Origin of the sequence: Streptomyces sp. A0592 (genome assembly GCF_004795115.1) — a bacterium.
GTDB classification, from domain to species: Bacteria; Actinomycetota; Actinomycetes; order Streptomycetales; family Streptomycetaceae; genus Streptomyces; species Streptomyces erythrochromogenes.
Window position 1 is genome coordinate 336,742 of record NZ_SSBM01000002.1, and the last position, 56,166, is coordinate 392,907.

The 56,166-nt window shown below is 72.5% G+C and carries 51 protein-coding genes and 1 pseudogene (2 of these 52 cut by a window edge); 31 read left to right on the forward strand and 21 right to left on the reverse strand.

What is annotated here, in order from left to right; translation table 11 throughout:
• On the forward strand, positions 1-2,491 hold the 3' portion of the coding sequence (locus E6U81_RS04705; RefSeq protein ID WP_136228781.1) for a condensation domain-containing protein. It extends 512 nt beyond the left edge of the window; only the last 2,491 of its 3,003 coding nucleotides appear in the window; its start codon lies beyond the left edge, outside the window; it ends in the stop codon at positions 2,489-2,491.
• Between the two features lie 87 nt (positions 2,492-2,578).
• On the opposite strand, the gene rph is transcribed toward E6U81_RS04705, so the two are convergent.
• Positions 2,579-5,206, reverse strand: coding sequence for a rifamycin-inactivating phosphotransferase (gene rph, locus E6U81_RS04710; RefSeq protein ID WP_136228782.1), 2,628 nt, complete (start codon positions 5,204-5,206; stop codon positions 2,579-2,581).
• Positions 5,207-5,537: 331 nt separating this feature from the next.
• Here rph and E6U81_RS04715 point away from each other — a divergent pair.
• Positions 5,538-5,771 (forward strand): annotated as a pseudogene (locus E6U81_RS04715) (TetR-like C-terminal domain-containing protein); the annotation flags it as partial.
• Between the two features lie 436 nt (positions 5,772-6,207).
• Complete coding sequence (locus E6U81_RS04720) at positions 6,208-6,489, forward strand: hypothetical protein (protein ID WP_031157631.1); 282 nt, start codon at positions 6,208-6,210, stop codon at positions 6,487-6,489.
• Between the two features lie 139 nt (positions 6,490-6,628).
• On the opposite strand, the gene E6U81_RS04725 is transcribed toward E6U81_RS04720, so the two are convergent.
• Entirely contained in the window at positions 6,629-6,874 is a 246-nt protein-coding gene (locus tag E6U81_RS04725) for a DUF6332 family protein (protein ID WP_136228783.1), read from the reverse strand.
• Positions 6,875-7,009: 135 nt separating this feature from the next.
• On the opposite strand from E6U81_RS04725, the gene E6U81_RS04730 reads away from it, so the two are divergent.
• Positions 7,010-8,251, forward strand: coding sequence for an NAD(P)/FAD-dependent oxidoreductase (locus E6U81_RS04730; protein ID WP_136228784.1), 1,242 nt, complete (start codon positions 7,010-7,012; stop codon positions 8,249-8,251).
• Positions 8,252-8,271: 20 nt separating this feature from the next.
• Here the strand turns inward: E6U81_RS04730 and E6U81_RS04735 are convergent, their stop codons facing one another.
• A complete protein-coding gene (locus tag E6U81_RS04735) occupies positions 8,272-9,900 on the reverse strand; it encodes a serine/threonine-protein kinase (protein WP_136228785.1) in 1,629 nt (542 codons plus the stop codon).
• Between the two features lie 169 nt (positions 9,901-10,069).
• Here E6U81_RS04735 and E6U81_RS04740 point away from each other — a divergent pair, with 169 nt between their 5' ends.
• From E6U81_RS04740 to E6U81_RS04755, 4 genes are all read left to right on the forward strand, one after another.
• Positions 10,070-12,007, forward strand: coding sequence for an FHA domain-containing protein (locus tag E6U81_RS04740; protein WP_136228786.1), 1,938 nt, complete (start codon positions 10,070-10,072; stop codon positions 12,005-12,007).
• Between the two features lie 239 nt (positions 12,008-12,246).
• The gene (locus E6U81_RS04745; RefSeq protein ID WP_206309836.1) at positions 12,247-13,470 is read left to right on the forward strand and encodes a 4-hydroxybenzoate 3-monooxygenase; all 1,224 of its coding nucleotides are present in this window, start codon (positions 12,247-12,249) and stop codon (positions 13,468-13,470) included.
• Positions 13,471-13,597: 127 nt separating this feature from the next.
• Positions 13,598-15,370 carry a methyltransferase gene (locus tag E6U81_RS04750; protein WP_136228787.1) on the forward strand — a complete coding sequence of 591 codons (1,773 nt, stop codon included), beginning with the start codon at positions 13,598-13,600 and terminating at the stop codon, positions 15,368-15,370.
• A gap of 79 nt (positions 15,371-15,449) precedes the next feature.
• On the forward strand, positions 15,450-15,851 hold the full coding sequence (locus E6U81_RS04755) for a MarR family transcriptional regulator (RefSeq protein WP_136228936.1): 402 nt from the start codon (positions 15,450-15,452) through the stop codon (positions 15,849-15,851).
• Between the two features lie 54 nt (positions 15,852-15,905).
• On the opposite strand, the gene E6U81_RS04760 is transcribed toward E6U81_RS04755, so the two are convergent.
• Complete coding sequence (locus tag E6U81_RS04760; protein WP_136228788.1) at positions 15,906-16,313, reverse strand: RidA family protein; 408 nt, start codon at positions 16,311-16,313, stop codon at positions 15,906-15,908.
• Between the two features lie 101 nt (positions 16,314-16,414).
• Here E6U81_RS04760 and E6U81_RS04765 point away from each other — a divergent pair, with 101 nt between their 5' ends.
• The 3 genes from E6U81_RS04765 to E6U81_RS04775 all read left to right on the forward strand — a co-directional run bounded on the left by E6U81_RS04765 (position 16,415) and on the right by E6U81_RS04775 (position 17,555).
• Positions 16,415-16,807 carry a helix-turn-helix domain-containing protein gene (locus tag E6U81_RS04765; protein ID WP_136228789.1) on the forward strand — a complete coding sequence of 131 codons (393 nt, stop codon included), beginning with the start codon at positions 16,415-16,417 and terminating at the stop codon, positions 16,805-16,807.
• A 122-nt stretch (positions 16,808-16,929) separates the two neighbouring features.
• The gene (locus tag E6U81_RS04770; protein ID WP_136228790.1) at positions 16,930-17,127 is read left to right on the forward strand and encodes a hypothetical protein; all 198 of its coding nucleotides are present in this window, start codon (positions 16,930-16,932) and stop codon (positions 17,125-17,127) included.
• Positions 17,128-17,165: 38 nt separating this feature from the next.
• Positions 17,166-17,555: a hypothetical protein gene (locus E6U81_RS04775; protein ID WP_136228791.1), complete on the forward strand. Its 390-nt coding sequence runs from the start codon at positions 17,166-17,168 to the stop codon at positions 17,553-17,555.
• Positions 17,556-17,651: 96 nt separating this feature from the next.
• Here E6U81_RS04775 and E6U81_RS04780 read toward each other — a convergent pair whose 3' ends face one another.
• Positions 17,652-17,939, reverse strand: a complete 288-nt coding sequence (locus E6U81_RS04780; RefSeq protein WP_136228792.1) for a hypothetical protein — start codon at positions 17,937-17,939, stop codon at positions 17,652-17,654.
• A gap of 140 nt (positions 17,940-18,079) precedes the next feature.
• On the opposite strand from E6U81_RS04780, the gene E6U81_RS04785 reads away from it, so the two are divergent.
• The gene (locus E6U81_RS04785) at positions 18,080-18,349 is read left to right on the forward strand and encodes a sigma factor-like helix-turn-helix DNA-binding protein (RefSeq protein ID WP_136228793.1); all 270 of its coding nucleotides are present in this window, start codon (positions 18,080-18,082) and stop codon (positions 18,347-18,349) included.
• 214 nt (positions 18,350-18,563) lie between these two features.
• Here the strand turns inward: E6U81_RS04785 and E6U81_RS04790 are convergent, their stop codons facing one another.
• The 8 genes from E6U81_RS04790 to E6U81_RS04830 form a co-directional block, all read right to left on the reverse strand.
• On the reverse strand, positions 18,564-19,553 hold the full coding sequence (locus tag E6U81_RS04790) for a phospholipase (protein ID WP_240803630.1): 990 nt from the start codon (positions 19,551-19,553) through the stop codon (positions 18,564-18,566).
• Positions 19,554-19,815: 262 nt separating this feature from the next.
• On the reverse strand, positions 19,816-21,066 hold the full coding sequence (locus tag E6U81_RS04800) for a cytochrome P450 (protein WP_136228794.1): 1,251 nt from the start codon (positions 21,064-21,066) through the stop codon (positions 19,816-19,818).
• A gap of 152 nt (positions 21,067-21,218) precedes the next feature.
• Positions 21,219-21,797: a TetR/AcrR family transcriptional regulator gene (locus E6U81_RS04805; RefSeq protein ID WP_136228795.1), complete on the reverse strand. Its 579-nt coding sequence runs from the start codon at positions 21,795-21,797 to the stop codon at positions 21,219-21,221.
• A 44-nt stretch (positions 21,798-21,841) separates the two neighbouring features.
• Positions 21,842-22,729 (reverse strand): SDR family NAD(P)-dependent oxidoreductase, encoded by an 888-nt coding sequence (locus E6U81_RS04810; RefSeq protein WP_136228796.1) that lies wholly within the window; start codon positions 22,727-22,729, stop codon positions 21,842-21,844.
• Between the two features lie 87 nt (positions 22,730-22,816).
• Positions 22,817-23,878 (reverse strand): iron-containing redox enzyme family protein, encoded by a 1,062-nt coding sequence (locus tag E6U81_RS04815; RefSeq protein ID WP_136228797.1) that lies wholly within the window; start codon positions 23,876-23,878, stop codon positions 22,817-22,819.
• Positions 23,875-24,126, reverse strand: coding sequence for a CDGSH iron-sulfur domain-containing protein (locus E6U81_RS04820; RefSeq protein ID WP_136228798.1), 252 nt, complete (start codon positions 24,124-24,126; stop codon positions 23,875-23,877). Before E6U81_RS04820 ends, E6U81_RS04815 begins: the two co-directional genes overlap by 4 nt.
• Positions 24,095-24,799, reverse strand: a complete 705-nt coding sequence (locus E6U81_RS04825; protein WP_240803631.1) for a HemK2/MTQ2 family protein methyltransferase — start codon at positions 24,797-24,799, stop codon at positions 24,095-24,097. The genes E6U81_RS04820 and E6U81_RS04825 overlap by 32 nt, the downstream gene beginning before the upstream one ends.
• A 177-nt stretch (positions 24,800-24,976) precedes the next feature.
• Positions 24,977-25,273, reverse strand: coding sequence for a WhiB family transcriptional regulator (locus E6U81_RS04830; RefSeq protein WP_136228799.1), 297 nt, complete (start codon positions 25,271-25,273; stop codon positions 24,977-24,979).
• A gap of 160 nt (positions 25,274-25,433) precedes the next feature.
• On the opposite strand from E6U81_RS04830, the gene E6U81_RS04835 reads away from it, so the two are divergent.
• The 6 genes from E6U81_RS04835 (at position 25,434) to E6U81_RS04860 (ending at position 31,974) form a co-directional block, all read left to right on the forward strand.
• Entirely contained in the window at positions 25,434-27,017 is a 1,584-nt protein-coding gene (locus tag E6U81_RS04835; RefSeq protein WP_136228939.1) for an FMN-binding glutamate synthase family protein, read from the forward strand.
• A 20-nt stretch (positions 27,018-27,037) separates the two neighbouring features.
• Positions 27,038-28,759 carry a thiamine pyrophosphate-dependent enzyme gene (locus E6U81_RS04840; RefSeq protein ID WP_136228800.1) on the forward strand — a complete coding sequence of 574 codons (1,722 nt, stop codon included), beginning with the start codon at positions 27,038-27,040 and terminating at the stop codon, positions 28,757-28,759.
• A 158-nt stretch (positions 28,760-28,917) separates the two neighbouring features.
• Positions 28,918-29,244 (forward strand): DUF6479 family protein, encoded by a 327-nt coding sequence (locus tag E6U81_RS04845; protein ID WP_136228801.1) that lies wholly within the window; start codon positions 28,918-28,920, stop codon positions 29,242-29,244.
• Positions 29,241-29,555, forward strand: a complete 315-nt coding sequence (locus E6U81_RS04850) for a DUF3253 domain-containing protein (RefSeq protein WP_136228802.1) — start codon at positions 29,241-29,243, stop codon at positions 29,553-29,555. Before E6U81_RS04845 ends, E6U81_RS04850 begins: the two co-directional genes overlap by 4 nt.
• Positions 29,556-29,568: 13 nt before the next feature.
• A complete protein-coding gene (locus tag E6U81_RS04855) occupies positions 29,569-30,972 on the forward strand; it encodes a mycothione reductase (protein WP_136228803.1) in 1,404 nt (467 codons plus the stop codon).
• A gap of 36 nt (positions 30,973-31,008) precedes the next feature.
• Complete coding sequence (locus E6U81_RS04860; protein WP_136228804.1) at positions 31,009-31,974, forward strand: LLM class F420-dependent oxidoreductase; 966 nt, start codon at positions 31,009-31,011, stop codon at positions 31,972-31,974.
• Positions 31,975-31,999: 25 nt separating this feature from the next.
• On the opposite strand, the gene E6U81_RS04865 is transcribed toward E6U81_RS04860, so the two are convergent.
• Both E6U81_RS04865 and E6U81_RS40430 read right to left on the reverse strand, forming a co-directional pair.
• Positions 32,000-32,326, reverse strand: a complete 327-nt coding sequence (locus tag E6U81_RS04865) for an SSI family serine proteinase inhibitor (RefSeq protein WP_136228805.1) — start codon at positions 32,324-32,326, stop codon at positions 32,000-32,002.
• 476 nt (positions 32,327-32,802) lie between these two features.
• Positions 32,803-35,487: a DUF4157 domain-containing protein gene (locus tag E6U81_RS40430; RefSeq protein WP_346766123.1), complete on the reverse strand. Its 2,685-nt coding sequence runs from the start codon at positions 35,485-35,487 to the stop codon at positions 32,803-32,805.
• Between the two features lie 379 nt (positions 35,488-35,866).
• Here E6U81_RS40430 and E6U81_RS04875 point away from each other — a divergent pair, with 379 nt between their 5' ends.
• From E6U81_RS04875 to E6U81_RS04885, 3 genes are read left to right on the forward strand one after another with little or no spacing between them, the layout of a single operon-like run.
• The gene (locus E6U81_RS04875) at positions 35,867-36,727 is read left to right on the forward strand and encodes an ABC transporter ATP-binding protein (RefSeq protein ID WP_136228806.1); all 861 of its coding nucleotides are present in this window, start codon (positions 35,867-35,869) and stop codon (positions 36,725-36,727) included.
• The gene (locus E6U81_RS04880; protein WP_136228807.1) at positions 36,724-37,704 is read left to right on the forward strand and encodes an iron-siderophore ABC transporter substrate-binding protein; all 981 of its coding nucleotides are present in this window, start codon (positions 36,724-36,726) and stop codon (positions 37,702-37,704) included. Before E6U81_RS04875 ends, E6U81_RS04880 begins: the two co-directional genes overlap by 4 nt.
• A 4-nt stretch (positions 37,705-37,708) precedes the next feature.
• The gene (locus E6U81_RS04885) at positions 37,709-39,778 is read left to right on the forward strand and encodes an iron ABC transporter permease (RefSeq protein WP_136228808.1); all 2,070 of its coding nucleotides are present in this window, start codon (positions 37,709-37,711) and stop codon (positions 39,776-39,778) included.
• Between the two features lie 36 nt (positions 39,779-39,814).
• On the opposite strand, the gene E6U81_RS04890 is transcribed toward E6U81_RS04885, so the two are convergent.
• Positions 39,815-41,350 carry a fused MFS/spermidine synthase gene (locus E6U81_RS04890; protein ID WP_240803632.1) on the reverse strand — a complete coding sequence of 512 codons (1,536 nt, stop codon included), beginning with the start codon at positions 41,348-41,350 and terminating at the stop codon, positions 39,815-39,817.
• 103 nt (positions 41,351-41,453) lie between these two features.
• Complete coding sequence (locus E6U81_RS04895; RefSeq protein ID WP_136228810.1) at positions 41,454-42,365, reverse strand: hypothetical protein; 912 nt, start codon at positions 42,363-42,365, stop codon at positions 41,454-41,456.
• A 324-nt stretch (positions 42,366-42,689) separates the two neighbouring features.
• On the opposite strand from E6U81_RS04895, the gene E6U81_RS04900 reads away from it, so the two are divergent.
• From E6U81_RS04900 to E6U81_RS04910, 3 genes are all read left to right on the forward strand, one after another.
• The gene (locus E6U81_RS04900) at positions 42,690-44,297 is read left to right on the forward strand and encodes a von Willebrand factor type A domain-containing protein (RefSeq protein WP_136228811.1); all 1,608 of its coding nucleotides are present in this window, start codon (positions 42,690-42,692) and stop codon (positions 44,295-44,297) included.
• A gap of 164 nt (positions 44,298-44,461) precedes the next feature.
• On the forward strand, positions 44,462-45,283 hold the full coding sequence (locus E6U81_RS04905; protein ID WP_136228812.1) for a class I SAM-dependent methyltransferase: 822 nt from the start codon (positions 44,462-44,464) through the stop codon (positions 45,281-45,283).
• A gap of 21 nt (positions 45,284-45,304) precedes the next feature.
• Complete coding sequence (locus tag E6U81_RS04910; protein WP_136228813.1) at positions 45,305-45,823, forward strand: hypothetical protein; 519 nt, start codon at positions 45,305-45,307, stop codon at positions 45,821-45,823.
• Positions 45,824-45,885: 62 nt separating this feature from the next.
• Here E6U81_RS04910 and pip read toward each other — a convergent pair whose 3' ends face one another.
• On the reverse strand, positions 45,886-46,848 hold the full coding sequence (gene pip / locus E6U81_RS04915) for a prolyl aminopeptidase (RefSeq protein ID WP_136228814.1): 963 nt from the start codon (positions 46,846-46,848) through the stop codon (positions 45,886-45,888).
• Positions 46,849-47,024: 176 nt separating this feature from the next.
• Here pip and E6U81_RS04920 point away from each other — a divergent pair, with 176 nt between their 5' ends.
• Entirely contained in the window at positions 47,025-47,363 is a 339-nt protein-coding gene (locus tag E6U81_RS04920; protein WP_136228815.1) for a hypothetical protein, read from the forward strand.
• 139 nt (positions 47,364-47,502) lie between these two features.
• Here E6U81_RS04920 and E6U81_RS04925 read toward each other — a convergent pair whose 3' ends face one another.
• Positions 47,503-48,030, reverse strand: coding sequence for a 2'-5' RNA ligase family protein (locus tag E6U81_RS04925; RefSeq protein WP_136228816.1), 528 nt, complete (start codon positions 48,028-48,030; stop codon positions 47,503-47,505).
• A gap of 143 nt (positions 48,031-48,173) precedes the next feature.
• Between E6U81_RS04925 and E6U81_RS04930 the strand changes: the two genes are divergently transcribed.
• From E6U81_RS04930 to E6U81_RS04950, 5 genes are all read left to right on the forward strand, one after another.
• Positions 48,174-48,797 (forward strand): DUF4241 domain-containing protein, encoded by a 624-nt coding sequence (locus tag E6U81_RS04930; RefSeq protein WP_136228817.1) that lies wholly within the window; start codon positions 48,174-48,176, stop codon positions 48,795-48,797.
• Positions 48,798-48,879: 82 nt separating this feature from the next.
• On the forward strand, positions 48,880-49,209 hold the full coding sequence (locus tag E6U81_RS04935) for a hypothetical protein (RefSeq protein ID WP_136228818.1): 330 nt from the start codon (positions 48,880-48,882) through the stop codon (positions 49,207-49,209).
• A 112-nt stretch (positions 49,210-49,321) separates the two neighbouring features.
• Entirely contained in the window at positions 49,322-50,134 is an 813-nt protein-coding gene (locus tag E6U81_RS04940; RefSeq protein WP_240803633.1) for a DUF4328 domain-containing protein, read from the forward strand.
• Between the two features lie 158 nt (positions 50,135-50,292).
• Positions 50,293-51,306: an SPFH domain-containing protein gene (locus E6U81_RS04945; RefSeq protein ID WP_136228819.1), complete on the forward strand. Its 1,014-nt coding sequence runs from the start codon at positions 50,293-50,295 to the stop codon at positions 51,304-51,306.
• Entirely contained in the window at positions 51,303-52,214 is a 912-nt protein-coding gene (locus tag E6U81_RS04950; RefSeq protein WP_136228820.1) for a hypothetical protein, read from the forward strand. The genes E6U81_RS04945 and E6U81_RS04950 overlap by 4 nt, the downstream gene beginning before the upstream one ends.
• Positions 52,215-52,274: 60 nt before the next feature.
• On the opposite strand, the gene E6U81_RS04955 is transcribed toward E6U81_RS04950, so the two are convergent.
• Both E6U81_RS04955 and E6U81_RS04960 read right to left on the reverse strand, forming a co-directional pair.
• A complete protein-coding gene (locus E6U81_RS04955) occupies positions 52,275-53,564 on the reverse strand; it encodes a cyclopropane-fatty-acyl-phospholipid synthase family protein (RefSeq protein ID WP_136228821.1) in 1,290 nt (429 codons plus the stop codon).
• Between the two features lie 194 nt (positions 53,565-53,758).
• Positions 53,759-54,241, reverse strand: coding sequence for a peroxiredoxin (locus tag E6U81_RS04960; RefSeq protein WP_136228822.1), 483 nt, complete (start codon positions 54,239-54,241; stop codon positions 53,759-53,761).
• A 405-nt stretch (positions 54,242-54,646) separates the two neighbouring features.
• Here E6U81_RS04960 and E6U81_RS04965 point away from each other — a divergent pair, with 405 nt between their 5' ends.
• Positions 54,647-56,166, forward strand: the 5' portion of a protein-coding gene (locus E6U81_RS04965) for a molybdopterin-dependent oxidoreductase (protein ID WP_136228823.1). Its footprint extends 67 nt past the window's final position; 1,520 of the gene's 1,587 nt are visible here — the first part of the coding sequence; its start codon is at positions 54,647-54,649; the stop codon falls past the right edge of the window.

Below are 56,166 nucleotides of genomic sequence, written 5' to 3' on the forward strand. Positions count from 1 at the left end.
GGCGCTCGTCCTGCGCCACGGCCCGCAGGACCACACCCTGCTGCTGACGTTCCACCACATCGCCATGGACGGCGCATCGCTGGAGACCGTGGCCGCCGAACTCGCGTCCCTCTACACGGCGGCCGCCGACGGAACGAGCCCGCAGCCGCTCGCGGCAGCCCCGCAGTACGCCGACCACGCCCGCCGCGAACACGAAGACCTGCCCGGCTTCGAGACGGAACTCAAGCACTGGGCAGACCTGCTGGCCGATGCCGAACCACCGCGCCTCCCCCGGCCGGCGCCGGCGGAGCCGCACGCTGCCGCGCGCCCCGCGGCCGCGCGCAGCGTGCCCCTCGCGCCCACCGTGCCCGAGGCCCTGCGGGCGCTGGGCGCACAGCGGCAGGCCACGCTCTTCGCGGTGTCCCTCACCGCGGCCTTCGCCGCACTGCACCGCCTCACCGGCGACGACGACCTCGTCATCGGCGTGGCCGGCACCCACCGCACCGGAACCGCCATGCGCGGCCTCGTCGGCCTGTGCGTCAACACCCTGCCCGTACGGGTGGACGTCTCCGGCGCCCCGTCCTTCGCCCAACTGCTGCGCCGCGTGAACGACGCGCTCCTCGAGGCCCAGCGCCACCGGCACATCCCCTTCGACCTGGTCCTCGAACGCCTCGGCGCCGGGGCACGCGGCGCCGACGGCACCGCGCTGGTCCGCGTCACCTCGGACGTCCTCGGCGAGCCGACGGTCCTGAGGCTGCCGGGCACGTCGGCCGAGTACGTCGACGTACCCTCCGACGGCGCGAAGTTCACCCTGTCGTACGGCCTGGGGCTGGGCGACGCCGATCGGCCCGAAGCCCTCGTCCAGTACGACGCGAACACCCTGGACGACACCGTGGCGGAGGCGGCCGTACGGGACTTCGCGGCCCTCCTCCACGCGGTGGCGGCGGACCCGGAACTCGCCCTGGGCGAGCTGCCCGTCCCCGACGCGGAACACTTCACCGCCACCCCGGACGGCGATCCGGACCCCGGAGCCCGGGCCGACTCCGCCCCGGAAGGCGACCGGCACCCGGCCGCGCAGGCCCTGCGCGCCCACCCGAAGGTCGCCGACGCCGTGGTGGTCCGGCCCGCGCAGGGGCCGCCCGTGGCCTACGCCGTCCTCCACGACAGCACCGGCCCGTCCGGTCACGAACTGCTGGGCCTGCTGCGCCGGTCGCTGGCCCCCGAGGCCGTTCCCGCGGCGGTCACGATGCTCGACGCGCTGCCGCGCACGGCCGCCGGGCCGCTCGACCCCGCACGGCTGCCCGCGCCGTCCGTGCCGAGCGCCCCGGCCGGCCCCCGGGCCGAGGCGGTCACGGAGACCTTCACCGCCGTACTCGGTGTCCGGCCGTCGCCGGACGACGACTTCTTCGCCCTCGGCGGGCACTCCCTCAAGGCCGTCCAGCTCGCCGAACGGCTGCGTACGGACCTCGGGCTGCCGCTCACGGGCCTCGACGTCCTCCAGGCCCGCACCCCCCGGGCGCTGACCGCCCTCCTCGACGAACGGGCGGCACGGCAGAGCGCGGCGAAGACCGCGAGCAGGCCGGCCCCCCGCTCCCGGGACCTCCGACCGGGCACGGTGCTGGTCACCGGTGCCACGGGCGGCGTGGGCGCGTACGTGGTACGGGAACTCGCCGCCCGGGGGCGCCCCGTGCTGGCGCTGGCCCGGCCCGAGTCCGCCCATCTGATCGCCACCGAGGGCGTCGACGTCTTCGAGGGCGACCTCTGCGACCTCGCCGGACTGCGGGACGCCGTCGCACAGGCGGACGCGGTCGTCCACGCCGCCTGCACTTTCACCCGCCACGACGTGGACCTGGCGGCGATGGAGGCGATGGTCGACGCCTGGCGGCGCGGACCGTTCGTCTTCGTCAGCAGCGTCGACGCCTACGGGCACCCCGGCACGGACCGGGTCGCCGAGGAGGCGCCGCCCCTGGAGCCGGTCAGCCCGTACGGGCAGGCCAAGCTGGACTGCGAGGCCCTGGTGCTGCGCGCCGCGGGGACGGAGGGACGCGGGGGCGCGAGCGCCGTGCGGTCACCGATCGTCTGGGGCGCGCACGACCGGCTGCGCGAGCAGCTGCGCTGGGGAGCCATCGGCACCCTGTACCAGTCCGCCCGCCAGGGCCTGCCGATCGAACTGCCGCGTCCCGGCACCGGCGGACACGACTGGTACGGAGCCGCCTGGGTGCACGCGGCAGCCCTGGCACGGGCGGTGACCGAGTGCCTGGACCGGCCCGTGCACGGAGTCGCCAACGCGTGCAGCGGCCACGTCTCGTGGCGTGATCTCGCCCAGGACCTCACGGAACTGCTCGGCACCCGACCGGCCTTCCACGAGAGCGCAACCGTCCCCCGCGACCTGGACCACCGCTGGCACTACGACAGCGCCCGCCTGGCCCGCGCTCTGCGCCCCCGCCAGGGCGAGGACCGCCGGACGGTACTGGCGGAGATGATCGCCCCCATGGCCGCGGACAAGGCCTGACACGCCGCCGCGCCCGGAGCCCCGTACGAGGCTCCGGGCGCGGCAGGGCCGCCCCTCCGTCCCCGGCGCGGTCGCCGGGTGCTGCGGTCAGGACAGGATCTCGACGTACCCGTCGGTGCCGTGCACACGGATCCGCTGCCCGTCCCGGATCGTCCGGGTCGCCCGCTCCACGCCCACGACGGCCGGCAGACCGTATTCACGGGCGATCACCGCACCGTGGGTCATCAGGCCGCCCACCTCCGTCACCAGACCCGCGACCCCGACGAACAGCGGCGACCAGCTGGGGTCCGTGAAGGCCGTCACCAGGATGTCGCCCGCTTCGAGGTCGGCCTCCGACAGGTCCAGGATGACGCGCGCCCTCCCCTCGACGGTCCCGGCGGAGACCGGTACGCCGACCAGGGCGCCGTCCGGCACGTCGTCGCGCCGGTACGCCCCCGTGAGGGCCTCGCCGTCCGAGGTGAGCACGCGGGGCGGTGTGAGCGCGTGGTACGCCGTGAACTCCTCCTTGCGCCGCCGGATCAGCTCCGGGTCCGCCGCCCGCCCGGCGCGCACCACGTCGTGGAGTTCCTGGAAGGTGAGGTGGAAGACGTCCTCGGCCTCGGCGACCGCACCCGCGCGCACGAGGCGTTCCGCCTCCTCCAGCAGGGCCCGCTTGTAGACGAAGTAGCGGCTGATGATGTCGTACTTGGGATACTCCCGGTACCCGATGAAGGTCCGGACCCGGTCGATCATCCGCTGGGTCTCGTCGGCCTTGAGGTCCCCCTCCGGCAGGTCCCGCAAGCGGGACAGCACGTCCTGTTCCTTCTGCCGCGCCTTCTGCCGGCCCTGCTCGAACCGCCGCCGGGCGGCACCCGGTTCGAAGTTCCGCACGTTGTCGAGGAGCACGGGCACCAGCGTGGCGGGGCGCTCGCGCCAGCGCGGCCTGGTGATGTCGATCTCGCCGACGCAGCGCATGCCGTAGCGGTCGAGGTAGGCCTCGATGGCGTCGCGCGCCTCGATCCCGCCCGCAAGCTTCGCCAGCTCGTCCAGGAAGCCGTCGTCCTCGACGCCCTGCAGGAACGCCACCACCTCCGGGTGGGGGCGGATCACGTCCGCGACGTCGAGCAGCGCCAGGCCCATCTCCGAGGTGATGTTGTCGGGTGCGGACAGCGTGAGCGTGTCGGCGGCGTTCTTCTCACCCAGCCACTCCTGCAGCTTGTCGTTCAGCCACCACGTGGCGTCCATCCCCGCCATGACCGCCTGCATGCTCAGCCGATCACCGAGGACCCGCTTGTGCTCCTCGAAGGCCTCCAGCAGGTGGTCGAAGAGAGCCGGTCCGGACTTCGTCCCGATGCCGCGCTCCAGTGCGGCGATCGACTCCCGGCTGCGCTCGATCAGACCGGTGACGATGCCCGGGTCGGTCTCGATCGGGTCGGGCAGCGGCGCAGCGCCGGCCGGCGGCACGACGGGACCGGGGTCCGGGAGCGACGGGACGAAGCCGTCGCGGCCGAGGACCGTCTCCAGGGCATCCCTCACCAGCGGATCGCCCTTCCCGAGGGCCTCCAGGAGGCCGTCGCGGGTCGCGGGCGAGGCCAAGCGCCCGGTGACGTCGACGAACAGCCTTCCGCCGGCCTCGTGCATCGGCACCATGGCGGTCAGCTGCCACATCGAGAAGCCCAGCGCCCTCATGGGGTCGGTCATCATCTGCCCGTGACCGACGGAGACGTAGACGTGGTTGTCCCGGTCGCCGGTCTCGGGAACGGGGAACAGCGTCGTGATCGGCCTGCTCTGAACGATCCGGAAGCCGTCGTCGACCAGGCACCACTCGATGTCCTGCGGACGGCCGAAGTGCGCTTCGATGCGCCGCCCGAGCTGCACGAGCCGTACGGCCTGCGCATCCGTCAGCGCAGGCTGCTCCTGCCGGCCCGCCTCGACCGGCACCTCCTGCGTACCACCGTCCGGCAGGGCCTGCACGGCGAGCCTCTTGGCGGAGATCGCCCTGGCCACGACCTCCCCGTCCCGCACCGTGAACACGTCCGGGTTCACCAGCCCGGAGACCAGGGCCTCACCGAGGCCGAAGCCGGCATCCACGGTGGCGGTCCTGCGGTCGCCCGTGACCGGGTGGGCCGTGAACAGGATGCCGGACGCGTGCGAGAAGGCCATCTGCTGCACGACCACGGCCATGTCGACCGCGTGGTGGCCGATCCCGTTCCGGCTGCGGTACGTCACGGCCCGCTCCGTGAACAGAGAGGCCCAGCACCGGCTGACGTGCCGCAGGACCGCCTCAGGACCCACGACATTGAGGTACGTGTCCTGCTGGCCGGCGAACGAGGCCGTCGGCAGGTCCTCGGCCGTCGCGCTGGACCGGACGGCGTAGGCCGCCTGCTCGCCGTGCCGGGCGAGCGCGCCGGTGATCGCCGCCGCGAGAGCGTCCGGCACGGGGATCGCCTCGATGGTCCGGCGGATCCGGGCGCTGAGGGCGCGGACCGCCTCCCGGTCCTCCGGGTCCACCTGTGACAACCGGTCGAGCAGAGCGTCGAGCTCCGGAGCCCCCGCCATGACCCGACGGAAGGCTTCAGTGGTCACGCAGAAGCCGGGCGGCACCCGGACGCCCTCGATCCGTGACAGCCCGCCCAGGTGCGCCCCCTTGCCGCCGACGACCGAGACCTGTGTCTCGTCGACCTCCTGGAGGTCCAGCACGTACGGCCCGTGCTCCGCGGCCCCTTCGACGCGCATGTACTCATCCCGCTCGTCCCGCACTGAGAGTCCCCGTTTCCGCAGGTTGTGGGTTTCGATCGGTGATTCTGCGTCATGCCGGGGGCCTTGCGGCAAGCCCCCCGGCGCGCTATAAGTTGAGAGTGGCAAGGAGAGCCTTCTCCTTGCCTTCGTCGTTTCCGGCGACGGCTCGTGCGTTCGTGCGCCGGGGCCGTACCCCGTCACAGGGCGAAGGTCCGCCGCCGCAGACCGTCCGCCGCCAGCCCCGCCGCTGCCCGGCGCGCGGCCGCGGCATGGTGGGGGGCGTTCCTCCGCCGAGATCATGACCACCCTGCTCGACGCCCGCGCGACGCCGGCCCCCAGCGGCCCCGCGGCGGCGGCCGCCCATCTGGCGGGGCATCGCGACTGGGCCGGCGGCCATCCTGCCCAGCCCCCGGCCCTCCACCGCTTCCTGGTCTTCTGGACCCGGCTGCACGGCGTTCTGTCCCTGGAACTCGCCGGCCACTTCGCTGCCATGGGCTTCGACCCGGCGCTGCTCTTCGCCGCCGAACTCGACGAGCTCTGTGACGGGCAATCACTTCGCTGACCTGGGGCGGCCGGTGGGGCGGCGTGCGGCGCCGTGGCCGCGCTCCCTCGTTCGCGCCGGGAAGAGACCCCCGTACCATCGCCCTCCCGGGCGAACCCGGCGGACTATTCGCGCGGCATAGGTGGAGGGGCGTGTTTCAGTCGAGTTCAACCGGATCGAATCTGCACCGAATGAACGGGAATGCAAGATTCCTGCTATTGAATGATCGTATCTCGGCCGCGTTCAGCATCATGCGTCCCACGGGTTCGCCGGTCCTTCCCGCGTTGCACGGCCGAAGAGGGTCCACCCGGAACAAAAGTAGGCGGCATTGTTTCCTTACGCCTGCCTGCCGGATATTTCCATCCTCTTTTCTGCCATTTCTGCAAGATCTCTCTCTAGCTTTGTGATTGCGCCGGAGTAGTCGCTTCCGGCGAAACCTATCTCCTCGGAGGAAAAGATGAAGGGATCCCTGCGCGCCCGCATCGCGAGCGTGGCCGTCGGTGCTCTGGCCCTCGGTGGCTTCGCCGTCGTCTCGGCCCCGGCCGCCCAGGCCGCGCCGAGCGACTGCACCACCTACCTCGCCGCTTTCGGCTTCTCCAGCACCGACATCAACCTCGCCTGCACGATCGGTGGTTCCGGCCTGCCGGCGGACTCGGCGCTGTGTCGGCTGCTCCTCACGAGCGTCTCGGCGGTCCCGCCGGCGCTGGCACAGACGGCGTGCTCGCTCGCCAAGGTGTGACCCGCGACTGACCTGAGCTGAACAGTCGCAATCCCGGCGCTCCGGGAAGACGCCCGAAACGTCTTCCCGGAGCGTCTTTTGATGCTCCCCCTCGGGGGGTCCTCTGTGCAACCTTCCTGCGGCCGCGTCTCACGCTGCATTACGGTTGTCTGTTGCCGTGGTGCCAGAGGACGTGGACGACGCGGATCACCGCGAGAACTCCGGCCGTCACGACCCCGGCGACCACGAGGAACTTCTCGACCGCCCGGGGCAGGTGCCAGACCGCAGCCGGTCCGGCGATCGTCGCGAAGATGACGGCGCCGAGGAAGAACGCGCTCAGCAGCGCGTATCCGATCTCCACCGTCATGTCGTCCCGGTCGGCCTGGCTCCGTCGTCTCCTCGTCATGGCCCAAGGATCGCACCTGGGTCCGGATGGGCGGCGGTCGGTCCGGCGGGCGGTGTCGCATCCGTGTCCGGCTGATACGCGGAACACAGTGAAGGAGCGGCACGCGCCGCACCGACATGTGAGAGAGGTGGTCGAATGTCCTCAGCCCTGGACGCGACGGACGTGCTGGTCGTCGGGGCCGGAGCCGCCGGGCTGGCGTGCGCCCGGGATCTGCAGGCGGCCGGCGTGAGCGTACGGGTGGTGGAGGCGGGCGACGCGGTCGGCGGCCGCATGCGTTCGGACCGGATCGGGGGCTACGTCGTGGACCGGGGGTTCCAGGTGTTCAACACCGCCTACCCCCAGGTCCGGCGCAGGTTCGACCTGAAGGGCCTCCGACTGCGGCCCTTCACGCCGGGCTTCCTCGTCCACACCCCGACCGGCAGGCTCACCTTCAGCGATCCCACCCGCCGGCCGCGCACGCTTCCCGAACTGCTGTCGGGCCGCCTCGCCGGCCCGCGCGACCTGGCCGCCCTCGGCCTGCTGTCAGCCCGGGACATGCTGCTGCCCCCAGGCCTGCTCAAACGACGACCGGACACCACCGCCCGCACCGCGTTCGCCGACGCGGGGATCTCCGAGGAGTTCGTCGAGACGTTCTTCCGCCCCTTCGTGTCGGGGGTCTTCCTGGAGGACGAACTGGAGACTTCCGCCCGGGTGTTCCACCTGGTGTGGCGGAGCATGCTGCGCGGAACCATCTGCCTGCCGACCGAGGGCATCGGGGCGGTCCCGCGGGCCCTCGCGGCCGGCCTCCCCGAGGGCGCCGTACGGCTGGAGACCCCGGCGGCAGGGCTCACGGACGACGGCGTGCTCACCGCCGGGGGACAGGAGATCCCGGCGCGCGCCGTCGTGGTCGCCACCGGTCCCGGGGCGGTGCCGGCACTCCTGCCCGGGGTGGACCTGCCCGACTACCGGATCGTGACGACGTACTACCACGTCGCTCCACGCTCCCCCCTCCGGGAGCCCACGCTGCTCGTGGACAGCCGCCGCCGCTTCCTCAACACCTGTGTCCTCAGCGAGGTCGTGCCCTCCTACGCCCCGCCCGGCCGCACCCTCGTCGCCACCTCGGTCCTCGGCCGCGACGGGCAGGGCCGTGAAGGCGAGCTCCGGGCCGCGCTCGACGAGGCGTACGGAACCGGCACGGACGACTGGGACCTCCTCACCGTCCGCACCATCGAGGACGCACTGCCCGCCATGCCCCCGCCGCAGCCGCTGACCCGCACGACACGGGTGGCCCCGGGCCGGTACGTGTGCGGCGACCACCGCGCCACCGCCTCCGTCCAGGGCGCGCTGGCCTCCGGCGCGCGGGCCGCCCGCGAAGTACTGCGCGACCTGCACGGCTGAGTGGCGTGGCGGGGCCGGGGTCAGCCGGTGCAGGTGATGGAGAAGGGGACCGGGTTGGAGAGGGTACGGGTGGGGCTCTGGAGTTCCACGGCCATCCCCGTGGTCAGGGTCCCCGTCTTCGCGTAGGTCGCCAGGCGTATGGTGTCGCGTCCGGTGGGGTCGGCCTTGTCCCCGATCGACAGGGTGCGCCACTGGGGATCCACCACCGAGCCGTCGCCGGACACCCAGCGGTAGGAGATCAGCGTCGGCTCGGGCGCGGTGAACGTCGCGGTGAACGCCGGGGCCCGGCCCTCGGGGGTCGGGCAGCTGCCGCTGTAGGTCGTGTTCGTGCCCGTCACCGACACCCGTACGCCCGAACCGGCCGCGGAGTCCCCGTCGCCGGTGAGTGCGTAGGCGAGTCCGCCGGCGGCCACCAGGCAGGCGGCGGCGCCGGCGGCGACGAGCGCCGCCGTCCGGCGCCTGCGCGGCGGGCCTGAGGCCACCGGGGACTCGACCGGAGGCGCGGGCGAGGGCTTCGTCGGGGCGTCGGCGGCCTTCTCGGGCACATGGGTCGCGGCGGTGGCCGTCCCCGTCGGTGTCCCCGCGGTCGTCCCCTTCGTCGCCGTGGTCGTCTCCGCGGTCGTATCGGTCGTCGTCTCCACGGTCGTCGCCGTCGCCGTCGCCGTCGCCGTCGCCGTCCGCGCTCGCGTCGGGAGGACACGGGAGGCGGCCGTGGTGGCATCCGGCTCGTGCGCGATGTCCCGCAGCGCTTCGGCGACTTCGGCGGCGGGAGTCCGCTCCGCCGGCTCCTTGCGCAGCAGCCCCGCGATGACCGGGGCGAGCGGGCCGGCCCGGGTCGGCGCCGGCGGCTCATCGTCCACCACGGCCCGCAGGGTGCTCAGCGCGGTGTCCATCCGGAACGGCGAGACCCCCTCCACGGCCGCGTACAGCATCACGCCGAGGGACCACAGGTCGGACTCGGGGCCCGACGGGCGGCCCAGCGCCCGCTCCGGCGGCAGGTACTCGGGGGAGCCGACCACCTCGCCGGTCATGGTCAGGGCGGTGCTGCCCTCGACCGTCGCGATGCCGAAGTCGCTGAGCACCACCCGTCCGTCCTCGGCGAGCAGCACGTTCGCGGGCTTCACGTCCCGGTGCTCCACCCCGACGGCGTGCGCGGCGCGCAGTGCGCTGAGCACCTCCGCACCGATGCGGGCGGCGTGCCGCGGGGTGAGCGGTCCCTCGGACCGCAGCAGATCGGCCAGCGACTGACCGCGGATCAGCTCCATCACGATCCAGGGCCGCTCGTCCTCCATGACCACGTCGTGAACCGTGACCACGTTGCGGTCGGGTATGCGGGCTGCCGCCCACGCCTCCCGCTCCAGCCGGCTGTACATCCGCGCGATGTCACCGGCCCGCAGACCGGCCGGGGCCCGTACCTCCTTGACGGCGACCTCCCGGTGCAGGGTCTCGTCGCGGGCCCGCCACACGGTGCCCATGCCGCCTTCGCCGAGCCGGGACAGCAGCCGGTAGCGGTTGGCGATCAGCACGTCCCCGCCCGCCGCCGTACCGGCTGTCGTCACCGCGGTGGCGGCGGCGGTACCCGTGCTGGTCACCGCCGTGGTGGCCGCGAGTGCGGTCTCCGTCAGGGTCTCGGACTCTTCGTTGTGCATGGGGGCGGTTCTCCCTCGTATCGCCGGCCGACGCGAACATCACGTACGGCCACGGCTCCCGGTTCAGCGGTACTCAAAAGATTCTCGAAATTGGTTGAACCGAACACGTTCTCGGGGGCGTGTTGACGGCGTACGAGGAATCAGCGGCATCGTTTTCAAGGGGTGTGGAGTGGCATCGGTCATCGTTGGGCGCACGGGTCCGTTCACCGGGCAGAGCGTGGTCCTGGGCGGCGAGCCCCTCAGCTTCGGGCGCAAGAGCGACAACGGCGTGGTGATCGTCAGCCCCAGTGCCTCCCGGCTGCACGCCGAGATCCTCGACGAGGACGCCGGGTTCGTGCTCTACGACCGGGACAGCCGGAACGGCACCTTCGTCAACGACCAGCGCGTCACCCGGCACGTGCTGCGCCCGAACGACTGCATACGGATCGGTGACGAAACGTTCCTCTATGAGGGGCAGGACTCCATGGAGACGGTCATGGACCTCTCCCTCATGGACGTCCCGCGGACGGGCTCCGCCGACCCCGGCACCCTGCGGGTCACCATCACCGGCGGCGGCCCGGTCGGCCTCGCCTTCGCCCTGGCGCTCGACGAGATGCTGCCCGGCCGGACCGCCATCACGCTCTACGACGGGCGTTGGACCAGGAAGGGCTCCACGGTCGTCTGGAAGGACGAGACCCAGGGCAACTTCCGCCGCCAGCAGGTCGTCACCGTCCAGAGTCGGCAGTACCTCGCCCTCTCGGAGGAGGTCCGCGGCGCGCTGTTCGACGACGCGGGCGCCTACAGCGAGATGTGGCCCGTCGGTCCGGACTCGGTCGACGGCCATCCGCCCCGCAACATCAGGATCGCCCACATCGAGGACCGGCTCCTGGAGCTGGCGAACCGCAGGCCGGCGATCCGGCTCGTCGCCAAGCGCTTCGACGTGGCGGAGCAGCAGAACAGGATCACCCAGGAACACGTCCTGGTCGTCGCCGAAGGCGGCCGATCCCGCACCCGCGAGCACTACGCCGACCGCTTCGGCGCGGCCGACGCCTCGATCTACTCCCTCGACGGCGAGCACCTTCAGGACATCGTGCTGGGACTGCGGGTCAAGTCGAAACTGCCCGACCCGATGAGCGTGCTGCTCACGGTGTCGCAGAACCGCTTCCTGCTCAACTCGCTGCGCGGCGAGGGCTTCCTGAACATGCGGCTCACCCGGGAGGAGGCCAAGAACGTCATCGGCATCGACCCGGTCCGCCACGTCTTCGAGGAATGCATCGCCTCACGACCCTGCCTGATGAGCCGACAGGAGGAGGACAACGAGTTCCGCTGCCCCACCCACGGCACGCTCTTCCTCCCCGCCCTGCTGCGCAGCTCCCCGCTCTGGAAGGAGATCCGACAGGGCCTCAGCCTGTTCGGCGTGGCCGAGGAGGACCTGTCGGCGATCACCTCGTTCCGGCTCGACATGGTGCAGCGCCCGCGGTTCACCGCGCAGCTGCACCGGCCCACCGCGACCACCCCCGGCACGTACGGCTTCCTACTGGGCGACGCGGCCAACGCCATCCACTTCTGGCCGGGCCGCGGCCTCAACAGCGGCCTCGCCTCGGCCACTTCGCTGGCGCGCTCGCTCAGCCGGTCCTGGCAGGGCAGACCACTGCGGGACGCCGACTTCATCCGGCACGAGGCCGCCATGTCCATGCTCCAGTACCGGCACAAGAGCCGGGCCTGGAACGCCATGGTCACCACCGACGAACAGGGCATCACCCGCGCCATCAGGGACATCATCGCGCGCAGCGCGGAGCCCGGCGGGGGCGCCGGCGCCGGTGCAGGCGCCGGTGCCGGTAACGATGCCGCGGGCGGGAGCGACCTGGACGTGCTGCTGGACCGGATGGCCGAGATCCGCGACCGGCTGGCATCCCGGCTCCCCGGCCTGCCCACCGACGGGGAACTCCGCGCCCACCTCGCCCCGATCGCCCCGGTCACCCTCCGCACCCTGCGGGAGAGCGGCGCCTGGGACACCCTGATCGTCGGGGGAGAGGAGGCCGACATCGACCTCTTCTACCAGTCGGACTCCCCGGTCTACGTACCCCGCCCCGCCGACCCCCGCAGCCTTCTGCAGCCGCAGGCCTAGGCCGTCTCGCCGATCACCGCCGGGCCGGGCCGTACGCCGAACGGCCGGGCCCGCGCCGGGGCGTGCGGGAGAGTGCGCGTGCTCCCGTACGCCCGGCGCACACCACCGGAGGGCTGTGGGACCGGCCGCGGGTCCTGGTGTCACCGGGCAGGCACACTCATGCCTATTGTCACTCTATTCCCGCCTTCGGATGGCTTGGGTAGGTCCGGCGATCTTCACGTGCTTATGCTTCACCCGCTATGACGGAAAGTCACAACTCTCACACGTTATGTGAATCGGCCGACGTGGTCGTCCTCGGCGCAGGTCCCGCCGGGCTGGTCCTCGGAGTCCTGTTGCAGGCCGCCGGTATCGACTGCGTCATCCTGGAACGCGCCTCCCGCACCCATGTGCAGACCCGGGCCCGCGCCGGGTTCCTCGCACCGAACACCGTGCGGATCCTGGACCGCCACGGCCTCGCCGACGGTCTGCACCTGGGCGGCCACCGCCACGGCACGTGCGAGTTCCGCACGGAGGACGGCCGGTTCCGCCTCGACTACGGGGCCCTCGGCCAGGGCGGGCAGCACCACGTCTACCCGCAGCAGAACCTGGTCACGGACCTCCTGACCCACTACCTCGCCATCGGCGGACGCATCCGCTTCCACACCGAGGCGCTCGCCGTAGGCGACGCCGACAGCGCCCGCCCGTCCGTCGCGACCCGCGAACCCGACGGCCGTACCACCCGGTGGACCGCCCGGTACGTCGCCGGCTGTGACGGCCGGCACGGAGCGGCCCGCCGCTCACTGCCGCCGGGTGCCGTCCGCCACCACCATCACGACCACGGCGTGACCTGGCTCGGCCTGATCGCCGAGACCCCGCCGAGCCTCGACGCCGTCGGATACGCCGTCCACGGCCGCGGCTTCGCCGGACACATGGCCCGCACCGCGGACGTCACCCGCTACTACCTCCAGTGGCAGCGCGGCACGCCCGCCGACGCCTGGTCCGAGCAGAGCATCTGGGACGAGCTCGACGTCCGCATGCGCGCAGCGGACCACGGCCCGCTGCAACGGGGCAGACTTCTGGAACGCGGGGTCTTCGACCTGACCTGCGACGTCGTCGAACCGCTGCGCCACGGCTCGCTCTTCCTGGCGGGCGACGCGGCGAGTCTGCTCGCGCCGGCCGCCGCGAAGGGCGCGAACCTCGCCGTCCTGGAGGCCGAGATCCTGGCGGAAGCCCTGTCCGATGCCCTCACCCGCGGGGACACCGCAGGGCTCGACGGGTACTCGGACCGCTGCCTGGCACACATCTGGCGGGCCCAGGAGTTCACCGGGTGGATGACCCGCCTCCTGCACGAAGCACCCGAACAGGATCGGGGTTCCCGTGCCGGATCGTTCTTCCACGCCGCCCTGCAGCGTTCCCGGCTCAACTCGCTCCGCACCTCACGCATCCACCAGGAGTGGTTCGCCGAGAACTACGTCGGCGTGTAGAACACCGCGGCGCACCGGCCCCCCCGGACCACGGCTCCTCCGTACCGCTCGCTGCCCCCCTCCACCGGCTCCACCCTGCCCAGCCCTGCCCAGCCCAGCTCCGCACCGGCCCGAGGACACCCCCACGATGACGACGACCCTCCCCGACAAAACGTTGCTCCTGGACGACATCGCCGGCCTGCGCGCGGCGGCCCAGTTCGTCCGCGAGCACGACAGCGTCGCCCTGCTCCCCCTCCTCCTGCCGGGCCTCGACGGGCCGGACCTGCAGGCGCTGGCCGGGCATTGCCGTTTCGCCCATGCGGGGTTGCTGCTCTTTCCGCCGGACGCGGACAGCCTCCGGGCCCAACTCGACGCCTGCGGACTGGATGTCGACACTCCCTCGCACCCCAGCGTGGTGGTCCGGGACCGGCTCGCCCGGCGCCACGGGCGTGACCCGGCAGAGCTCGATGTCCGGATCCTGCGCCCCCAGGTGTACGGCTCTGCCGGGCAGCGGCGCGCGGTCGAGGTGTTCGCCCTGACCGTGCCACCGCATTCGGGTCTGGAACCGATCGCCGCGTACGAACGCACGCGCCGGCACGAGGCCCACCTCGCTTTCGAGATCGAGCACCCGGAGCCACTGGCGCTGCGCGGCCTGTGCGCGATCCTCGCCCGCCACGGCGCGCGGCCGGACGGCGGCGGCTACAACCCGCACGAGGACGGCACGGTCCTCTACTTCACCCTTCCCGCCGACGCCGCCTGCGACTACGGGCGGCTGGAACTCTACGCACGCGGCGACCACCGCGACACCCTCGCCGCCCATCTGGACCACCGCGACCCGCTCGACCGCCCCCGCCCCGAAGCGGGTTCCGGCACGCGGCGAAGCGCCGAAACGCTCCTCCACCTCCTCACCGGCGCGTGGACGACGCAGGCACTCGCCGCCTTCGCCCGGCTGGGCCTGCCCGACGCCATGGACACCCGTACCGCGCAGCGCAGCGAGGACCTCGCCCGACCGACCGGCACCCACCCCCGAAGCCTCGCCACGCTCCTGCGCTACCTGGCCATGCTCGGAGCCGTTGCCGAGGAGCAGGAAGGATTCCGCCTGACGGAGGTCGGCGCCCTGCTGCGCGCGGACGCGCCCGGGTCGATGCGGCCGCTGGCCCTGATGTACGGCGGCCCGTTCTACCGCTCCTTCGGCGGCCTCGACCACGCCGTGCGGACCGGCCAGCCGGCCTTCGACCAGATCTTCGGCGAGAACCACTTCGACCACTTCGCCCGCGACCCCCGACTCGCCGAGCTCTTCGACCAGTCCATGGCCGCGAGCTCGCGCATGTTCCAGCCCCTCCCCACCCACCCGGTCATCACCGCCGCCGCCCAGGCGCCCGCGACCGCGCCGGCGACCGTCGTCGACGTCGCGGGCGGCAACGGAGAGCTCCTCGGCCTGATCCTCACCGCACACCCGCACCTGCGCGGCGTCCTGCTCGAACGTCCGCACGCCGTCGAAGCCGCCCGGCTCCGGCTCGACGCCGCGGGCTGCGGGACGCGCTGCGCGTACCACCCGGGGGACTTCGCCGACGTGCCGTCCGGCGGCGACGTCTACGTCCTCTCGCGCGTCCTGCACGACTGGGACGACGACCGCTGCCGGGAGATCCTGCGTCACTGCGCCCGTGCGATGCCCGCCCACGCGGACCTGCTCGTCGTGGAACGCCTCCTGCCCGTAGACGGTTCCCCCTCGCTGGCCACCGCGTGGGACCTGCACATGCTGTGCAACGTAGGAGGCCGCGAACGCAGCGCCGACCACTACGCAGGCCTGCTTGCCGACGCGGGCCTCGAACTCGTCGGCCAGAGCCCCCTGCCGCTGGACGCGCACGTGCTGCACGCACGCAGGGCGGCCGTACCGGGGCCCGTCACCCGACGGAGCTGAGGCGGCGGCGCCGTCCGCACGACCGCTACGAGGACCGGCCCGGCCCCGGACCGCCGCGCGGCCCGGGGCGAGGGGCCGGCTGCACCGGCTCGTCGACCGGCTCGGCGCGGAACTCCGCCTCGTTCACGAGCGCTACGGACTCGGCGAAGGGGAGTTCGACGTCCAGTGCGCGCTGCGCCGCGCGGGCGAGCCGTTCGAACGCGCGCCGGGCGAGCTCGCCGCGCACACCATGGTCACCACCGGTGCGATGACGAAGCGGATCGACCGCCTGGAACGCTCCGGGCTCGTCACCCGCCGCCGCTCCGGGGACGATCAGCGCGGCCGGATCGTCGCCCTCACCACGGCCGGCCGCGACCTCGTCGACCGCGCCTTCGCCGACCACATGAGCAACGAACGCCGGCTGCTCGACCTCGTTACCCCCGAGGAGGCGGCGGCGCGCGAAGCCCTGCTCGCCACGTGGCTCCACCGGCTGGAGGACTGAGCCGGGGGGCGAGGGTCGGGCCGCGCTCCGGCGATCGGGCGGATCGGCGCCGGGTCAGTCGAGGACGGCCGTGGCTTCGACCTCGACCAGGTGCTCGGGCACGTCCAGGGTCGCCACGCCCAGGAGGGTGGCCGGCGCGACCGGAGTGACCCCCAGCTTCTCGGCCGCGCGGGTGATTCCCTCCATCAGCAGCGGCATCTTGTCGGGGGTCCAGCCGACGACGTGGACGTTCAGTTTCGCCACGTCGTCGAAGGAAGCGCCGGCCTCGGCCAGGGCGATGCCGACGTTGAGGTAGCACTGCTCGACCTGCGCGGCGAGGTCGCCCTCGCCGACCACGACGCCATCGGCGTCCCAGGACACCTGCCCGGCGACGAAGACGAGCTTCGACCCGGTCGCCACCGACACCTGCCGGTAGGCATCGATCCTGGGCAGTCCGCTGGGGTTCATCAGGGTGATGGCCATGCTGTCCGTCTCCTCTGGCTCTCTTGTGGTTACTCAGGAACCGTAGGAGAGTGAACGCTGACGTGGAAGAACGCACTTATTAGTGACTGAGGAACCTCAAGGTGACCAAGCAGTTCACCGGCTCGCCGGACGACGCGGATCTGCGCCGCGCGGACTCTCTCGCACGCGAGATCTTTTCGGACGTCGCCAACAAATGGGCGCTCCTGATCATCGAGGCCCTGGGGGAGCGGACCCTCCGCTTCAGCGAGCTGCGCGACGAGGTCGAGGGCATCAGCCACAAGATGCTCACCCAGAACCTGCGCATGCTGGAGCGCAACGGGCTGATCGAGCGGACGGTGTACCCCGTGGTGCCGCCACGGGTGGAGTACGCACTCACCGAACCGGGGCAGGCCCTGCGGGTGACGATCGACGGCCTGTGCGACTGGACCCACCGCTACCTCGGCCACATCGAGGCCGCCCGCCACCGCACGGATACCGCAGAAGCCGGTCCGTGAGCACGGCGGGCAGCGGCCCGGGACGGCCCGGACGGCCCGGGACGGTCAAAGATCGACTTCCCGACCGACGGCCGCGCCGCGAAAATGGGGAGGGGTGAGCCACCAGGAGGCTGAGGCGTGTGATGGCGGATTCCGAGGACGCACTGACCATCCGCGCCGTCGCCGAGCGGCTGATGAAGGCACACCCGCAGGTCGACGCCCGCCTGGTGCACAGCTCGGTGCAGACCGCGTACGAGGAGCTCAGGTACGCGCGAGTACGCACCTACCTGCCGGTCCTGATGGAACGCAGGGCGCAGGACCTGTTGCCTTCCGACGAGTAGCAGCCGCGGAAGACCGCCCGCCTGAAAGAAGGAATCCCGTGACCAAACCGCACGCGTCGGCCACGCCGTGGTGGTCCCACGACAGGTCCTGCCTCTCCCTCTGGTCCAAGGATTCGATCCTGTCGATCGGGTCCGCCGACTCGGTCCTGTCGATCGGATCGGTCGGCTCGGTGCTGTCCGTCGGGTCCGTGGGCTCCGCCCTCTCCGCCGCGTCCATCGGCTCCTCCCTCTCGCTGCTCTCCGCCGGGTCCTGGCTCAGCCTGGGTTCGGTGCTGTCCGCGCAGTCCCGCTGGTCGGTGCTCTCCTGGCGCTCACGCGACGGCCTCATGGCCGCAGGAATCGTCGCCGCGGCCACCGCCGCCGTCGCCCTGCACACCACGTACCGCAGCGGCCGCGGGGGCGGCGGCGCCGGACGCGCGGCCGGCTGAGGTCCGGCGGGCGAGAGGGGTCCCGGGGCCGCGTCCAAGACCCGTCGGCCTGTGCGGCGGTGTCCCGGCAGGCCTCGCCGTCCCGGCTCCCCCCGATCACTTCGCCTTGAGCAGTTGGTCGACCCGCGGCACGGAGAGCCCGGTCAGTTCCGCGACCTGCTTGAGGGTGCGGCCCTCCTTCAACTCGCCCATGGCGGCGCTGCGTATGAGCTTGGCCTGTTTGGCGCCGGTGAGCATGTCGTCGGTGACCAGCCGGGCGCCGCGCTCACGCGTGAGCGGGGACTCGATCTCGGCGAGGCGTGCACGGACGGCCCGCATGTACTGGTCCGTCAGGGCGCGCAGGTCGGCGTACACCTGCTCGTCGTGTGTGCTGGTATCGGTCATGCGGGTCAGCGTACTTCGCGGACGAGCCGCTTCCGGCCCCACTTCCGGCCCCGCCGTGACGTGGCCCGCTGCGCGGCCGATTCCCCACGGTGCGCGGCCGATTGGGGTGCGCCGGTCCGTGCGCAGGTAGCCTTGTGATCATGACCGAGACATCCCCCGCCGTCGATGCGATCCGCTCCGTGATCGCCGATCTCGCGGCCGTACCGGACCCGGCGGACCGCGCCCGCGCAGTGGGGATCGTCCTCGATGCCGTCCCCGATCTGCAGGCCGAACTCCGCGCTGCGCGGCAGGCCGCCGTCATCGAGCTGAGGGAGACTCGGACCCTGGCCGAGGTGGCCGACATCCTCGGCGTCTCCGTGCCGCGCGTGTCCCAGATCGCGTCGGGCATCAGCCGCAACACGAAGAAGTGACACGGGCGCGAACGGCTCACCCGTCAGTAATGGTCCACCGGTAACGGCCCGCCAGGCGAGCGGAGTCGAGCCCCGGCGGCCGCCGACGGTCGCCGGGGCGGGTACAGGACGTCACATGGAGGCGGTGGGCCTCGTCAGCCGATCCTCCGGCCGGTTCCGTCGGGCAGGATGCAGGTGTCACCGCCGTAGCCCGCGCCCTGTGTGTCCGTGGTGCCTACCCGAAGAGGCGGTCACCCGGAGCGGCCATGCGATGGGTGCCGCTGTGCCGGCTGACCCAGTCGCGGATCAGGCCGATGGAGTTGGCGCACTGCCAGCTGTCGTCGTACTCGCGCACCCCGGTGAAGGCGCCGTAGCCCGCGATGATGCCGTCAACGCGGCCTTCGCCCAGCAACTTGTCGACGTACCAGGGGTCGTTGTACGTGGTCGTCCAGGACAGGGTGGCCGCGAGTCGCCCGGCGTCACGGTCGGCGGCGCCCTTCTTCAGCTCGGCGCACGTGTAGTAGGTGGCTTCCGTGCAGTTGCCGAAGCCCTTGGTGATGTCGCTGTCGCCGTAGTCCATCACGCGGCGACCCGCCGGGAATCCGGAACCGGACCGGTTGAAGGCCGCCAGGGCCCGGTCGCGGGTTCCGGTCGTCGTGATCCCCTCCAGGCTCCCGAGCCTGCCTTCCAGGCTCTTCCAGCCCCTGCCGCCGACGTCCGGGTTGCTGCCGCCGTGGTACTCGTAGAACCCGTAGAGCACCGGGACGCCGGCCGCCGTCAGCCGCTGGGCCTTGTCGCGCAGTCCGGCGACGCTGCAGCCGCGGTTCTCCTTCTCCCCGCAGTAGTTGGGGTCCTTGATGTCCAGCCAGACGAGCGCCAGCCGGCGTCCCGCCTCGGCGTGGGAGACGATGCGGTCGATCATGCTGTCGAAGCTGGGGCCGAGCCGGTTGTCACCGGCCGAGGAACAGTCGTGATAGGCGCGCCATTCGTTCGGGTTCCACCAGGCGCAGACGTCTATCTCGATGCTGTTGGCACCGTGCTTGAGGGCGTCGTCCACGCCGCTTAAGGTGTTGACGCGGTGCGCGATGGCGTAGATGGCGTGACGCTGGTCGGCTGCTGCGGCCGAGGCCGTACCGGCCGCCGTGGTACTGAAGATCGCACACAGAGCCGCGACCAGCGCCAGGAGCATCCGCGGGCGGGCGCCATGCTTGAGGTGAGTCGTCAAGAACCTACTCCGTCATGTCGGTTCGGAAGCGGGCGATCGATCTCGCCCGCCACATGCTGACATGCGGTGAATGCGTCATGAATGAAATCGTCTGGGAGCGCTCTCATCAGTGGCGGGAAACCACCGCTGCCCCCGCCCGCCTTGATCGCGGGCACGACGAAGGCGGCGCTGTCCCCGAGGAACTCGGCGCGGGCGGACGATCATTGACCCTCGTCGTGTGCCGTCTGGTGGTGCCGGTGCCGGTGCCGGTGCCGGTGCGGGTTCAGGGCGTCCGGATGCCGTCGCAGCCGATCGGCAGGTGCCGGGGGCCGCGGAGCACGGCGTTCTGGCGGTACGGGGGCGGGTCCTCCAACAGGCGGGGGTTCTCCAGCCGGCGGGCCAGTTCGCTCAGCGCCAGCGCAGCCTCCAGGCGGGCCAGGGGGGCGCCGAAGCAGCTGTGGATGCCGCTGCCGAGACCGAGGTGCTGGATGTCCTTGCGGTCCGGGTCGAAGCGGTCGGGGTCCTCGAACCGCTTGGGGTCGCGGTTGCCGGAGGCCAGGATCAGCGAAACCGTGGCGCCCTTGGGGATGTGCACCCCGCCCACCTCGATGTCGGCGAGCGTACTGCGCCGGGGCAGCATCTGTACCGGGGGCTCGTACCGCAGCAGCTCCTCCACGATCGGGACGGACAGCCCGGGGTCCTCGCGCAGCCGCTGGAGGACGTCCGGATGGCGCAGCAGCGTCAGCATCCCGTTGGTGATCAGGTTGACCGTGGTCTCGTGGCCGGCGATCAGCAGCAGCGCCGCGGTGCTGACGATCTCCAGCGTGCTCAGGGCGCCGTCCGGTTCCTCGTCGACTGCTGCCAGATGGGACAGCATGTCCTCGCCCGGGTTGCTGCGGCGGTCCTCGATCAGCCCGCCCAGGTACATGCCGAGTTCCATCTGCGCGGCGGACGCGTCCTTCTGCCGTTCGGCGGGGTCGGCGTCCGGGGCGGGGTCGAGGCTGGCGGCGATCGTGTCGGCCCAGCCGTGGAAGCGCGACTCGTCCTCGTGCGGTATGCCGAGCAGTCGGCAGATCACCGTCACGGGGAAGGGGTAGGAGAACTGCTCGACCAGGTCGACCCGGTCCAGGTTCCCCGCATGGGCGATGCCGTCGATGAGGCCGGCGACGATGCCGTCGAGCTCGCCGCGCATGTCGTGGACCCTGTGCGGGGAGTGCGGGGGCCCGAAGGGGCGGTTCGTGATGCGGCGCAGCCGGTCGTGGTCCGGCGGATCGAGCTTGAGGAAGACCGGCGGCAGGGCCGAATCGTCTGCTTCGTCCTGCGCCAGCGGATCGCTCGACGACAAGGTCAGGTTGCGGGGGTCGGAGCTGATGCGCGGGTCGTGCAACAGGCCGTGTATCTCGTGGTAGGTGCTCACGAGGTACGGCCCGTCCTCGTCGTGGAACACCGGCGTCCTGCGCAGCTCCTCGTACAGCGGGTACGGGTCGGCGCGGGTGGAGTAGTCGACGATCTGCCGGAGCATGGCTTTGCCCATGGCGTGTCCTCGTACGGCTCGCGGAGGTGGGGCGGGGAGAGGGGGCGCGGGCCGGTGCCGCACTGCCTGCTCGGGGTCCGGCCTTACCCAGCATGCACGGAGGTGTCCGGTAGCGCCTGCCGGACGGTGGAGCCGCAGGTCACGCCCCTTGTTCAGGCGGATCGCGGCGCGGTCCGGAGGCCGCCCAGGAGCGTGGCGAGGTAGCGGCGTGCGGTGTCGACGCGGCCGGCGGGGGCGGGCCCGCGGACATCGACGGCGTGGGCGATGCCGCACATGAGGGGGGCGAGGTCGCCTTCCTCCAGGTCGGGGCGGACCGCTCCGGCCGAGCGGGCGCGGTCGAGGAGTGCGGCGCCGGTCGACCGGAGCAGGTTCTTGAGCTCCGTGGTCCGCGCCAGGGCGTCCGCGTCCGCGGCCGTCACCGGTGCCAGGGACGGGTCGGTGACCTGCGTTTCGAGCGTGCGCATCAGGAAGCTCTCGAACCCGCGCCAGGGGTCGGTGTTCGCCAGCGCCTCCTCGCCGTACGCGACCAGGGCTTCGAGGGAGGGGGCGGCGACGGTCTCCAGCAGTGCCTCGGCGGTGGGGAAGTGCCGGTAGACGGTGCCCACCCCCACGCCCACGCGCCGGGCCACGTCGTTGAGCTGCAGGGGTGTGCCCTCGTCGACCAGGCCGCGGGCGGCGGCCACGATCAGCTCCCGATTGCGCGCCGCGTCCTTGCGCAGGGGTGTCGTCATGGCGGCCATGCTAATCGGATGGCCCATCCGAATGGCTCGGGCTCTCAGCCGGCCAGCGGGGCGTGACGCTCGCTGAGCCGGCGTACGGCCTCTGCGAGGCGCGTGTCGGTCGCCGGGCGGAAGGGGGGCACCGGGTGCGCACGGGCACCGATGACGATGCCGGTCCGCCCCGCCAGACCCTCGTCGGTGGCGGCGGCGATGGACGGCCGGGCGGCCGCCGAAGCGGGGCCGGACGTGGAGCGCTCGAACTTCCGGCGCACCAGTGGCCACAGCAGCCGCAGTGCGGGGGCGACGATCCGCGGGTCGCGCAGGGTGCCGTCGGTCATGTCGGTCGCTGCGCCGCCGGGGTCGGCGGCGAAGACCTGCACGCCCGTACCCTTCAGCCGCTCGGCCAGGTCCAGGGTGTAGGCCAGGTTGGCGAGCTTGGCGCGCCCGTACCAGTGGAACCCGTAGTAGGCCCCCGGCGGCTCGACGGCGTCGAACGCCCGCTTGGCGACGCCGACCGCCCCGGAGGTCACGTTCACGATCCGGCTCGGAGCTCCCGCCGTCAGGCTGGGCAGCAGGAGTTCGGTCAGGAGGTACGGCGAGAGGTGGTTGACGAGGAACGACGCCTCGACGCCGCCCCTGTCCCGGCGGCGGGGGAACATCGCCCCGACATTGTTGACCAGGACCGTCAACGCTTCCCCCGGCGCCGCGTGCGCGGAGGCGATCCGCCCGGCGAGGGAGCGGACTTCGTCCAGAGAGGCCAGGTCCGCGGAGAGGAACCTGCTGGGGCGTCGCGGGTTCGCGCTGTTCAGCAGGTCGACGGCCCGGGCCCCGCGTGCGGCGTCGCGCCCCACCACCGTGACCGCGAATCCGGCTGCTGCCAGGCCCAGTGCGGTCTCCAGCCCGATGCCTCCGGTTCCGGCCGTGACCACGGCTGTCTTTCCCATGCACCCCTCCGATCCCCATGCGGATAGGTCATCCGCTTCATGGGGACGGTAGCACAAGCGGATGACCTATCCGATTCAGCTTCGGGGCTAACGGGTCCGCGACTCCCAGGTCCGCACGAGGGCCGGGGAGGCGCTCCCGGCCGTGGCGCGCAGGGCCGAGCGGCCCTCGGACCAGGCCGCGAGGACATGGGCGCCGAGGCGGTCCTCCAGCAGGACCGTCGCGGCGCAGCCGAAGGCGACGTCGGACTCCAGCTCCGGCTCCTCGGCGAGGAGACCGCCGACCACCTCCCGCCGTACCACCTGCTCGTGCACCGCGTCGGCCTCGACGTGCTCCGCGTAGAAGTGCTCGGCCGCGGGTCCGGCGCCGCAGCGGCGCATCGCCGCGGCCAGCCGGCGCGATCCGGGCGATGAAGTGATCTCGACACAGGCGAAGTGACCCACCAGGGCCCCGCGCAGGGCGCGGTGCAGGCCGAAGAGGGACATCAGGTTGACGGTGGCCAGCAGGACGGCCGGGGCCCGGTCGAGGTGGGCGCCGTACGACGTGTCCAGGTCCAGGTCCGCCATGAGCGCGGCGAACAGCCGCGCGTGGATGCGTTCGGCCCTTCCGGCGCCGAACTCGTCGTACTCGATCGCGACCATGCCCGCCTTGGCACGGCCGGTCAGCCGGGGGACGACCCAGAGGTGGGGGTCGGCCTCCTTCAGGTGGTAGAGGGAGCGCAGGGCCGCGTACTCGCGCAGCTGCCACAGTTCGCCGTCGGTCTCGAGGTGGCGGCTCACGCTGCCCGAGAGGTCGACGGGTTCGACGAGGAGGGGTGCGAAAGCCTCCTCGGCGGAGCGCGGCACGTCGTGGAGCTCGCTCCGCAGGGCGTGCAGGAAGCGGGTCTCCAGCGCCCGGCGCAGCCGGAGCAGGTCCGGATCCCACTCCCGGTCGTCGTCGACGCCCGCGAAGCCCCGGTAGTGGAGCTCGTAGAGCAGGTGGAGGGCGAGCTGCAGGTCCTCGCCCCACGGGTCGGCCTTCAGGAGCGCGGCGGGACCGTGCGCCGGCGGCCGTCCGGTGCGCAGTGAGGCGACCACGGCGGCCGAGACCTCACCGCGGCCCTCGACGAGTGCCGGCGCGGAGTCGGTCGCGGCGGGAGCGGTTGCGTTCACGGGCGGTCTCCTTCCGCAGGGGTGCGTTCCTCCGGGCCGCGGTGTTCCCGCCGCCGGTGGCTGGTGTCGCACCACGGGTAGGTGCGGCTGCGGCGGCAGGTGCACAGCGCGACCGCGAAGCGGTCGGAGCGGGCCACCGTGCCGTCGTCGAGCACGACCTCCACCGGGCCTTCCACCAGCACGGGCCCGCCCCGTTCCAGGCAGACGCGCCGGACCTCAGCGTCCGGAGCGTGCGGGTCGTTCGGCACGGACGATCACCAGCCCTTCCCGGTCCTCGCCGGCGGCCACCAGCCCCTGCTCCTCGAGCCAGGCCCTGCGGGAGCGCAGCACGGGCCCCCAGGGCACGACCGCCCGCATCGTGATCTCCGCCGACAGGCCCGCCCGGCGCAGGTGCTCCACCGTGGTCCGGGATCCGCACAGGGCGGAATGCACCATCAGCAGTACGCCGCCCGGGCGCAGCAGTGCCGCGGCCCGCACGCAGATCCTGTCGATGACCTCGCGCCCGGCCTCGCCGCCCTCCCAGGCGCGCCCGGGGCCGCGCCCGGGCAGGCGGGCTCTGGGCGAAGGAACGTACGGGGGGTTGGCCAGGACGATGTCGAAGCGCCGGCCGCGGCTCACGGCGGCGAAGTCCCCGTGGAGGACACTCAGGGGCAGCCCGAGCCGGGTGCTGTTCAGGCGGGCGGCCGTGACGGCCTTCCGGGACACGTCGACCGCCGTGACACGGGCCCCTCTGGACGCGGCGAGGAGCGCGAGGGCGCCCGAGCCGGTGCCGATGTCCATGACGTCCGTGCCGGGGCCGATGCCCTCGTGCAGCAGGGCCCGCGCGAGCAGCCCGGTATCCGCCTGCGGGCGGTAGACCCCGGGTGGGACGTAGAGGCCGGTGGGCGGGGCCGGGGCTGCTGCCATCAGTGCGGACGCCATGGACGATCTCCCGGGTCGGCCGTGCGCCACCGGAGCCGGCGGGCACGGTGTGGCTGGTGTGTTCGTTGTGGCGGCTACCCGCAGACCGACGTGCTACCCGTGGCGGCCGGGCGACGTCCCGCGCCGCCCGAGCGCTCGGGCGACGCACCGGCCGCCCCCGCGACCCCGAGGTCAGGCCTACCGCCGAGTCCCCATGGCCGCAGGTGAGAGGAGCCGGCGGCGCTCATGGGCCGTGAGGCCGCCCCAGACGCCATGGGGCTCGTGCGTGGCGAGGGCATGGCGCAGACAGGCCTCGACCACGGGGCAGGATCCGCACAGTGACTTCGCCTGCCGGTCGAGTTCCTTCCGGCCCGTGCGTCCCTCCTCCTCCGCAGGACCGAAGAACGGCTCCGACCCCACCTCACGGCAGACCGCTTCGGCCTGCCAGGCCCAGTTCTGCAGCAGGGGGGCCGGGAGGCGGGAGGGAATCGGCATCGCTGGCTCCTTGTCGTCGGTGTCCTGCGGCCCGTCTGTTCGCATTCGCGCGGATCAAACCCCCCCTGCACGCCGCTGTGGACGCCGTCGTCGACGCGTACGGCGACAGTGACGCGGGCCCGCGAATGGAAGGCGGGGGCGGGGACAGAAGCGCGGCGTGCTGACGCTACTTCCCCTGCTGCTGGTCATCGGCGCCGCCGCAGTCGCCGCGGTCACCGCCGCCCTCACCGTGTCGTCCTGGTGGTGGGCCGCTGCCGCGCCCCTGCTGCTGCTCCTGTTCACGGCACTCCACGACGTCCTGCAGCGCCGCCACTCCCTCCTGCGCAACTATCCGGTCCTCGGGCACCTGCGCTTCGCGCTGGAGGCACTGCGCCCCGAGATCCAGCAGTACTTCATCGAACGGAACTTCGACGGCCGCCCCTTCGACCGCGACACCCGGAGCCTCGTCTACGAGCGGGCCAAGGGGACCGACGCCGAGGAACCGTTCGGCAGCGAACGAGACCTCTACGAGGCCGGCAGTGAGTACCTCACCCCGTCCATGGCGCCGCGCCCCCTGCCCACCGGGACACCCCGTGTCCGCGTGGGCGGCCCCGACTGCACCCAGCCCTACGACATGGCCCTGCTCAACATCTCCGCGATGAGCTTCGGCTCCCTGTCGGCCAACGCGATCCTGGCGCTCAACACCGGTGCGCAGCTGGGGGGCTTCGCCCACGACACCGGCGAGGGCGGCCTGTCGGACCACCACCTGCGGCCCGGCGGGGACCTCGTCTGGGAGATCGGTACCGGCTACTTCGGATGCCGCACCGACGACGGCGGTTTCGACGAGCGGCAGTTCGCCCGGAAGGCCGCGCACCCGCACGTCAAAGCGGTCTCCCTGAAGATCAGCCAGGGCGCCAAGCCGGGTGTGGGCGGCGTCCTGCCCGGTGCCAAGGTGAACGCGGAGATCGCCAGGGTACGAGGGGTGCCGCAGGGCCGCACCGTCGTCTCCCCGCCCTACCACCGCGTGTACTCCACACCGCGCGAGCTGGTGCGCTTCCTGGCCCGGATGCGGGAGCTGGCCGGCGGCAAGCCCGTCGGCTTCAAACTCTGCGTCGGCTCGCGCCGCGAGTTCCTCGCCGTGTGCCGGGCCGCCCTGGAGGAGAACACGGCCCCGGACTTCATTGTGGTCGACGGCGCCGAAGGCGGTACGGGCGCGGCCCCCCTGGAATTCGCCGACATCGTCGGACTGCCGCTCGGCGAGGGGCTGATGACCGTCCACAACGCGCTGGTGGGCACCGGCCTGCGCGACCGCATCCGCATCGGGGCCGCCGGCAAGGTCGCGACCGGCGGCGACCTCGTCAAGCGACTGCTCCAGGGAGCCGACTACACCAACGCCGCACGCGCCATGATGTTCGCCGTCGGCTGCATACAGGCCCAGCGCTGCCACACCAACACCTGCCCGGTGGGCGTCGCCACCCAGAGCGAGCGGCGCGCCCGCGCCCTCGACGTCGGCGACAAGGCGCAGCGGGTCCGCCGGTACCAGGAAGCCACCGTCAAGAGCGCCCGCGAAATCATGGCCGCGATGGGTGTCGAAGACCCCCACGGCCTGCGCCCCCACATGCTGCTGCAGCGCGTAGACCCGCACACCGTCCGCTCCTACGCCGAACTCCACGAGTGGCTCTCGCCGGGACAGCTCCTGGCATCCCCGCCCGAATCGTGGGCAGCCGACTGGTCGGCGGCCGATCCCGACCGCTTCACCCACTGAACCCGCACCGGAGGTCCACCATGGCACGCACCGTCGCCCGGGTCATCATCGACGCACTCCAGGAACTGGGCGTCGGGCACGTCTTCGGCGTCGTCGGGGACGCGCTGAACCCGCTGACCGAGGCCATCCGCACCACCGACGGCCTGGAGTGGGTCGGCTGCCGGCACGAGGAGGCCGCGGCCTTCGCGGCGGGCGCCCGGGCTCAGCTCTCCGGCACCCTCGGGGTGTGCATGGGCACGGTCGGACCGGGCTCCGTACACCTGCTCAACGGTCTGTACGACGCCGCCAAGAGCCGCGCACCCGTCCTCGCGATCTGCGGGCAGGTTCCCCTCGCCGAGATCGGCAGCGACTACTTCCAGGAGGTCGACAACGACCTGCTCTTCCGCGACGTGGCCGTCCACCGGGCCACGATCACCTCACCCGACCAGATGCCGCGCGCGCTCGAAACCGCCGTCCGGGCCGCCGTCACCCGCGGCGGGGTCGCCGTGCTGACCGTTCCCGGCGACATCGGCGACCAGGAGCTGCCCGAGGACCGACCCGTCCGCTTCGCCCTCGACCGTGCCGTCACCCGTCCCGACGACGCCTCCCTCGCCCGCGCCGCCGACCTGCTCAACGCCGCCTCCCGGGTGAGCCTGCTGGTCGGCCAGGGAGCGCGCGGCGCCCGTGCCGATGTCCTGCGGGCCGCCGAAGCACTGGCCGCGCCCATGGTCCTGACGCTGAAGGCCAAGGAGGGCTTCGAGGGCGACAACCCCTTCCAGGTCGGGCAGACGGGCCTCATCGGCAATCCCGCGGCCGCCCACGCCTTCGACGGCGCCGACGCCCTGCTGATGCTGGGTACGGACTTCCCCTACCGCGACTGGTACCCGGAAGACGCCAAGGTCGTCCAGGTGGACACCCGCGAGGAGCACCTGGGACGCCGCACGCCCGTGGACGTGGGTCTGGCCGGCGACGTCGGCGCCACACTGCAGGCACTCCTCCCGCTCCTCAAGACGGACCGGGACCGCACGCACCTGGACGACGCCGTCGACCGGTTCACCGGCTGGCAGCAGGGACAGCAGCGGCTGGCCGACCCGGTCCGGGAAAATCGGCCGGCCAGGAAGCTGCGGGCAGCCCTGGACAACCGCGACCACGACATCCGCCCCGAGGCCCTGGCCGCCGCGCTGGACGCCCACGCCGACGACGACGCCGTCTTCACCTCCGACACCGGAATGGCCACCGTATGGCTCTCCCGTTTCGTCACCATGCACGCGGACCGGCGCCTGCTCGGCTCCTACAACCTCGGCTCGATGGCCAATGCCATGCCCCAGGCCCTCGGCGCCCAGCTCTGGGCACGCGACCGCCAGGTCGTCGCCCTCTGCGGGGACGGCGGACTGAGCATGCTGCTCGGCGACCTCATGACCATCAAGACCTACCGGCTCCCCGTGAAGCTCGTGGTCTTCGACAACCGCCGCCTCGGCATGGTCAAACTGGAGCAGGAGCAGGTGGGGCTGCCCGAATTCGGAACCGAACTCGACAACCCCGACTTCGCGGCCGTGGCCACCGCCCTGGGCATCACCGGCATCCGCCTCACCGACCCCGCAGACCTCGACGAGACCGTACGCCGTGCCCTGGCCACCCCCGGACCGGTCCTCCTGGACGTCCTGACCAACCCCGAAGAAGTCGCCGTCCCCGGCAAGCCCACCCTGGCCCAGGGCTGGGGCTTCGCCGTCGCCAAGGCCAAGGAGATCCTTCCGGGCCGGTAGCGCGCCGCAGCACGGCCGGGCGCGGCGGAGGGGAACCACCCCCCCCTGCTCGAACGGCGACGCCGACCGGCTGCTCGCGGCCCGGCCGTGTTTCCCCCACGGGTGCGCGGGCAGACGCCGCTGGCAGCCGCAACACCGTCAGAAAGGCGGGAAGCACCATGACGGACCCCTCCTCCCTCCACCACTCCCTCCAGCTCTCCGCCGGCGCAGCCGGCACGGGACTCCTGGCCGTGGGCATCGTGGTCGCCCTGCTCCTCGTCGCGGCCGTCTGGTGGGGCATCCGGCGACGCGCCGCAGAGCCGCCCCCGGGCGCGCCCACCCGGCCCACGGCCCGGCGGCCCCACCACGTCGAGGAACACCGAGAGCCCGACCCGGAGTCGTTCCCCGGCGGCGGCGAAAGGCTGTCGCCGCACGAGATGAAGGGCTACGGGAACCTCGGCTCCCGGCGTGAGGGCGGCGACGACCCCGGGAAGCCGAGCCCGTGACGACGAGCGCCCGCCGGAAGGAGACCACGGGCCGGCACTTGGAGCAGGCCATTCTGACGCTGCTCCAGGACCGCGGGCCGACCGCGACGATCTGCCCCTCCGACGCCGCGCGAGCGGTGTACGCGGGGGACGGCGACGGCTGGCGCGACCTCATGGAACCGGCCCGCCGCGCCGCCCGACGGCTGGTCACGGCCGGCGAGGTCGAGATCACCCAGGGCGGTCGCACGGTCGATCCGGCCGCAGCGCGCGGTCCCATCCGCATACGGCGAGCCCGCCCGGCGGCGACTCCCGCCGACGGGGCATCGGCGTAGGAGGGCTTGGCCCATGCGCCACCACGATCTCGTCGTCATCGGTGCCGGATCCGGCAACGCGGTCGTCGACGACTCGTTCGCGGACCTGGACGTGGCCATCGTCGAGGAGCGCTGGTTCGGCGGAACCTGCCTCAATGCCGGTTGCATCCCGAGCAAGATGCTCGCCCACACCGCCCAAGTGGCCCGTACGGTCCGGGAAGCCGGAACCCACGACGTGGACGCCGGGCCGGGCGAGGTGCGCTGGCGCGCCGCGCGCGACCGGGTCTTCGGGCGGCTGGACGCCGAACGGGACAAGGGCCGCAAGGGCCGCGAGGGCGAAGGCTTCACCACTGTGTACGAGGGCCGGGCCCGGTTCACGGGCCCCAGAACCCTCCGGATCGACCGGTCCGACGGCGGCGCCCTCGACATCGGCGCCGCCCAGGTCGTCCTCGCCGCGGGCGGCCGGCCGCTGATCCCCCCGCCCGTGGCGGACTCCGGGCTGCCGTACGAAACCTCCGACACCGTCATGCGCCTCGACGCCCCGCCCCGGCGCCTGGCCATCCTCGGCGGCGGCTACATCGCCGCGGAGCTGGCCGAGGTGTTCGCCGCGACGGGCAGCTCCGTCACCATCGTGGAGAAGGAGCGGCGCCTGCTCGGCCCGCAGGACGAAACCGTCGCCGAGCGGTTCACCGAGCTGGTTCGCTCCCGCTACGACCTCAGGCTCGGCCGGGAGCTCACGCGGGTCGACGGCCGCCCGGGCGCGCTGCGGCTGACCCTCGACGACGGGTCGACGGCCGAGGCGGACCTGCTGCTCGTCGCGGTGGGGCGGATTCCCAACAGCGACCGCCTGGATCTCGAGGCCGCCGGCGTCGCCACCCACGACGACGGCCGGGTGATCGTCGACCGCTTCCAGCGCACGAGCGCGGAAGGCGTCTTCGCCCTGGGGGACATCTGCTCGCCGGTGCCGCTCAAGCACGTCGCCAACCGTGAGGCGGAGGTCGTCGCACACAACCTCCGCCACCCGGACGACCTGGTCACCTGTGACCACGAGCGGGTGCCCGCGGCGGTCTTCACCCGGCCGCAGATCGCCTCGGTCGGTCTCACCGAACAGGAGTGCCGCGACCGGCAGCCGGACTACGCGGTGGGCATGGCCGGTTACGCCGACACCGCCTACGGCTGGGCCATGGAGGACACCACCGGCTTCTGCAAGGTGCTCGCCGAGCCCGACTCCGGCCGCCTCCTGGGCGCCCACCTCATGGGCGCCCAGGCCCCCACCCTCATCCAGCCGCTCGTCCTGGCCGTGACCTTGGGCATCGACGCCGCCACCCTCGCCGGCCGCCCGTACTGGATCCACCCCGCGCTGACCGAGGTCGTGGAGAACGCCCTCCTCGACCTCGACCTCCACCTCGACCGGGGCCGGGGCGGCGGGGGCCGGTGAGCGTTTCGGGGGCTCGGGAGCGGTAAGGCGCACCATATGGTGCACATCGGATACACAATGATGACCGAGCAAGCCGGCCCCAGGGAACTGGTCGGCCACGTGGTGGGGGCGGAGCGGGCGGGATTCGACTTCTCCGTCATCTCCGACCACTCCTTCCCCTGGCTGGAGGCCCAAGGGCACGCCCCGTACGCGTGGAGCGTCCTGGGCGCCGCCGCGCAGGCCACCTCGCGGATCCCCCTGATGACCTATGTGACCTGCCCGACCTTCCGCTACCACCCCGCGGTGATCGCCCAGAAGGCGGCCACGATGCAGCTCCTGTCCGAGGGACGCTTCCGGCTGGGCCTCGGATCGGGCGAGAACCTCAACGAGCACATCGTCGGCGCGGGCTGGCCCGCCGCCCACGTCCGCCTCGACATGCTCGAAGAGGCCGTGGAGATCATCCGCTCGCTCTTCGCCGGAGGGTACGTCAGCCACCACGGCACCCACTTCGACGTCGAGAACGCCCGGCTGTGGGACCTCCCCGACGAGCCGCCCCCGATCGGCATTGCCGTATCCGGAGACCGGTCCTGCGAGGTCGCGGGCACACACGCGGACCTGCTGATCGCCACCGAGCCGAAGCAGGAGCTGCTGGCCGCGTTCGACGCGCACGGCGGCACGGGCAAGCCGCGCGTGGGCCAGCTCCCGGTCTCCTACGATCCGGACCCCGACGCCGCGGTGGCCCGGGCCCACGGGCAGTTCCGCTGGGCGCTCGGCGGCTGGAAGGTCAACGCGGAACTCCCCGGCCCCGCGGGGTTCGCCCAGGCGTCGCAGTACACCAGGCCCGAGGACGTCGCCGATGCCATCCCCTGCGGTGACGACGTGGAGGCCTTCGTCGAGGCCGTACGCCCCTACGTCGACGCCGGATTCGACGAGGTCGCCCTCGTCCAGATCGGCGGTGACCAGCAGGAATCCTTCCTGGCCTGGTCCGAGGCCAAGCTGCTGCCGGCGTTGGCGCAGCTGTGACGGCCCAGAGCGGCGGTGCGCGGCGTCAGAACGCGTACACCGGGTTCCCGTTCAGGGTCGAGGACATCACGCACGTGTTGGAGAAGGTGTGCTTCCAGGCGACGCGCCTGCCGTGCAGTACGCCGTCCGCGGTGACCGTGACCGGGTCGAAGTACATGGGGCAGGCCCGCGATGTGTCCGGTGCCGCCAGCAGGCGGTTGAGTTCGCCGTCGGTGGCGTTGAGGGCGTCGCACGCGGCCCGCGGGTCGGGGTGGGTGCCCTCGGCGGTGTAGGCGCAGCTGAGGGTGGCCGCGCGTAAGACGGTGCCCGTGTCCGCGTCCGCGGAGGAGTCCTGGACAACGGTGAAGACCATGGCGGACGGGCCGTGCCCACTGGCGGGTTGGGCTTCCGCGAGCCCCGTGGTGCCTGCAATGCAGAGAAGACTGAGGGCGGATACGGCGGTGATGTGGCGGCGCATGACAAGTTTCCCCTTCGATTCAAGGCTGTTTGCGATTCGGCGCCTGTGATCTGACGCTCACCTGAAGACGAGCCTGGCAGGTCTGAAGGAGGGTCGCCAATGGGTGGTCGATTTACGGACAGATCCTCCGCATAGCGGATGACCGGCAGGTGTTCACGCAGCTGGCGAGGCACGTTCCGGGCGTTCGCGCGGCTCCGGAGCGGAGTGCGCGGCCGCCCGCGCCACACGCCTGCCTGGTGGCGGCGGTGCGCGGTTCGCCGAAGTGGCCCCCAGGGTGACGGGATGAGTGCGGTCGCGGGGGGCCGGTGGCCCGAAGGACTCGAAGGGGGCGGCACCCGACGGTGCCGCCCCCTTCGTACGAGGAGGGGGTGCTACTCCTCGCCGGCCGGGAGGTTGAGCAGGTGGTCGACGAAGCCCTTGTAGGCGTCGGCATTGCGATAGTCCGACGTGAGCTGCTCTTCCCTGCGCTGCAGCTCGGAGGCGAGCTCGGTCTTCATCAGGAAGTCCCGCAGGTGTTGTCCGCCGATCCAGCGGCCGAGGTCCTTCGTGGCGGAGGCCCGGTCGCTGAAGGCGCCCATCCTGCCTTCCTGCTGCATGTTCTGCAGGGCTGCCGCCGCGGCCTTGAACTCGGGCTGGCCGGGGCCCCGGGTACCCCGCTGGTCGTAGTCCCGGCTGACGGCGGCGAGGCGCTCGATGTCCGCCGCCTTGACCCCGGCGCCCGCGTACAGCGATTGCCGGAAGTCCTTGCTCTGCGTCATGCCGATGCTCTCGTACAGCATGGTCTTGCCGGCCGACAGCGCCTCGGAGGTGCTCTGGTTGCCGGTCGTCATCACGATCGGCTCGCTCGCCTTGATCAGCGTCAGCATGTCGTCGTGCGGGACCCGGTCGGTCGTGATCCAGTGCATCGTCTTCCCGGAGCCGCCGGTGTCCTGGACCGTGATGGTCGGGGTCTGCTTCTGGGAGGACACCTCCACCAGCCGAACCTTGCCCACCCCGAGCCCGGCGAGATCGTGCTTCACGGTGGCGTCGAGCTCCGGCATCTGCGTGGGCGAGGACTGGACGACGTGCACGTCGTTGCCGTTGCCGTTCTCGACCTCCGCCACGGTGAGAGCGAACCGCATGGCGCTCTTGTTGGAGTAGGCGAAGTACAGCCGGGAAGTGGCAGCGGCGGCGTACTCCTTGGCCGCCCGCTCCTGGTCTTCCGGGAAGAGCGCGGTCAGGAGGTCCTTGGACTTCAGCGCCTGGAGGTTCTCCAACCGGGCGGCGCGCTTGTTCTCCTCGCCCTCGATGCTGTCCTGGTGCTGTTTGTAGGCCCGCAGGCCGGCGTCGAAGGTGATGCCGACCTCTCCCGCACCGAGCCCGGTGGTGTGACCGGTCCCGGAGGCGCCCGGCGGCAGTGACTCCTTCTTGGAGTACTCGGTCATCGCGGAGACGGTGCTGCCCCATGCGCCGACGCTCTTCTGGAAGTTCTTGGTGGCGGCCAACTGCGGGGCGACGATCGCGTGGGTGGGAGCCTGGCCGGCACCGAGGTGCGGAGCGGTGGGAGTGGCGCCGCCGAGCACCGTGAACGGGTGGCCGGAGTCCTCGAAGACGCCCGGCTGCTTCTTGTGCGCCGCCTCGGCGGTCAGCAGCGCGATGTCGTTCTTGTTCGCCTCGGTCCGCGGGAAGTTCTCGCGCAATGCGTCGGCTGTCTTGACGCCGAGCATCAGGTCCCCCTTGCCCTGGGCCTCATGGGTGAAGACCGCGATGGGTGCGCGGCCGGTCCACTCCAAGCAGCTGTAGAGCTGGTCGATGAGGTGCGGCATGGCTTGGGCCTTGTTGCTGACCTTCACCGATCCGGCCATTTGCCGGAACACGGCCTCGTCCAGCCGGCTTGCGGCCCGTCGGCGCAGGTACGTGCGCGGAGCGGCTCGCTCCGCCTCCAGTTGGTCCCGGGCCTGCGCGGAGTTCGCCGCGAAGTCCTCCACCGAGACCTGCTCGGCGACCCCCGGCTTCCGCTCCTCGACCGGCGCCTGCGCCGGTACCGGCACCGGCGGAGCGGTGGCGTGGGCAGCGGCGGTGGCGGGGGTGTGGCTCTGGGTGTGCGGTGCGGCGGTCGGCGTCGAGGGGACCTGCTGCCGGGCGGCTGCGGAGCCCGGCTGCTGCGCGGCACTGGTGAGCTTGGCCGGTTTGGGCTTGGGAGCCGGTCGAGGGGGGCGGGCCGGGGTGGTCGTGGCCGAGGCGGAGGACGCCGAGGCCGTGGGCGCCGGAGCAGGCGCCGGAGCGGACGTGGTTCCGGCATGCTGCGGTGCCTGGAGTCCCAGCGCCGACGCGAGGTCGCCGAGGCTGTCGTAGGCCGTCGCGCCGGTGCGTGCGGCGTCGACCACACTCCACTTCGGTGCCGACCCCGGGATCTGCCCCTTGAGCTCCTTGATCGCCTGAGCGGTGCTGTATCCGCCCAGGTCGCCCTGGAAGACCCGCTGCACGGGGAGCGACGACGCGGAGCGCCCACCGCCCGATGCCGGGGGCGCGTCGGGGCCCGAGAGGCCGGCCTGCGGGGCGGGACCGCTCATCACCCGACGCGCGTTGGCCTCCGCCTCCCGCTCGAACCGGTCGGATGGGTCCGACACCCGCAGGCCCGCTCCGTTGTCGGCGCCGGCCACCGGCCCCTGCCGCTGCTGGACGACGTGCGTCAACTCGTGCGCCAGGGTGTGCTTGTCGGCGCCGCCCTCGCCGACGACCACGTGGCTGCCGGAGGTGTAGGCGCGGGCACCTACCTCGGCCGCGGAGGCCTTCGCGGCGCCGCCGGTGTGGATGCGGACGTCGGAGAAGTCCGCCCCGAGGCGGGATTCCATGTCCGTGCGGGTGGCGTCGTCCAGGGGCCGGCCGGGGGAGCGGAGGACGTCGTGGACGGCGGTGCGCTGCATGTCGGGCCGTCCGGTGCTCTGGTGGCCGCAACGGTCACTGTGCCGGTGCGTCTCGCGAGCCTGATGATCACCGGCCCGCCTGAGCATCTGGACCACGGCTTCGTTGCCCACTGCGCTCTGCAGCGCGAGGAGCCCCTGCGGCGTCGCCACGTCCTGTCGCTGCGCGGCGGACGCCTCCCCTCTCATCGACGCGGGGGCCTGTTCCGGCTTCCTCTCGTCGCCCGACCTGTCGTTGCGTTGCGTCCGCACTGAGCACCATCCCCACACTTGGCGTTGCCAACTTCCTTGATACATGCGGGTGACGGTGGACGGCGAAGGCCGCGGGGGCAGACCTTGGCGCCCCATCGGGCAGCGGCCCGGAGCCCCTTGGCCGCGGGCCGGGCAGGGACCGGGGGATCAGGGGGGAGCCGGGGGAGGGAGGGCGCCTGCCGGGTTCCGGCGGCATATCGGAGGTTGGCGGGAATTCGTCTTGCCAGGGTTCGGGGTCCCCCTCTTGGTCTATCGGTTAGGTTAGGCTAACCTTCGGGTCGTGCAAGCCGGTGAAGAGAGATCCGCGGTAGGACGCCCCCGCGGCCATGAACTGTCGGCCACGGGAGTCACCGTGGCGTACGACGGCGTCGACGTCGTCCACGACGCGTCATTGGTGCTGCGGCCCGGAGAGGTCACCGTACTGGTCGGCCCGAACGGCAGCGGCAAGTCGACGCTGCTGCGCACCGTATCGCGGCTCCAGCGACCCCGGACCGCGAAACTGGTCATCGACGCCGACACCGACGGCCTCGCCCTGTCCCCCCGTGAGTTCTCCCGCCGCGTGGCCCTGTTGACCCAGGGCCGGCCCACCCCCAGCGGGCTGAGCGTACGGGACGTCGTCGAGTTCGGCCGGTACCCGTACCGAGGCCGCTGGGGCAAGGCCGACCCGGACGGCACTGCCGCCGTGGACCGTGCGCTCGCCCTCACCGGCGTCGCGGAGTTCGCCGAACGCGGAGCCGAGCACCTGTCGGGCGGACAGCTCCAGCGCGTCTGGCTGGCCGGCTGCCTCGCCCAGGAGACCGGCGTGCTCCTCCTCGACGAGCCCACCACCTACCTGGACCTGCGCTACCAGGTCGAACTCCTCGACCTCGTACGCGACCTGGCGGACGAGCACGGCATCGCCGTCGGCGCCGTCCTGCACGACCTCGACCAGGCCGCGGCCGTCGCCGACCGGATCGTCCTCCTCCGCGCCGGCCGGGTCGTCGCCGAAGGCCTCCCCGAGGAGGTCCTCACCGGCGAACGGCTGACAGACACCTACGGCATCCGTATCGAAGTGGACACCGACCCCCTGACCGGCCTCCTGCGCACCCGTGCGATCGGACGCCACCACACGCGAAGCGAAAGGCTCAGTACCACCTCATGAGACGACTCCTCATCACCGCGGCGGCCGCCACCGTCGCGGCCCTCACCCTGACCGCCTGCGGGACCACCGAGCCCGCCGCCGACGACAAGGCCAAGGGCGCGGGCGAGAAGATCTCCCTCACCGACGGCACCGGTACCAAGGTCGAGCTCGACGGCCCGGCCAAGACGATCGTCGCCACCGAGTGGAACGTCGTCGAGAGCCTCATCTCGCTGGGCGTCGACCCCGCCGCCGTCTCCGACGTCAAGGGCTACAAGGCCTGGGACACCGCCGTTCCGCTGAAGAACGAGCCCAAGGACGTCGGCACCCGCGGCGAGCCGAGCATGGACGCCATCGCGGCCGTCAAGCCGGACCTCATCGTGGCCACCACCGACCTCCCGGCGGCAGCCGTCGACCAGCTGAAGAAGGTCGCGCCCGTCATCAACCTGAAGGCCGCGGACGCCGCCGACCCGGTCGGCCAGATGACCAAGAACCTGGACATCCTCGCCCAGGCCACCGGTACCACCGCCAAGGCCGACACGCTCAAGAAGGCCTTCGAGGCGAAGATCGCAGAGGGCAGGAAGGCCCTCGCCGACAAGGGCCTCGCAGGCAAGCCCTACGCCTTCGCCGACGGCTACGTCGTCTCCAACCAGGTCTCGATCCGCCCTTACACCAGCGGTTCGCTGATCGGCGGAGTCAACGAGAAGCTCGGCCTGAAGAACGCCTGGACGGTCGAGGGCGACCCGGCCTACGGGCTGGGCACCACCGACGTCGAGGGCCTCACCAAGCTCGGTGACGTCGAGTTCGCCTACATCGGCAACGACACCGACAAGGACAGCAACCCGTTCACCGGCCAGCTGGCCCAGGACAAGGTGTGGACCTCGCTGCCCTTCGTCCAGAACAACAACGTCCACCGTCTGCCCGACGGCATCTGGATGTTCGGCGGGCCCGAGTCGATGGGCAAGTACATCGACGCCGTCGTCGCCGCACTGACGAAGTAGCAGCATGGCCGTCACCGCAACCGCTCCCGCCACCCGTCCGTCGGCGGCCACGTCCCGGACCGGCGCTGCCGCGGTGACTGCCGCCCTGTGCCTGCTCGTCGCTGCCCTCGCGATCGCCGACCTGACCCAGGGCACCGCCAACGCCGGTGCCCCCGAGGTCTGGAGGGCGCTCACCGGCCGGGGGGACGCCGCCGACGCCTCCGTCGTCATCGCCTCCCGGCTCCCGAGGGCCGCCGCCGGACTGCTCGTCGGCGCCGTGCTCGGCATGGCCGGCGCCGCCCTGCAGTCCGTCACCCGCAACGTCATCGCCTCCCCGGACACCCTCGCGGTCAACTCCGGCGCCTACCTGGCCCTCGGCCTGACCGCCGTCACCGGGGTCTCGCTGCCGCTGCTCGCCTCCTCCGGCATCGCCTTCCTCGGCGGACTCGCCGCGGCGGCCGTCGTCCTCGGCCTGTCCGGCCTCGGCGCCGGCACCGTACGGCTCGTCCTCGCCGGCAGCGCCCTCACCCTCGGCCTCACCGCCGCCACCGAGGGCATGCTCATGCTCTTCCCGCAGGAGACCACCGGCATCTACCGCTGGAACCAGGGCAGCATCTCCCAGAACGGCTTCGGCGGCATCCTCCAGGTGCTGCCGATCGCCCTCGTCGGCCTCGTCGGGCTGCTCCTCGTGGCCCGCCGGATCGACGCCCTCGCCCTCGGCGACGCCGCCGCCCGCGGACTCGGCGTCCCGGTCCGCGCCACCCGCGTCACCGTGGTCGTGTTCGCCGCCCTGCTGTCCACCGCCGCCGTCACCCTCGCCGGCCCCATCGGCTTCGTCGGCCTCTGCGCACCCGCGCTCGTGCGGCCGCTCGCCCGCCGGTTCCGCGCCTACACCAGGACCCGCGGCGCCCTGCCGGCCACCGCGCTCGTCGGCGCCGCGCTGGTCCTCGGCTCGGACGTGCTCCTGCGCAGCCTCATTCCCGCCGACGTGGCCGTCGCCGTCCCCACCGGGGTCGTCACCAGCCTCGTCGGCGCCGTCTTCCTGATCGTCATGGCCACCAAGGCCCGCGACACCGCCGGCACCACCGACACCGAGCGGCTGCGCATCCGGAGCCGTACCGCCTTCCTCACCGCCACCGGCATCCTGGCGGCCGCGCTCGTCGGCGTCGCCATCGCCGGCGTCCTGCTGGGCGACAGCAAGCTGCTGCTCGGCGACGTCGTCAACTGGGCCCAGGGCAACGCCGGCCGGACCATCACCTTCGTGCTCGACACCCGGGTGCCCCGCGTCCTCGCCGCGCTCCTCGCCGGCGCCGCCCTCGCCCTCGCCGGAACCCTCGTCCAGGCCGTCACCCGCAACCCCCTCGCGGAGCCGGGCGTCCTGGGCGTCTCCGGCGGCGCGGCGCTCGGCGCCGTACTCCTCGTGACCACCGTCCCCGCAGCCGGCTCGTGGGGCATGGCCGGCGCCGCCTTCGCGGGCGCCGCCGTCAGCGGAGCGATCGTCTTCGGCCTCGCCGCGCGGGGCGGCTTCCAGCAGAACCGGCTCGTCCTCGTCGGCTTCGGCGTGGCCACCGGGTCGGCGGCCCTGATCAGCATGCTGATCATCCTCACCGACCCGTTCAACGCCACCAAGGCGCTGACCTGGCTGTCGGGTTCCACGTACGGGCGCAGCTTCCCCGACGTGGTGCCGCTCGCCGTGGTGCTCGCCGTGGGCGTGTTCCTCGCCGTCCAGCGGCGCGCCGACCTCGACCTCGTCTCGCTCGACGAGGACACCCCCCGGCTCCTCGGCCTCGACCCGGCCCGCGGCCGCCTGGCCTTCCTGCTGCTCGCCGTGCTGCTCAGCGCCACCGCGGTGGCCGCCGCCGGCACGATCGGCTTCGTCGGCCTCGTCGCCCCGCACGCCGCCCGGGCCCTGGTGGGCCGCCGGCACGTCAGGGTGGTCCCCGTCGCGGTTCTCCTCGGCGCCGTACTGGTCTGCACCGCGGACCTGGTGGGCCGGACCGTGATCGCCCCGACCCAGATCGGCGCCGGCCTGATGACGGCCCTGATCGGTACGCCGTACTTCCTCCACCTCCTGGTCCGCAGCCGCAGCCACTAGGGCTTCGTACCGGGGGGTGGGCGCCCATCGGCACGGTCAGCGGCTGCTGGGCGGGCCGTAGGGCTGGAGGAGCTGGTCGACGGGTGCGTGGTCGTCGGTGAGGAGCCGGGCATCGCCGATCCAGGAGGCGAGGTCGTCGCCGGCGGCGATCTTCCAGCCGTTCTGCCGGGCATCCAGCGCCGCCTGGGTCGCGCGGAGGTCGATCGGCCGGTCGGAGGCGAGCGCGACCAGATTGCCCCCCTCGGACGGGGCGTTCGGGTCGAGGCCGATGTCGGAGGGCTTGCCGACGACCGCAACGTGCTCGAAGGCCGTGCCGAGGGTGGCCACTTCGGCACGTGCGAAGGCCAGACCACCGTGGTCGATGAGGTTGGCTACGTACAGGCCGTCTTCCTTGAGCACCCGCCGTACGTCGGTCATCGCTTCGACCGTGGTGAGGTGCCACGGCACACTCACGCCCCCGAAGGCGTCGCCGACGACGAGGTCACGGCTTCCGGTCTCCAGTCGCCGCAGGCCGAGCCTGCCGTCCTCCACGCGTACGCCGATACCGCCTTCCCGGCTCAGGCCCAGTCGGTCGCGGTCGATGCGCACGACCCCGCCGTCGATCTCGGACACCAGGCTCCGCGTCCCGGGCCGCGTGGCCGCGAGATAGCGGGGGAAGGTGAGCCCGCCGCCGCCCAGGTGGTGGGCAGCCAGTGGCTCACCTGCGGGGAACGCGGCATCGACCACCGATGCGATGGCGCGCACGTACGCGAACTGCAGGTGGGTCGGGTCGTCGACGTCGACGTACGAGTGCCGTACGCCGTCCAGAACGAGGGTGCGGCCACCGGCCCGTTCGGGGTCCGCGACGACCCTCGCGCAGTGGTACCTGGTCTCCGTGTCGCACTCACCGGGCGCGACGGTGGTGGCGAGGCCGCCGGCCACGACCGCGAGTACCAGGGCCGGGGTGCCGCTCCACCCGCGCGTTCGCCACTCCACCAGCGCCGAGCCGACCACCAGCAGGGTGCCGAGGCCGATCAGGATGCCGCTGACCGGAAACCGCGCGATGAGGACGAAGCCGGTGAGGACCGTACCGACGATGGCACCGACGGTGCCGACGCCCGACAGCCGGCCGACGACCGTGCCGGTCTCGGCGAGGTCGGTGAGACGCAGCTTCGTCACGATCGGCGTCACCGCGGAGAGCAGGGCGCCCGGTACGAGGATGGTCAGGGACGCGATCAGCAGGAGCACCACCGGTGCCCACTCCGCGGTGGTGCGCAGCACGGCAGGGGTGAGCGCCACGGCCGCTCCCGACACCCCGAGCGAGGGGCCGATGAGCCTGCGCGGATCCACCTGGTCGGCGATGCGCCCACCCAGCCAGGATCCGGCGGCGATCGCGGTGAGGGCGATGCCGATCACCATGGTGCTGGTTTCGAGGGTGAGGCCGAGGTAGGGAGCCAGTAGCCGCAGAGCGACGATCTCCACCACCAGGACCGCGGCCGAAGACCCGAAGACGAGCACGGCAGCGGTACGGGGACCCAGCCCGCGATCGCGAGGCGTGTTCTCGGCGACGGGCGAGGAGGACGATCCGGTCACGGGCGACATCCTTGCACGCGGCTCATCGACAGCACGGCGAAAACCCCCAATGCGCAGTGTGATCGGCGCTGAGCGGGCCGACCACCGAACGCTGCGGCGGAGCTCATGTCCGCCGGGGGGCCAACCACCGTTCCGCGCGGGCCTGCTTGTCGGAGTCCCCGGAGCGCCGCGCGTGGGCCAGCAGGCGGACGCGCAGCGCTTCGGGCAGGCGGGCGACATCCCGCTTCTGGCGCGGGCGGGTCTTCCAGCCCACCAGATGCCGTACGGCCCCGGCGTCGTGCCGGTCCCCGGCCCGCGGGTCGGCCAGGGCGGCGAGCAGGTCGGCGAACGGCACCCTGCCGAGCAGTTCGCCCGGCACGCCCTCGTGGAGGGGGTGTCCGGAGCAGCGTCCGCTGCCGGAGCCGTGCCAGTCGAGCAGGGCCAGTGCCCGCTCCACCGGGTCGGGGAAGGCCAGTTGCAGTCGGTCGGTGAGTTCCGCGAGCAACTCGGGGGAGGGCATGGCGCCGGTCCGGGAGAGGCCGAGGATCCGGTTCGCGGTCCCGTCCAGTCCCGCGGGCATCGCGGTCAGCCAGTCGCGCTTCGCGTCGGCGCTCTTCTGCGCCCGCAGCCGGTTGGTTTCGAACTCCTGCAGGGGGCCGGACATGCCGTGCCCGTCCAGCCACGCCAGGAGGAGGCGGCCGTCGGCGAGAAAGGCATCGCTCTCCCAGTGCCCCCACCGCAACGTCGCACCGTGGTGCAGGACGACGACCGCAAGCCGCCCTCCGGTCCGGTCGAACACCTCGAAGCGGACGTCCCCGAGGCACATGCAGTGGACACCGGGGAGCGACTCCACGGCCATGGCCGTCCTGAGCCGGGCCGACTCCACCGGATCGGAGAGGTCGACACGGATCGCCCCATCGGCCCCGTCCGCCCCATCGGCCCCGTCCACTCCGGACCCGCCCACCGCGCCCACCGTGCTCACCCGGACCAGCTGTGCCTGCTGCAGCACGCCGTCCAATGCTGTCGTACCGTCCATGAACCGGCCCCTTCCCCGTCCGGACCGCAGGTGCACGGGCCCGCCCGATTCCATCGCAGCTCCGACCGCCTGGCAACACAGTTCCTCCGCGCCCGCCCCAGCGGGGACAGCGGGGCAGCGGGGGCGTGCACCGGCTTCGTGCGGGACCGCTCGGTTCTCCGCCGGGGTTGCCCTCCGCGACGTCATCGTGTCCTGATCTCCGCCAGAGCTTGACCTTCCGCCTGCCGTTGCCCTTTCGAGACGCGTTCGCAACACCCTCGTCGGTTCCAACTCCCCTTCGCGAACGTCACATTCGCAGACACCGATCGTCCGAAGGGGGACACCATGACGTTGCGAACGCCCAGCCGCGACCGCGGCCGTGGCCGCAACCGCCGCCCGGTGGGACCGGCCCTGCTCGCCGTGCTCGCCGCCGGGGCGGTGCTGCTCTCCGGGTGCAGCGCCTCCGACAGCGGCCACGACCGCAGCAGCGGCACCGCCCAGGAGGGCGGGCGGCAGAACAAGGGCGGCAACCCCGCCCCGGCCCCCGCCCAGGGCTCGCCCGGCACCGCCGACCGGGCCGACGGAGCGGCGGAGGGGGAGGACGACGGCCGCCGCACCGCGGCACCGCCCGCGGACTACCTCTCCACCTTCGCACTCGACGTGGACACCGCGAGCTGGGGCTACGCCCGCCGGACCCTGGCCGACGGCAACCTCCCCGACCCTGCGACCGTCCGCCCGGAGGAGTTCGTCAACAGCTTCCGCCAGGACTACCGGCAGCCTGACGGCAACGGCTTCTCCGTGACCGTCGACGGCGCCCGCACCGACGCCGCGGACTGGTCCCTGATGCGGGTCGGGCTCGCCACCCGGAGCGGCCTCGGCCACGACCGCCGCCCGCCCGCCGCCCTCACCTTCGTCGTCGACATCTCCGGTTCGATGGCCGAACCCGGCCGACTCGACCTGGTCCGCACCTCCCTGGACCTGATGACCGACCGGCTCCGCGGCGACGACTCGCTCGCCATCGTCGCCTTCAGCAACAAGGCCGAGACCCGGCTCCCGATGACCCGTCTGGACGGCAACCGCAAGCGGGTGCACGAGGTCGTCGACCGGCTGCGCCCCACCGACTCCACCAACGTCGAGGCCGGTGTCACCCGCGGCTACGACATCGCCGTCGAGGGCCGTCGGGCCGGCGCCACCAACCGCGTCGTCCTGCTCTCCGACGCCCTCGCCAACACCGGCACCACGTCCGCCGACGCCCTGTTGGAGCGGATCGACGGCGCCCGCCGCGACCACGGCATCACCCTCTTCGGGGTCGGCGTGGGCAGCGACTACAACGACGCGTTCATGGAGCGGCTGGTCGACAAGGGCGACGGGCACACCGTCTACGTCTCCGACGAGGAGGAGGCCCGCCGGGTCTTCTGCGACGAGCTGCCCGCACAGGTGGAGCTGCGAGCCCGCGACGCCAAGGCGCAGGTCTCCTTCGACCCGCGCAACGTCGAGCGGTTCCGGCTGATCGGCTACGACAACCGGCGCGTGGCCGACGACTCCTTCCGCGACGACTCCGTGGACGGCGGCGAGGTCGGTCCGGGCCACACGGTGACCGCGCTGTACGCGGTGCAGCTGCGGCCGGGGGCGTCCGGACACGTGGCCACCGCCACCGTCCGGTGGCTCGACCCCGACGGCAGGGCCCCGCACGAGGAGTCCGGCCGGGTGGAGGCCTCCGCGCTGACCGGCGGCGGCTGGGAGCAGGCCGCGCCCCGCTTCCAGGTCACGGTCGCGGCGGCGTACCTGGCGTCGTCGCTGCGCGAGCGGGGAGGCGGCTGGGAGCCGCTTCCGGGCTCGGTCGGCCTGACCAGGCTGTCGGACGTCACCGCCCGGCTGGCCGAGCGGACCGAGGACCCCGAGGTCCGGCAGCTGTCCGACGCGGTGCGGCAGGCCCGCCGACTGCTGGGCTGACCGGCGGCCCACCCCGGCGGTCGGCGGCGGAGGACCGACGGCCGGGGTGGGCACCCCGAGCGGGCACCCCGAGCGGGCACCCCGAGCGGGCGCCCCGAGCGGGTGTCCGGAGCGTGGGTCCGGGGCCTGTGTCCGCGCCGGGCCCGCGGCGTAGGTTGGGGCGCATGAAGACCACCGCACCGCAGGAGGCATTCCTGCAGGCGTTCCACGCCGAGCACCCGGCCGTGACCGCAGAGGCGTTCGCCGGTGGCCGTGCTCCCGACGGCCGCTCCAGTTACGAGATCTTGTGCGACCAGGTATCCGGAAGCACACGCGTGCTGGACCTCGGCTGCGGCGACGGCCTCCTGCTCGAATTGCTGGCCCGGACGCCCGGGAGACAACTCGCCGGACTGGACCTGTCCTCGCACTCTCTGGCACTGGCACGAAGCCGACCGGCGCTTTCCGAAGCGAGGCTGGAGGCGGGCCGAGCTCAGGAACTCCCCTTCCCCGACAACGGTTTCGACGCCTGCGTCTCCCACATGGCGCTGATGCTGATGGGCGAGATCGAGCACGTCGCGGCCGAGGTCGCCCGCGTGCTGGCTCCCGGAGGCGTCCTGGCATGCGTCCTGGGAGGCGGGGCCGTCGGCGGCGAAGCCTATGAACGGTTCCTCACCCTCTTGCGGCACACGATGGAGGCGGCGCCGGCCGCACAGCGCATCCCGGCCCTGGGGGACAGACGGACGCGCAGCCGCGAGGGGCTCGACGAAGTCCTCGGACCGGCGGGCTTCGCAGCGGTGGACTGGGAGACCGTTCCCATCGACCTGAGCGGCCCGGTGGAGCAGGTATGGGCTGCGGTTTCCGGTCTCTACGACCTCGGCCCGCTCGACCGCACGACCGTGGAAGGGTTGCGCAAGGCCTTCTTCGCCGAGGTGAGGGACATGACCACGTCGGACGGTCGGGTTCCCTGTGCCTTCAGGATCCGAGTGGCAACGACCCGACTGGCGTAGCCCGTCGGCCTCGGTGTCACCATGGCGGGTGTGAAACCCTCCGATGCACTACTCAATGCCGACCTGGTGCAGAACCGCTGGCGCGCCCGAGAGGCGCCCTACGGGGACTTCATCATGTTCGGCGACGGATCCCTGTCGGTGATGAGCCTCATGAGATTCTCCCCCGCGGACCGGCCCGATGACATGCGGGCCGAGGACTGGCAGTGGTGGCACCTCATGCAGGCCACCGCGTGGACCCCGACCGACTGGCTGGACATCGACACGACGTTCGCCTCATGCGCCTACGCCGGAAGCCGGGCCCTGGCAGGTGAGTCAGCGGCCCACGGCAGCATCGGCTGGGTCGCCCTCACCCGGGACGATGACCACCTCACCCTCGAATGGGTCGCGGTCTCCTGCTCGTCCAATCCCTTCACCGAAGTCACCGTGGACGCGACCACGGTGACCGCCACCAGCACCCTGGGACGCATCTGGTCCTTCCCCCGAAACGCCCCGCAGCACGTGAAGATCACCGAGGACCCGGCCTACCCCTGGACCTCTTGAGCTCCTGCGGCCGATCCGGCCGGAGGGAGTGCGGAGCGCCGCACACTGCGCCCTGTCGAGGCTCACCCCGCGCCGGCGAATCGGTCGAGAGCCCTGAGCACATGGGCACGGGTCGTGTCGCTGCCCAGATGGCCTGCATCGCCGACCACGGTCAGCTCGGCATCGGGCCAGGCGCGGGCGAGCTCCCATGCGGTGTCGAGCGGGCCGGCCAGGTCGAGCCGGCCGTGGACCAGCACACCCGGGATTCCGGCCAGGCGATGCGCATCGCGCAGGAGTGCGCCCTCCTCCAGCCAGGCCCCGTGGGAGAAGTAGTACGAGCAGATGCGGACCAGGGCCAGTCGAGCGGCCGGCGGGCGGTCGCCGTACGGGTTGGAGGCGCCGTTCGTCTCCCCGGACAGGACCGCGTCCTCCCAGGCGCACCAGTCGGCCGTCGCTTTCTCCCGTACCGCGGGGTCCGGATGTTCCATCAGGCGTGCATAGGCCGCGACGACGTCACCGTCCCGCGGTGTGCCGCCGGCTCCTTCGAGGAAGCGTTCCCACTGCTCGGGGAAGAACCGCCCCGCGCCCCGGTAGAGCCAGTCGATCTCGGAGCGCCGAGTGGTGGTGACGGCGGCCATGACGATCTCCGACACCCGCTCCGGGTAGGTCTCGGCGTAGGCCAGGATCAGCGTGGAGCCCCACGAGCCGCCGTGGAGCAGCCAGCGGTCGATGCCCAGGTGACCGCGGAGCCGCTCCATGTCGGCGATCAGGTGCCGGGTGGTGTTGTGGCGCATGTCGGCCGTGGGTTCGCTCGCGTGGGGGGTGCTGCGGCCGCAGCCGCGCTGGTCGAAGAGGACGATCCGGTAGCGGTCCGGGTCGAAGTACCGGCGTACCCCGGTCCCGCATCCTGATCCCGGCCCGCCGTGGACGACAAGTGCCGGCTTGCCGACCGGATTTCCGCAGACCTCCCAGTAGACGAGGTTGCCGTCGCCGACGTCGAGCATCCCCTTCTCGTACGGCTCGACCGGCGGGTACAGCTCGCCCATTCCCCAGACCTCCTGGCAGCCCGTATGCAACATGAACAAGGCCGTGCAGTGCACCACATGGCCGCGGTGACGCACGTTCCGTCCCACCCTCTCAGGCGGCCGGGGCGTTTCCGTCGAGGAGGGCGGACAGGGGCACGGTGACGCCTTGTCGGCCGGGGCCCGGCAGAATGCGGAGGATGGACTATCTGGCGGCCTGGCTGGCCGAGAGCTGGTGGTATCCCGTGGGCGTCGCGGCGATGGCCCTGGGGGCGTCGGCCCGCATGCACTGGGCGGTGAGGCGGGCCCTCGCCCTACCCGGCGGCCGCACCCAGCCGCTCGGCTTCGCCGAGGTACTCGCCGTGGTGATACCCCTGCCGACCGCCCTCCCCCTGCTGTACGCGCCCGTGCTGTACGGCTGGATGGCCGGCACGCCGGTGGTCCTGGGCAGCACGGGTACGGCCGTGGCGTGGTTGCTGGGAGTCCTGGCGGCAGCGGGCATGCTCGCCGCCGGCACCCGCACCCACAGCCCTGGCTGACTCCGACTGACCCGGTCCCGGGCGGGGGAGCGTCCGACTACCGACTACCGACTACCGACTGTCGGCTGCCGACTGTCGGCTGCCGGGCAAGTCCCGTGCACGACTGCGGTGTTCGCCGACAGTGGGCCATCGGAGGTGTTCACGTGCCGTCCGGGGCGCCGAGCGGCGCGGTGAGGCGCGGCCGCCAGCCTTCCTCCGTCAGAGCCACCAGCTGGACCGCCGTCGCGCGGGTGCGGAGGGGCAGAAGGTTCCCGGCCTCGGAGCGGACACAGGCGGCGGCTGCGGGGTCGACCGCGCCCATGGCGACCGTGACATGGGCGGCGGGCCGCGCCCCGAAGCGGCCCCCGTGCGGGCGCAATCCTGTCCACCGGGCGTGGAACGCATCGACGATCGGCTGGAGTTCCGGCACGGAGACGGCGACGAAGCCGGGCGCCGTCACCACGTCCTCCAGGAGCAGATCGACCGCCGGGAAACTCGCCGCCAGGGAACGCACGTTCTTCTCGTCCTGATCCGTCAGCGCCGATTCCGGTACGAACGGGTAGAGGAGCGAGACGTGCGCCGGTACCCCATGACGGACCAGGGCCGGGTCGATACGCCACGCCGCATCGAGGAGCGGGGCGGCGTCGGGCAGAACGATCACGACGGCGGTGGTCCCTGGATCAGGCATTCCGTCATCATCGCAGGCCAAGCAGCCTTGCTGCTCGGCACCGACGTGCACTTCCCTCGTACGGTGGTGGACCTCTCGGCAGGCGGCACCGCACACATCTCGCACCAGCCCGAGGGCATGCGGGGCGCGTCCCGGAGGCCGAAATGGCGGTGGCCGAGGAGCACCTCTGGACGGCCCGCCCCGGCTCCGACGACTGGCCGGCGCTCCCGGTCGCCGGCCCGCTCCCGGACTGGGTCGCCGCACGACTGGGTGACCTGGCGTCCGGCTGGCGCCGGGAGCCTTCCCGGCTGCTCGGATCCACCGACTTCGACCGGCTCTTCCGCCCCGGCACCCGCCTTTCGGGGCTCACGGTCCGCGAGCCGGTTCCGTGCGGCGGTCTGCGCGTGCCGAGAGGAGTGCTGGCGGTCGACTGCCCGCACAGCTGCGACGAGGCGCCTAGCATCACGGTGGCCGTGCCGCCGGGCACGTACCCGGTGAGGGCGACCCTGGTCGAGGTCGCGGACAGGGGCTACGGGTCCTACGAGCAGGTCGCGGTGGCCCGCTGCAGATCTGCGACGCCCCCGCGGCAGCCTGGTTCCCCGGAGGCCGATCGGCTCACCGGATCCGTGGCCGGCGTGCATCTCGACGGCGGCAGCCTGGGCGCGGACCTGGCGGTCTTCCACACCGGCGGCGACGGCGTCCACCCGGTGTGGGTGGGCCGGTCCGCCTCCGGAGAGGTGATCTGCGCCGACGCCCCGACGGCGTTCGACCTGAATCTCGACGCCTGACGCGTCATCAACCGGCCCTGCAACCTCCCCCCGGGAGTCATCCCTGCTCGTCATCACCGTCCCGCCTGTGGGCGCGTAGTGGGTGCGACACGGGCCCTGCGGTTCGTCGGAGTACGACGCCGACGACGCGCGGTACGCCACCGGGTACGGCTCGCACCCGCCGCTGGCCGCGGGCGAACTGGCGGGCCTCGCGGACGACCACGACATGGGTTCGCCCGAAAAGACCGCGGAGTGCTACGACGAGGGATCCGTCCGGCAGGCCGTGGTGCTCCACTTCCACGACACCGGTCAGACCAAGCACATCAACGTCCGGGTCATCGGCGGCGGCAACAGGGAGAGATGGTGCGTCGTCATGGTGGAACCGGACCCGAAGAAGCCGTCACCGCGCCTCCGACGGGCAGGGTGCGTCTGACCAGCGGAAATCGTGTGGACTCCGGCACGGGACCGGCATATCTTCACCGGGGCCCCCGCCCGCCGGGCGGGCCGTCCGTATGTCGTCCGTTCCCGTGGGGGGTTCCACCGTCATGTCCTTCAGCGCGCCCGGCACGCCGCCGCCTCCGCTGCCTCCGTCGCCTTCGCAGCCCGGCCCGGTCTCGTACCAGGCCCCGTACCCGGCTCCCCAGCAGGGCCACCCCTACCCCGGCGGGCCCGTCCGCATGGCTCCGCCGGGGCCCCCGAGCGTGCTGCGCTCCCCGAAGGGCCTCGCCACGGCCCTGACCTGGCTGCTCGGCGCCGCCGCCGCGGTACGCCTCTTCTCCGCCGGCGTCGGCGCGTACGAGCAGTCGTGGCTTCAGGGGTTCGCGGCCGACACCCACTTCGACGACCTCGAACTCGGCGTGGCCCCCGGGCTCACCATCCTCGCAGGGCTGCTGCAGGTGCTCACGGTGCTGCCCGCGGTCGTCGTCTTCATCGTCTGGTTCCACCGGGTGCGCAGCAACGGCGGAATCTTCCGCCCCGATGCCTTCACCCTGGGCCGCGGCTGGGCCATCGGCGCATGGTTCGTCCCCGTGGCGAACCTGTTCCTGCCGTGCCGGGTCGCCCTGCAGACCTGGCGGGCCAGTACCCAGCGCGGCCCCGACGGCTCCGACCGCACGGCTTCCGCCGCGCTGTTGATGTCCTGGTGGGTGGTCTGGGTCCTCGCCGCGACCGGGGACCGCGTCTTCAGCCGCATCTACATGGCGGCCGAGACCGTGGACGAGCTGCTTGCGGCAGGGAGGCTCGGGATCGCCGCGGACCTGGTCATGACGGTCGCCGGCGTCCTCGCGCTCCTCTTCGTCCGCCGACTGACGGCGATGCAGAACACGATGGCGACCGAGGGCCCGTACGCGCGGGTCTGACGGGACGGACGGACGGGCGGACCGTCGGTGTGCGCCGACGCCGTACAGGGCCGCCTGCCGGCCCCGGCTCCCGCCCCGACCGCCGCCCTCTTTTCGTCCCCTTGACGATATGGGAGGGCTCCTTTATCGTCGTACTGACGAAATGAAGGGGGTCCGTCATGGCCGACATCACCCGGCGCTTCGGCTGGCGTCATCTGCGCTCCGCGCCCACCACGCACATCCGCCACCACCGGCGCGGCCGACTCGTCCACGACGGGCGGGGGCTCAGTTTCTGGTACCGCTCGCTGTCGGCGGCGCTGTCCGAAGTGCCGGTCGACGACCGGGAACTGGCCATGGCGTTCCACGCCCGTACGTCCGACTTCCAGGACGTCGCCGTGCAGGCCACCGTCACCTACCGGATCAGCGACCCGGCCGAAGCCGCGGCCCGACTCGACTTCTCCGTCGACCCGGACACCGGAAGCTGGCGCGGGGCCCCCTTGGAGCAGATCGCCACGCTCCTCACCGAGACCGCGCAGCAGCACGCCCTGGACGTGCTGGCCCGCACCTCGCTGGCCGTCGCCCTGGTGGACGGCGTCGCCTCCGTGCGGACCAGCGTCGCCGCCGGCCTCGCCGACGAGCCCAGGCTCCCGGCCACCGGCATCGACGTGGTGGCCGTGCGGGTCGTGGCGATCCGCCCCGAGGCCGAGGTGGAGCGCGCCCTGCGCACCCCGGCCCGCGAGCAGATCCAGCAGGAGGCGGACCGGGCCACCTACGAGCGGCGGGCCGTCGCCGTCGAGCGCGAGCGCGCCATCGCCGAGAACGAACTGGCCAGCCAGATCGAACTGGCCCGGCGCGAGGAGCAGCTGATCGACCAGCGGGGCACCAACGCCCGCCGCGAGGCCGAGGAGAAGGCGGCGGCGGACGGCATCCGCACCGAGACCGAGGCGGCCCGCAAGGTCCGCCTGGCCCGAGCGGACGCCGAGGCGGAGCGTGAGACGGGCGCAGCGCGTGCCGAGACCCAGGCCGCCTGGCTGCGGGTGCACGGCGAGGTCGGACCGGGCACGCTGCACGCCCTGGCGGCGACCCGGCTGGCGGAGAACCTGCCGCGGATCGAGAGCATCACGCTCTCGCCCGACGTCCTCACCGGGCTCCTCGGCAGGCTCGGACGTCCGGACGGCGGCTCGGGCGCGTGAGCCTCGCCCCACGGGCGGTACTCGTGCACCGCAGGACCGAGTACGAGGAACTGCTCGCCCGGCACGGAACGCACGGGCAGGCGGCGTTCTTCCTCTCCAGCCGGGGCCGGACCATCGACGAGGTACTCCGCCGCCACCAGCGCACGCAGCACGCGCTGCGGGAAGTGGCGGCGGCGGTACCGCTCACCTGGCGCAGCTCCCGGGTGGAGCGTTCGGACCTGGACCGCTTCCTGTTCGCCCCGGAGGACGTGGTGGTCGTGGTCGGCCAGGACGGACTGGTCGCCAACACCGCGAAGTACCTGCGAGGACAGCCGGTGGTGGGCATCGACACCGACCCGGGGCGCAATCCGGGCGTGCTGGTCCGCCACCGCTGCACCGACGCGGCCGCCCTGCTGCGTGCGGCGACCACCGCCGGTGGCCGGGCAGAGGAACTGACCATGGTCGAGGCCGTCGCCGACGACACCCAGCGCCTGCTCGCCCTGAACGAGATCTACCTCGGCCCACCGGGTCACCAGACGGCCCGCTACCGCCTGGGCTCCGACGGCGACGGCGACGGCGACGACGGACCGGGCGAGGCCCAGGCATCCTCCGGGGTGCTGGTGGGCACCGGAACGGGCGCCACCGGCTGGCTGCGTTCCCTGTGGCTGGAGCGCGGCAGCCGCGCCGAGCTGCCCGCGCCCTGCGAGCCGCGGCTCCTGTGGTTCGTACGGGAGGCCTGGCCCTCTCCGACGTCCGGCACGACGAGGGTCGCCGGTGAGCTCGGGCGGGGGCAGGGGCTGCGGCTCACCGTGGAGTCGGACCGCATCGTGGTGTTCGGCGACGGGATGGAAGGCGACGCCCTGGAACTGACCTGGGGCCAGAGCGTACGCCTGGGCATCGCGGGAACGTCGCTGCACCTGGTGACGTAGCACCCCCTGGCTCGACCGGGTGCCGCTGCACGCCCGAGCGCACCGCGACCGGTGTTCCGCTCACCGGCGGCTCTCCGACGACGGGTACCAGGCGGCGGGAGTGGCGGGCATGCCCGAACCGCCGTCGCGGGTGGGGCGTACCGCGAGGAGCTGGTCGACGCCCATGCGTCGTTCGGCGAAGGCCAGCGAGGCGCCGGCCAGGTAGAGGCGCCACACCCGGCCGGTGGTCTCGCCGACGAGGTCTTCGACCTCGGACCAGCGGTCTTCGAGACGGGTGCGCCAGGCGTCGATGGTGGCCGCGTAGTGCTCGCGCAGGGATTCGACGCCGCGGACCTCCAACCCGGCGGCCTCCAGCATGTCGGCGGTGCGGCCCACGGGCCGCATGTGCATGTCGGGCGCGATGTACGACTCGATGAAGGGTCCTCCGCCGGGTGCGTCGGCGCCGCGTGACATCTGCTGGATCAGCAGCCGGCCCTCGGGGCGCAGTGCGTCGTGCAGTGTGGCGGCGAAGGCGGGGTACTCGGCGTCGCCGACGTGTTCGCCCATCTCGACGGCGTCGGCAGCGTCGTACCCTCCGCCGTCGATGTGGCGCCAGTGCCTCAGCTGGACCTCCACCAGTCCGGCCACGCCCTCGCGGACGGCCCGCTCGGCGACGAAGTCCCGTTGCTGCCGGGAGAGGGTGACCGCGGTGACGCGCACCTTGTGTTCCCGGGCGGCGTACACGGCCAGGGAGCCCCAGCCGCACCCGACGTCCAGGAGCCGATCACCGGCCCGCAGTCCGAGTTTGCGGCAGATCAGCTCCAGCTTGTCCCGCTGGGCTTCGGCCAAGCCGTACGCGGCGTCGGCGGGCCGGGCCCAGTAGGCGCACGAGTACGCCATCGACTCGTCGAGCAGCAGCGCGTAGAAGTCGTTGGACACGTCGTAGTGGTGACTGATCGCGGCCCGGTCCCGGGAAGAGCTGTGCAGACGGCCGGTGAGCCGTGCGCGCCCGTCCGGCCTGCGCGGAGGCAAGGAGGCCGCGCCCAGTCCGACGGCGAGGGCTGCGGCCGCCGCCAGTCGGGCCGGACGCGGACGTGCGATCCCCTGCTCCCGAACGGCCCGGCCGGCCCGGGAGAGGACGCCGGCGAGGTCGCCCTCCACGTCGAGGTCGCCGCTGATGTAGGCCTCGGCGAGGCCAAGCTCGCCGGGCTGCCAGAGCAGGCGGCGCAGGGCGTCGGGGGAGCGCAGCACGATCAGGGGGGCGTCGGCGGGCCCGGCCTCACCGCCGTCCCAGTCGCGCAGTCGTACGGGGAGGGGACCGGTGAGGAAATGGCTCAGCAGAGCGGCGAGACGTGCCGCCGCGGGCTTCATCGGCCGTCCCCTTCCACTTCGCCGTCGGCGACCGCCGTCTTCCGGTGTTCTGCCACAACCGCTCCCGCCACTCGACACGCCGCTGGTGCGCGGCCATCCACCCGTGCTTCGCAGCCGGGGGCCGGACGGATTGCCGGTGACGGGTGACGGGTGACGGGTGATGGGTGACGGTGGCGGTCACGGGCCGGCGGGGCTCAGACGGGCAGGCCGGCGAGCTGCGAGGCCAGGGCCGCGGCCGGCGGGAAGGTGGCGCCCACGGCCGTGACGTGCTTCCAGTGCAGGCGGCCGCCCGCGTCGATGATGAACACCGAACGCCTCAGCCCGATCAGGGGTGCGGTGATACCGAAGGACCGCGCCACGGCCCGGTCCGGATCGGACAGGAGCGGCATCCGCAGCTGCCTGGCCCGCGCGAACCGCTCGTGGCTGTCGATGCCTTGGGCGCTGATCCCCCACACCACTGCCCCGGCGGACTGCAACTGCTCCAGCCCGTCGGAGTAGGAGCACAGCTGCGCGGTGCAGACGGGCGTGTCGTCGCCGGGGTAGAAGGCGAGGACCACGGGGTTTCCGCGCTGCTCGTGGAGGCTGTAGTCGCCGATGTGAAAGGTCTCTCCGCGCAGTTGTCCACCGGACAGGCGGAACTCACCGGGGACGTCTCCGATCTTCGGGGTGCTGGGCATGGCTCTCCTTCTGTGATGCGGCTGCGGTGAGGGTCTGGACGTCGGTGTGGTGCAGGTCCATGTGGTCACCTCCATGCAGGTCGCGGAGTCGGTCGGCCCGTCGCGCACGCGTGTCCTGATGGTCGGAAACGGCGTGCGCAGGGCTCGGGCGACCTCACGGTAGGTCAGGCCAGGGTGCTGGACCAGGGGCAGGGCCAAGGTCCGGGCAGGGTCACGGCCCGGTCGGCCGGGGATCCCCTTCCCTGTGGAGGCAATGCAGTGGTTGGTGTCCAGAAGAGCCTGGCGGTAGCGGCTGTGACCGGTCCGGCGTACTCGCCCGGCGTGGGCTCGGGCAGACGGGGCCGGTGGGGACCGGGGACTCATTCGTTCGGGTGACGGGCCAATCCGCCCGATGGGTGCCGACGAATGCCGGGTGTGAGCAGCTTCCACACCACCCTCTCCCGGGCCGGCCTCGGGGCCCTGTCCGGCCTGCTGGCCGGTTGCACCGCGCTGGCGGTGGCCCGGCTGACGGCAGCCCTGGTGCGGCCCGCGGCCGGACCGGTGACGGTGGTCGGAGGCGCGGTCGTCGACCGGACACCGGCCCCGGTGAAGGACTTCGCCATCCGGACGTTCGGAGAGAACGACAAGCTCGTCCTCCAACTCGGCATCCTGGTCCTGCTGGGCCTGTTCGCGACCGCCCTGGGCATCCTCGCCCTCCGGTACCGGCGGGCGGGGGCGGCCGGGGTGCTGGCGTTCGGGATCATCGGCGCGGCCGCCGCCCTGAGCCGGCCCGACAGCGCCGGAGCCGCGGACGCCCTGCCGTCCGTGGCGGGCGCGGTGGCAGGCGCCGCGGTGCTCCACCTTCTGGCGGGCAGGGCCGACGCCACCGGCCCGCCGCACCGGGCCGACCGCAGCGGCGCCGGTTGGAGCCGGCGGGGGTTCCTCAACGCCGCTGCCGCCACCGCGGCCGCGGCAGCCACCGCCGGAGCGCTGGGCCAAGTACTGTCCGGGCAGCGGGGGCAGGGGGCCGTCACCTCGCGCAACGCCCTCCGCCTGCCCGCCCCCGCGGCTCCCGCTCCCGCGGTCCCGGCCGGCACACAGCTCAAGGTGGACGGCGTCAGCCCGTTCACCACGCCCGTCCGGGACTTCTACCGCGTCGACACCGCACTCTCCGTCCCCATGGTCGACGCGGGCACCTGGCGGCTGCGCATCCACGGCAAGGGCGTCGACAGGCCCCGCACCTACACCCTCGACGAACTCCTGGCCCGCCCGCTGATCGAACGGGACATCACCCTGACCTGCGTCTCGAACGAGGTCGGCGGCCCCTACCTCGGCACCGCCCGCTGGCTCGGCGTACGACTGACCGAGCTGCTGGTCGAGTGCGGGGTGAAACCGCCCTCGAAGGGCGGCGACGCCGATCAGCTGGTGGCCCGTTCCGTGGACGGCATGACGCTCGGCTCACCCGTCGAGGACGTCATGGACGGCCGCGACGCGATGCTCGCGGTCGGGATGAACGGCGAACCGCTCCCGTTCGACCACGGCTTCCCGGTCCGCATGCTCGTCCCGGGCCTGTACGGGTACGTGTCGGCGTGCAAGTGGATCACCGACATCGAGCTCACCACCTTCGCCGCCTACGACCCGTACTGGGTGAAGCGGAAGTGGGCCCGCCGCGCGCCCGTCAAGACCCAGTCCCGCATCGACACCCCCAAACCCTTCGCGCGCCCCGGCGCAGGCACGGTCATGGTCGCCGGTGTCGCATGGGCCCAGGGCCGCGGCATCACCCGCGTCGAGGTACGGATCGACGACGGGCCCTGGCAGGAGGCCGACCTCGCTGTCCAGGCGGGCGTCGACACCTGGCGGCAGTGGTCGTACCCGTGGCAGGCCGGCCCGGGCGGACACACGATCACCGTCCGCGCCACCGACGGCACCGGTCGGGTCCAGACCGA

Bases quoted from the DNA above. Each gene is read 5' to 3' on its own strand.
- E6U81_RS04880 (WP_136228807.1), top strand. From the start codon at position 36,724: ATGAGACGACTCCTCATCACCGCGGCGGCCGCCACCGTCGCGGCCCTC.
- E6U81_RS04770 (WP_136228790.1), top strand. From the start codon at position 16,930: ATGGCGGATTCCGAGGACGCACTGACCATCCGCGCCGTCGCCGAGCGG.
- rph (WP_136228782.1), bottom strand. From the start codon at position 5,206: ATGCGCGTCGAAGGGGCCGCGGAGCACGGGCCGTACGTGCTGGACCTC.
- E6U81_RS04760 (WP_136228788.1), bottom strand. From the start codon at position 16,313: ATGGCCATCACCCTGATGAACCCCAGCGGACTGCCCAGGATCGATGCC.
- E6U81_RS04810 (WP_136228796.1), bottom strand. From the start codon at position 22,729: ATGGGAAAGACAGCCGTGGTCACGGCCGGAACCGGAGGCATCGGGCTG.
- E6U81_RS04940 (WP_240803633.1), top strand. From the start codon at position 49,322: ATGTCCTTCAGCGCGCCCGGCACGCCGCCGCCTCCGCTGCCTCCGTCG.
- E6U81_RS04960 (WP_136228822.1), bottom strand. From the start codon at position 54,241: ATGCCCAGCACCCCGAAGATCGGAGACGTCCCCGGTGAGTTCCGCCTG.
- E6U81_RS04910 (WP_136228813.1), top strand. From the start codon at position 45,305: ATGGCGGGTGTGAAACCCTCCGATGCACTACTCAATGCCGACCTGGTG.
- E6U81_RS04720 (WP_031157631.1), top strand. From the start codon at position 6,208: ATGAAGGGATCCCTGCGCGCCCGCATCGCGAGCGTGGCCGTCGGTGCT.
- E6U81_RS04805 (WP_136228795.1), bottom strand. From the start codon at position 21,797: ATGACGACACCCCTGCGCAAGGACGCGGCGCGCAATCGGGAGCTGATC.
- E6U81_RS04780 (WP_136228792.1), bottom strand. From the start codon at position 17,939: ATGACCGATACCAGCACACACGACGAGCAGGTGTACGCCGACCTGCGC.
- E6U81_RS04800 (WP_136228794.1), bottom strand. From the start codon at position 21,066: ATGGGCAAAGCCATGCTCCGGCAGATCGTCGACTACTCCACCCGCGCC.
- E6U81_RS04855 (WP_136228803.1), top strand. From the start codon at position 29,569: ATGCGCCACCACGATCTCGTCGTCATCGGTGCCGGATCCGGCAACGCG.
- E6U81_RS04730 (WP_136228784.1), top strand. From the start codon at position 7,010: ATGTCCTCAGCCCTGGACGCGACGGACGTGCTGGTCGTCGGGGCCGGA.
- E6U81_RS04845 (WP_136228801.1), top strand. From the start codon at position 28,918: ATGACGGACCCCTCCTCCCTCCACCACTCCCTCCAGCTCTCCGCCGGC.
- E6U81_RS04900 (WP_136228811.1), top strand. From the start codon at position 42,690: ATGACGTTGCGAACGCCCAGCCGCGACCGCGGCCGTGGCCGCAACCGC.
- E6U81_RS04825 (WP_240803631.1), bottom strand. From the start codon at position 24,799: ATGGCGTCCGCACTGATGGCAGCAGCCCCGGCCCCGCCCACCGGCCTC.
- E6U81_RS04920 (WP_136228815.1), top strand. From the start codon at position 47,025: ATGGACTATCTGGCGGCCTGGCTGGCCGAGAGCTGGTGGTATCCCGTG.
- E6U81_RS04885 (WP_136228808.1), top strand. From the start codon at position 37,709: ATGGCCGTCACCGCAACCGCTCCCGCCACCCGTCCGTCGGCGGCCACG.
- E6U81_RS04725 (WP_136228783.1), bottom strand. From the start codon at position 6,874: ATGACGAGGAGACGACGGAGCCAGGCCGACCGGGACGACATGACGGTG.
- pip (WP_136228814.1), bottom strand. From the start codon at position 46,848: ATGGGCGAGCTGTACCCGCCGGTCGAGCCGTACGAGAAGGGGATGCTC.
- E6U81_RS04905 (WP_136228812.1), top strand. From the start codon at position 44,462: ATGAAGACCACCGCACCGCAGGAGGCATTCCTGCAGGCGTTCCACGCC.
- E6U81_RS04735 (WP_136228785.1), bottom strand. From the start codon at position 9,900: ATGCACAACGAAGAGTCCGAGACCCTGACGGAGACCGCACTCGCGGCC.
- E6U81_RS04930 (WP_136228817.1), top strand. From the start codon at position 48,174: ATGGCGGTGGCCGAGGAGCACCTCTGGACGGCCCGCCCCGGCTCCGAC.
- E6U81_RS04955 (WP_136228821.1), bottom strand. From the start codon at position 53,564: ATGAAGCCCGCGGCGGCACGTCTCGCCGCTCTGCTGAGCCATTTCCTC.
- E6U81_RS04785 (WP_136228793.1), top strand. From the start codon at position 18,080: ATGACCGAGACATCCCCCGCCGTCGATGCGATCCGCTCCGTGATCGCC.
- E6U81_RS04750 (WP_136228787.1), top strand. From the start codon at position 13,598: ATGACGACGACCCTCCCCGACAAAACGTTGCTCCTGGACGACATCGCC.
- E6U81_RS04945 (WP_136228819.1), top strand. From the start codon at position 50,293: ATGGCCGACATCACCCGGCGCTTCGGCTGGCGTCATCTGCGCTCCGCG.
- E6U81_RS04865 (WP_136228805.1), bottom strand. From the start codon at position 32,326: ATGGTCTTCACCGTTGTCCAGGACTCCTCCGCGGACGCGGACACGGGC.
- E6U81_RS04895 (WP_136228810.1), bottom strand. From the start codon at position 42,365: ATGGACGGTACGACAGCATTGGACGGCGTGCTGCAGCAGGCACAGCTG.
- E6U81_RS04925 (WP_136228816.1), bottom strand. From the start codon at position 48,030: ATGCCTGATCCAGGGACCACCGCCGTCGTGATCGTTCTGCCCGACGCC.
- E6U81_RS04840 (WP_136228800.1), top strand. From the start codon at position 27,038: ATGGCACGCACCGTCGCCCGGGTCATCATCGACGCACTCCAGGAACTG.
- E6U81_RS04830 (WP_136228799.1), bottom strand. From the start codon at position 25,273: ATGCCGATTCCCTCCCGCCTCCCGGCCCCCCTGCTGCAGAACTGGGCC.
- E6U81_RS04860 (WP_136228804.1), top strand. From the start codon at position 31,009: ATGGTGCACATCGGATACACAATGATGACCGAGCAAGCCGGCCCCAGG.
- E6U81_RS04745 (WP_206309836.1), top strand. From the start codon at position 12,247: ATGACGGAAAGTCACAACTCTCACACGTTATGTGAATCGGCCGACGTG.